Origin of the sequence: Roseomonas nitratireducens (assembly GCF_017813355.1) — a bacterium.
GTDB lineage: Bacteria > Pseudomonadota > Alphaproteobacteria > Acetobacterales > Acetobacteraceae > Neoroseomonas > Neoroseomonas nitratireducens.
Map to the genome: position 1 here is coordinate 1 of NZ_JAGIYZ010000028.1, position 52,960 is coordinate 52,960.

General features: G+C 73.3%; 53 protein-coding genes and 2 riboswitches. Of the genes, 25 read left to right on the forward strand and 28 right to left on the reverse strand.

Annotated elements, in window-relative coordinates:
• The 5 genes from J5Y09_RS20935 to J5Y09_RS20955 all read right to left on the reverse strand — a co-directional run.
• On the reverse strand, positions 1–388 hold a 388-nt coding region (locus J5Y09_RS20935; RefSeq protein ID WP_209353806.1), incomplete at its 3' end, for a hypothetical protein.
• A 3-nt stretch (positions 389–391) separates the two neighbouring features.
• Positions 392–1,882 carry a Wzz/FepE/Etk N-terminal domain-containing protein gene (locus J5Y09_RS20940; RefSeq protein ID WP_209353807.1) on the reverse strand — a complete coding sequence of 497 codons (1,491 nt, stop codon included), beginning with the start codon at positions 1,880–1,882 and terminating at the stop codon, positions 392–394.
• A complete protein-coding gene (locus tag J5Y09_RS20945) occupies positions 1,879–2,880 on the reverse strand; it encodes a GDP-mannose 4,6-dehydratase (protein WP_209353808.1) in 1,002 nt (333 codons plus the stop codon). The genes J5Y09_RS20940 and J5Y09_RS20945 overlap by 4 nt, the downstream gene beginning before the upstream one ends.
• The gene (locus J5Y09_RS20950) at positions 2,877–3,590 is read right to left on the reverse strand and encodes a sugar phosphate nucleotidyltransferase (RefSeq protein ID WP_209353809.1); all 714 of its coding nucleotides are present in this window, start codon (positions 3,588–3,590) and stop codon (positions 2,877–2,879) included. The genes J5Y09_RS20945 and J5Y09_RS20950 overlap by 4 nt, the downstream gene beginning before the upstream one ends.
• A gap of 28 nt (positions 3,591–3,618) precedes the next feature.
• Positions 3,619–5,073: an exopolysaccharide biosynthesis polyprenyl glycosylphosphotransferase gene (locus J5Y09_RS20955; protein ID WP_209353810.1), complete on the reverse strand. Its 1,455-nt coding sequence runs from the start codon at positions 5,071–5,073 to the stop codon at positions 3,619–3,621.
• Between the two features lie 220 nt (positions 5,074–5,293).
• Between J5Y09_RS20955 and J5Y09_RS20960 the strand changes: the two genes are divergently transcribed.
• The 8 genes from J5Y09_RS20960 to J5Y09_RS20995 are packed head-to-tail and all read left to right on the forward strand — an operon-like array spanning position 5,294 to position 15,363.
• Positions 5,294–6,634 carry a lipopolysaccharide biosynthesis protein gene (locus tag J5Y09_RS20960; RefSeq protein ID WP_209353811.1) on the forward strand — a complete coding sequence of 447 codons (1,341 nt, stop codon included), beginning with the start codon at positions 5,294–5,296 and terminating at the stop codon, positions 6,632–6,634.
• 2 nt (positions 6,635–6,636) lie between these two features.
• Positions 6,637–8,739: a hypothetical protein gene (locus tag J5Y09_RS20965; RefSeq protein ID WP_209353812.1), complete on the forward strand. Its 2,103-nt coding sequence runs from the start codon at positions 6,637–6,639 to the stop codon at positions 8,737–8,739.
• Positions 8,736–10,205 (forward strand): O-antigen ligase family protein, encoded by a 1,470-nt coding sequence (locus tag J5Y09_RS24830; protein ID WP_209353813.1) that lies wholly within the window; start codon positions 8,736–8,738, stop codon positions 10,203–10,205. The genes J5Y09_RS20965 and J5Y09_RS24830 overlap by 4 nt, the downstream gene beginning before the upstream one ends.
• Positions 10,202–11,239 (forward strand): glycosyltransferase family 2 protein, encoded by a 1,038-nt coding sequence (locus J5Y09_RS20975; protein WP_209353814.1) that lies wholly within the window; start codon positions 10,202–10,204, stop codon positions 11,237–11,239. The genes J5Y09_RS24830 and J5Y09_RS20975 overlap by 4 nt, the downstream gene beginning before the upstream one ends.
• The gene (locus tag J5Y09_RS20980; protein ID WP_209353815.1) at positions 11,236–12,198 is read left to right on the forward strand and encodes a glycosyltransferase family 2 protein; all 963 of its coding nucleotides are present in this window, start codon (positions 11,236–11,238) and stop codon (positions 12,196–12,198) included. Before J5Y09_RS20975 ends, J5Y09_RS20980 begins: the two co-directional genes overlap by 4 nt.
• Positions 12,198–13,250 (forward strand): glycosyltransferase family 4 protein, encoded by a 1,053-nt coding sequence (locus J5Y09_RS20985; RefSeq protein WP_209353816.1) that lies wholly within the window; start codon positions 12,198–12,200, stop codon positions 13,248–13,250. Before J5Y09_RS20980 ends, J5Y09_RS20985 begins: the two co-directional genes overlap by 1 nt.
• Positions 13,250–14,413, forward strand: coding sequence for a glycosyltransferase family 4 protein (locus J5Y09_RS20990; protein ID WP_209353817.1), 1,164 nt, complete (start codon positions 13,250–13,252; stop codon positions 14,411–14,413). Before J5Y09_RS20985 ends, J5Y09_RS20990 begins: the two co-directional genes overlap by 1 nt.
• Positions 14,410–15,363 carry a UDP-glucuronic acid decarboxylase family protein gene (locus tag J5Y09_RS20995; protein WP_209353818.1) on the forward strand — a complete coding sequence of 318 codons (954 nt, stop codon included), beginning with the start codon at positions 14,410–14,412 and terminating at the stop codon, positions 15,361–15,363. Before J5Y09_RS20990 ends, J5Y09_RS20995 begins: the two co-directional genes overlap by 4 nt.
• Positions 15,364–15,367: 4 nt before the next feature.
• Here the strand turns inward: J5Y09_RS20995 and J5Y09_RS21000 are convergent, their stop codons facing one another.
• The 4 genes from J5Y09_RS21000 to J5Y09_RS21015 all read right to left on the reverse strand — a co-directional run bounded on the left by J5Y09_RS21000 (position 15,368) and on the right by J5Y09_RS21015 (position 19,888).
• Complete coding sequence (locus J5Y09_RS21000) at positions 15,368–16,900, reverse strand: glycosyltransferase family 39 protein (protein WP_209353819.1); 1,533 nt, start codon at positions 16,898–16,900, stop codon at positions 15,368–15,370.
• A 63-nt stretch (positions 16,901–16,963) separates the two neighbouring features.
• Positions 16,964–17,794, reverse strand: coding sequence for an NADPH-dependent oxidoreductase (locus J5Y09_RS21005; protein ID WP_245217304.1), 831 nt, complete (start codon positions 17,792–17,794; stop codon positions 16,964–16,966).
• Between the two features lie 161 nt (positions 17,795–17,955).
• On the reverse strand, positions 17,956–18,927 hold the full coding sequence (locus J5Y09_RS21010) for a Bug family tripartite tricarboxylate transporter substrate binding protein (protein ID WP_209353820.1): 972 nt from the start codon (positions 18,925–18,927) through the stop codon (positions 17,956–17,958).
• Positions 18,928–19,015: 88 nt separating this feature from the next.
• Positions 19,016–19,888, reverse strand: a complete 873-nt coding sequence (locus tag J5Y09_RS21015) for a thioesterase family protein (RefSeq protein ID WP_209353821.1) — start codon at positions 19,886–19,888, stop codon at positions 19,016–19,018.
• A gap of 121 nt (positions 19,889–20,009) precedes the next feature.
• Here J5Y09_RS21015 and J5Y09_RS21020 point away from each other — a divergent pair, with 121 nt between their 5' ends.
• Positions 20,010–21,086, forward strand: a complete 1,077-nt coding sequence (locus J5Y09_RS21020; RefSeq protein WP_209353822.1) for an LLM class flavin-dependent oxidoreductase — start codon at positions 20,010–20,012, stop codon at positions 21,084–21,086.
• Between the two features lie 32 nt (positions 21,087–21,118).
• Positions 21,119–21,403 (forward strand): hypothetical protein, encoded by a 285-nt coding sequence (locus tag J5Y09_RS21025; protein ID WP_209353823.1) that lies wholly within the window; start codon positions 21,119–21,121, stop codon positions 21,401–21,403.
• Positions 21,404–21,410: 7 nt separating this feature from the next.
• On the opposite strand, the gene J5Y09_RS21030 is transcribed toward J5Y09_RS21025, so the two are convergent.
• From J5Y09_RS21030 to J5Y09_RS21070, 9 genes are all read right to left on the reverse strand, one after another.
• Positions 21,411–21,713 carry a hypothetical protein gene (locus J5Y09_RS21030; RefSeq protein WP_209353824.1) on the reverse strand — a complete coding sequence of 101 codons (303 nt, stop codon included), beginning with the start codon at positions 21,711–21,713 and terminating at the stop codon, positions 21,411–21,413.
• A 58-nt stretch (positions 21,714–21,771) separates the two neighbouring features.
• Positions 21,772–22,086: a hypothetical protein gene (locus J5Y09_RS21035; RefSeq protein WP_209353825.1), complete on the reverse strand. Its 315-nt coding sequence runs from the start codon at positions 22,084–22,086 to the stop codon at positions 21,772–21,774.
• Between the two features lie 60 nt (positions 22,087–22,146).
• A complete protein-coding gene (locus tag J5Y09_RS21040; protein WP_209353826.1) occupies positions 22,147–22,398 on the reverse strand; it encodes a hypothetical protein in 252 nt (83 codons plus the stop codon).
• 15 nt (positions 22,399–22,413) lie between these two features.
• Entirely contained in the window at positions 22,414–22,647 is a 234-nt protein-coding gene (locus J5Y09_RS21045) for a hypothetical protein (protein ID WP_209353827.1), read from the reverse strand.
• Between the two features lie 46 nt (positions 22,648–22,693).
• The gene (gene kdsA, locus J5Y09_RS21050) at positions 22,694–23,515 is read right to left on the reverse strand and encodes a 3-deoxy-8-phosphooctulonate synthase (protein WP_209353828.1); all 822 of its coding nucleotides are present in this window, start codon (positions 23,513–23,515) and stop codon (positions 22,694–22,696) included.
• Positions 23,516–23,659: 144 nt separating this feature from the next.
• Positions 23,660–25,294: a CTP synthase gene (gene pyrG, locus J5Y09_RS21055; RefSeq protein ID WP_209353829.1), complete on the reverse strand. Its 1,635-nt coding sequence runs from the start codon at positions 25,292–25,294 to the stop codon at positions 23,660–23,662.
• A gap of 90 nt (positions 25,295–25,384) precedes the next feature.
• Positions 25,385–25,699: a preprotein translocase subunit SecG gene (gene secG / locus J5Y09_RS21060; protein WP_209353830.1), complete on the reverse strand. Its 315-nt coding sequence runs from the start codon at positions 25,697–25,699 to the stop codon at positions 25,385–25,387.
• Positions 25,700–25,734: 35 nt separating this feature from the next.
• The gene (gene tpiA / locus J5Y09_RS21065; RefSeq protein WP_209353853.1) at positions 25,735–26,475 is read right to left on the reverse strand and encodes a triose-phosphate isomerase; all 741 of its coding nucleotides are present in this window, start codon (positions 26,473–26,475) and stop codon (positions 25,735–25,737) included.
• Between the two features lie 79 nt (positions 26,476–26,554).
• Positions 26,555–26,947 (reverse strand): Ig-like domain-containing protein, encoded by a 393-nt coding sequence (locus J5Y09_RS21070; RefSeq protein WP_209353831.1) that lies wholly within the window; start codon positions 26,945–26,947, stop codon positions 26,555–26,557.
• Between the two features lie 111 nt (positions 26,948–27,058).
• Between J5Y09_RS21070 and J5Y09_RS21075 the strand changes: the two genes are divergently transcribed.
• From J5Y09_RS21075 to J5Y09_RS21085, 3 genes are all read left to right on the forward strand, one after another.
• Entirely contained in the window at positions 27,059–28,954 is a 1,896-nt protein-coding gene (locus tag J5Y09_RS21075) for a peptidylprolyl isomerase (protein ID WP_209353832.1), read from the forward strand.
• Entirely contained in the window at positions 28,951–30,450 is a 1,500-nt protein-coding gene (gene trpE / locus J5Y09_RS21080; RefSeq protein ID WP_209353833.1) for an anthranilate synthase component I, read from the forward strand. Before J5Y09_RS21075 ends, trpE begins: the two co-directional genes overlap by 4 nt.
• 79 nt (positions 30,451–30,529) lie before the next feature.
• Complete coding sequence (locus tag J5Y09_RS21085; protein WP_209353834.1) at positions 30,530–31,615, forward strand: tetratricopeptide repeat protein; 1,086 nt, start codon at positions 30,530–30,532, stop codon at positions 31,613–31,615.
• A gap of 182 nt (positions 31,616–31,797) precedes the next feature.
• Here J5Y09_RS21085 and J5Y09_RS21090 read toward each other — a convergent pair whose 3' ends face one another.
• Positions 31,798–33,003 carry a mandelate racemase/muconate lactonizing enzyme family protein gene (locus tag J5Y09_RS21090; RefSeq protein WP_209353835.1) on the reverse strand — a complete coding sequence of 402 codons (1,206 nt, stop codon included), beginning with the start codon at positions 33,001–33,003 and terminating at the stop codon, positions 31,798–31,800.
• Entirely contained in the window at positions 33,000–33,953 is a 954-nt protein-coding gene (locus tag J5Y09_RS21095; RefSeq protein WP_209353836.1) for a Bug family tripartite tricarboxylate transporter substrate binding protein, read from the reverse strand. Before J5Y09_RS21095 ends, J5Y09_RS21090 begins: the two co-directional genes overlap by 4 nt.
• A 126-nt stretch (positions 33,954–34,079) precedes the next feature.
• On the opposite strand from J5Y09_RS21095, the gene J5Y09_RS21100 reads away from it, so the two are divergent.
• From J5Y09_RS21100 to J5Y09_RS21120, 5 genes are read left to right on the forward strand one after another with little or no spacing between them, the layout of a single operon-like run.
• On the forward strand, positions 34,080–34,679 hold the full coding sequence (locus tag J5Y09_RS21100; protein ID WP_198377189.1) for an anthranilate synthase component II: 600 nt from the start codon (positions 34,080–34,082) through the stop codon (positions 34,677–34,679).
• 8 nt (positions 34,680–34,687) lie between these two features.
• Entirely contained in the window at positions 34,688–35,713 is a 1,026-nt protein-coding gene (gene trpD / locus J5Y09_RS21105) for an anthranilate phosphoribosyltransferase (RefSeq protein WP_342451523.1), read from the forward strand.
• On the forward strand, positions 35,710–36,549 hold the full coding sequence (gene trpC, locus J5Y09_RS21110; protein WP_209353837.1) for an indole-3-glycerol phosphate synthase TrpC: 840 nt from the start codon (positions 35,710–35,712) through the stop codon (positions 36,547–36,549). Before trpD ends, trpC begins: the two co-directional genes overlap by 4 nt.
• Before the next feature lie 8 nt (positions 36,550–36,557).
• Complete coding sequence (moaC, locus tag J5Y09_RS21115) at positions 36,558–37,028, forward strand: cyclic pyranopterin monophosphate synthase MoaC (RefSeq protein WP_209353838.1); 471 nt, start codon at positions 36,558–36,560, stop codon at positions 37,026–37,028.
• Position 37,029: 1 nt separating this feature from the next.
• The gene (locus J5Y09_RS21120) at positions 37,030–38,235 is read left to right on the forward strand and encodes a molybdopterin molybdotransferase MoeA (protein WP_209353855.1); all 1,206 of its coding nucleotides are present in this window, start codon (positions 37,030–37,032) and stop codon (positions 38,233–38,235) included.
• Positions 38,236–38,295: 60 nt separating this feature from the next.
• On the opposite strand, the gene J5Y09_RS21125 is transcribed toward J5Y09_RS21120, so the two are convergent.
• The 3 genes from J5Y09_RS21125 to J5Y09_RS21135 all read right to left on the reverse strand — a co-directional run bounded on the left by J5Y09_RS21125 (position 38,296) and on the right by J5Y09_RS21135 (position 40,536).
• Positions 38,296–39,402, reverse strand: a complete 1,107-nt coding sequence (locus tag J5Y09_RS21125) for a 2-aminoethylphosphonate--pyruvate transaminase (RefSeq protein WP_209353839.1) — start codon at positions 39,400–39,402, stop codon at positions 38,296–38,298.
• A gap of 41 nt (positions 39,403–39,443) precedes the next feature.
• The gene (locus J5Y09_RS21130) at positions 39,444–39,737 is read right to left on the reverse strand and encodes a hypothetical protein (RefSeq protein WP_209353840.1); all 294 of its coding nucleotides are present in this window, start codon (positions 39,735–39,737) and stop codon (positions 39,444–39,446) included.
• A gap of 39 nt (positions 39,738–39,776) precedes the next feature.
• Positions 39,777–39,884, reverse strand: a riboswitch (SAM-I-IV-variant riboswitch).
• 31 nt (positions 39,885–39,915) lie between these two features.
• Positions 39,916–40,536 carry a DUF1194 domain-containing protein gene (locus J5Y09_RS21135; RefSeq protein ID WP_209353841.1) on the reverse strand — a complete coding sequence of 207 codons (621 nt, stop codon included), beginning with the start codon at positions 40,534–40,536 and terminating at the stop codon, positions 39,916–39,918.
• A gap of 82 nt (positions 40,537–40,618) precedes the next feature.
• Between J5Y09_RS21135 and J5Y09_RS21140 the strand changes: the two genes are divergently transcribed.
• The 3 genes from J5Y09_RS21140 to J5Y09_RS21150 all read left to right on the forward strand — a co-directional run bounded on the left by J5Y09_RS21140 (position 40,619) and on the right by J5Y09_RS21150 (position 42,931).
• Positions 40,619–41,581 carry a Bug family tripartite tricarboxylate transporter substrate binding protein gene (locus tag J5Y09_RS21140; RefSeq protein WP_209353842.1) on the forward strand — a complete coding sequence of 321 codons (963 nt, stop codon included), beginning with the start codon at positions 40,619–40,621 and terminating at the stop codon, positions 41,579–41,581.
• Positions 41,578–42,438: a sulfurtransferase gene (locus J5Y09_RS21145; protein WP_209353843.1), complete on the forward strand. Its 861-nt coding sequence runs from the start codon at positions 41,578–41,580 to the stop codon at positions 42,436–42,438. Before J5Y09_RS21140 ends, J5Y09_RS21145 begins: the two co-directional genes overlap by 4 nt.
• 70 nt (positions 42,439–42,508) lie before the next feature.
• Positions 42,509–42,931, forward strand: coding sequence for a CBS domain-containing protein (locus J5Y09_RS21150; RefSeq protein WP_209353844.1), 423 nt, complete (start codon positions 42,509–42,511; stop codon positions 42,929–42,931).
• Positions 42,932–42,946: 15 nt separating this feature from the next.
• On the opposite strand, the gene J5Y09_RS21155 is transcribed toward J5Y09_RS21150, so the two are convergent.
• From J5Y09_RS21155 to J5Y09_RS21165, 3 genes are read right to left on the reverse strand one after another with little or no spacing between them, the layout of a single operon-like run.
• Positions 42,947–44,023, reverse strand: a complete 1,077-nt coding sequence (locus J5Y09_RS21155) for an amino acid ABC transporter permease (protein WP_209353845.1) — start codon at positions 44,021–44,023, stop codon at positions 42,947–42,949.
• Between the two features lie 4 nt (positions 44,024–44,027).
• Positions 44,028–45,224: an amino acid ABC transporter permease gene (locus tag J5Y09_RS21160; RefSeq protein ID WP_342451524.1), complete on the reverse strand. Its 1,197-nt coding sequence runs from the start codon at positions 45,222–45,224 to the stop codon at positions 44,028–44,030.
• Between the two features lie 19 nt (positions 45,225–45,243).
• Entirely contained in the window at positions 45,244–46,275 is a 1,032-nt protein-coding gene (locus J5Y09_RS21165) for an amino acid ABC transporter substrate-binding protein (protein WP_342451525.1), read from the reverse strand.
• 220 nt (positions 46,276–46,495) lie between these two features.
• On the opposite strand from J5Y09_RS21165, the gene J5Y09_RS21170 reads away from it, so the two are divergent.
• The 4 genes from J5Y09_RS21170 (at position 46,496) to J5Y09_RS21185 (ending at position 51,774) form a co-directional block, all read left to right on the forward strand.
• Positions 46,496–47,713 carry a CaiB/BaiF CoA transferase family protein gene (locus J5Y09_RS21170; RefSeq protein ID WP_209353846.1) on the forward strand — a complete coding sequence of 406 codons (1,218 nt, stop codon included), beginning with the start codon at positions 46,496–46,498 and terminating at the stop codon, positions 47,711–47,713.
• On the forward strand, positions 47,710–48,513 hold the full coding sequence (locus tag J5Y09_RS21175) for an enoyl-CoA hydratase (RefSeq protein ID WP_209353847.1): 804 nt from the start codon (positions 47,710–47,712) through the stop codon (positions 48,511–48,513). Before J5Y09_RS21170 ends, J5Y09_RS21175 begins: the two co-directional genes overlap by 4 nt.
• A 173-nt stretch (positions 48,514–48,686) precedes the next feature.
• Positions 48,687–49,337 carry an exopolysaccharide biosynthesis protein gene (locus J5Y09_RS21180; RefSeq protein ID WP_209353848.1) on the forward strand — a complete coding sequence of 217 codons (651 nt, stop codon included), beginning with the start codon at positions 48,687–48,689 and terminating at the stop codon, positions 49,335–49,337.
• An 87-nt stretch (positions 49,338–49,424) separates the two neighbouring features.
• Positions 49,425–49,641, forward strand: a riboswitch (cobalamin riboswitch).
• Between the two features lie 150 nt (positions 49,642–49,791).
• Positions 49,792–51,774 (forward strand): TonB-dependent receptor domain-containing protein, encoded by a 1,983-nt coding sequence (locus J5Y09_RS21185; RefSeq protein WP_209353849.1) that lies wholly within the window; start codon positions 49,792–49,794, stop codon positions 51,772–51,774.
• A 142-nt stretch (positions 51,775–51,916) separates the two neighbouring features.
• On the opposite strand, the gene J5Y09_RS21190 is transcribed toward J5Y09_RS21185, so the two are convergent.
• Positions 51,917–52,471 (reverse strand): cob(I)yrinic acid a,c-diamide adenosyltransferase, encoded by a 555-nt coding sequence (locus J5Y09_RS21190; RefSeq protein ID WP_209353850.1) that lies wholly within the window; start codon positions 52,469–52,471, stop codon positions 51,917–51,919.
• A 62-nt stretch (positions 52,472–52,533) separates the two neighbouring features.
• The coding region (locus J5Y09_RS21195) for a TonB family protein (RefSeq protein WP_209353851.1) at positions 52,534–52,960 on the reverse strand (427 nt) is incomplete at its 5' end.

A 52,960-nucleotide genomic window follows, 5' to 3' on the forward strand; every position in this document is an offset into this window, starting at 1 on the left:
CAAGCCCGGCATCGAGCGCCGGCGCGTCGACCAGCACCATGCCGCGCGCCGCGCCGATGATGGCGGCGAGCCGCGCACGCAGCGCGGCGGGCGGCAGGGCGGCGGCATCGACTTCGAGCAGCGCGAGGCCGGGCGGCGCGGCGCCGGCATCCGCCTCGGCCAGCCGCGGCACCGTGGCCGCGAAGCGCGCGCCGAGGCCGCGCGCGAGCGACACCGCCAGCACGTCGAGCCCGAAGCCATCGGCGAGGTCGCGCGCGATCGCCGCCGTCGCCACCGTCACCCCCTCCCCGGAGGTGGCGGCGGTCAGCGCGACGGCGCGTCGGCGCCCCGGTTCCGTGCCGCGCGCCAGCGTCGCCGCCGCGGCGGCGAAAGGTCCGGTCCCCGCCATGGTTCAGGCCGCCGGCAGGGGCGCGCGCAGGCGCGGCACCACCGCCAGCACGGGCAGGTCGAGATGCCGCTCCACCTCCGCCGCCTCATGCAGCCGGCGGTCGAAGAAGGCGGCAACGGCTACCCAGGCCAGCGCCAGGATCCCGCCGAGTACGCCGGCGAGCGCGAGCGCCACCGACTTGCGCAGGCCGACTGGCGTCGCGCGCAGCGCCGGGCGCTGGACGAGTTGCACGTTGCCGATGCGCGCTTCCTCCAGCGCCGCGACGGACAGCGCGTCGTTCAGCTTGCCGTCGTTGAACTCGAAGGCGCGGCGGGCGGAATCGACCTCCCGCCGCAGCGCCTGCCAGTCGGGCAGCGCGGCCTGCAGCGCGGCGAGGTCCGCCGCGATCGCGTCCCGCAGCGTCTCCCGCGCCGCCAGGATGCGGCGGCGCTGGTCATGCGTCGCGCGCACCTGCTCGGCCAGCTGGCGCGACAGCGCGGCGATCTCGGCACGCTGGCGGCGCACCGCCGCATCCTGCGCCGCGAGGGTGGTCTGCGACCCGGCGCTGCGGGCGCCGAGGCTCGCGAGTTCCGACGCGATCGCCTGCTGCAGCGGATTGCCCGCGAGCGCGACGCCCGAGCGCGTCTCGTCCGCGCCGGCCTCCGTCGCCTCGAGCTGGCGCAGCGCGATGGCAGCGAGTTCGAGGTCGAGCCGCGCCGCGTCCAGGCCGGTCTCGGCCTCGGCGAGGCGGCGCTGGAGCGCGGCGCGCTGTTCCTCCGGCACGGTGATCGCCTGGGCGCGCTCGAAGGCGGCGAGCGCGGCCTCGGCCGCGGCGAGGCGCGCGCCCGTTTCACGCCGCCGCTCGGTGAAGAACTCCACCGCCTGGCGGCCCTGGAACATCGCCGCGCGCGTCTCGAAGTACAGGTCGAGGATCAGGCGCAGCGCCGCTTCCGGCACCTCCCGCGCGCCCCAGACCAGGCGCGCGGTGACGACATTGGTGTTGGGCTGGCTGTCGAGGATCAGCGCGCCGGACAGCGACTCGATCGCCGCCTCGCGCGGCGTCAGCCGCGTGGACAGGCCGAGCGCGATAAGGGCCTCGGACACCCCTTCCCGCACGGCGCGCACCGCGCCGCGCACGGCCTGCTTCACGCGCGCCACCAGGCCCTCGGCCGGCGGCGGAGCGGCAGGCGCGAGATCGATGCGGTCCACCGCCAGCGCGATCAGGTCGCGGGAGCGGATCAGCTCCATCTCGCTGTTCACATGCCCCGGCGTGGTCGAGACGAAGGCTTGGCGGTCCGCGAGCATGGTCGGCAGCGGCGCCTGTTCCTGGCCGAGGCGCACCAGGATCTTCGCCTCCGCCATCCAGGCATCGCCGCGGATCAGGAAGACATGCACGCCCGCCATCAGGATCGCGGCCAGCACGATGGCCACGACCGTCCACAGGCGGCGCAGGAGCGGCGCGGCGAGGTCGCGGAGCGATATCTCGGGCAGCAGGCTGCCCGGCGCGGAACTCATGCGGCCGCGTCCTCCACGGCGAGCCAGTCCCGGTACCAGGCGATGGTCTCGGCAAGCGCCGCGTCCAGCGAGAAGGCCGGCGCCCAGCCGAGCCGCGCCCGCGCCTTGGCGGCCGAGAGATGCTGCTCGGGGATCTCGTTGCTCGCCTGGCCGAGCACGATCGGCTCGATCTCCGGCCGCCCGGCCGCGGCGAGGATGCGGCGCGTGAGGTCGAGCACCGAGAGCGGCTGCTCGGTCGAGAAGTTGAAGGCCTCCCCGTGCAAAGCGGGGTCCTCCATCGCCTCAGCCAGCGCGAGATAGGCGAGCACCACGTCGCGCACATAGATGTAGTCGCGGATCATCGACCCGTCGGAGCGCAGCACCGGACGTTCGCCCCGGATAGCCCAGCGCGCGACGCCGGGGACGATGCGGTTGAAGTTGAGGTCCCGCCCGCCGAAGAAGTTCCCCGCCCGCGTGATGCAGACCGGCAGGCCATAGCTGTGGTGGTAGGTCTGGGCGATGATGTCGGTGCAGGATTTCGACGCGTCGTAGGGATGCCGGCCGTTCAGCGGCATGGTCTCGTCATAGGGCAGCACGGGCGCGGTGCCGTACGCCTTGTCGGACGATGCGACGACGATCCGCTTCACCTGCCCGCGCAACTCCCGGCAGGCGTCGAGCAGGTTCCAGCTGCCCCTGATGTTCGCCTCGAAGGTCGACCGCGGGTTGCGGTTGGCGATGCCGACGATGGGCTGCGCGCCCAGGTGCAGCACCGTGTCCGCCTCGTGCTCGTTGATCGCGCGCAGCAGCGTCTCGTAGTCCTCGAGCGCGCCGAGCACGGTGAAGTGCGGCTCGGTCTCCGCATCGTCGCGGCGCGTCAGGTGGCGGCCGCGGTCGCGCACATAGCCGATGGTGGTCGCCCCCCGCCGGTTCAGCTCCTTCACGGTCCAGGAGCCTAGGAAGCCCGAGGAGCCGGTGACGAGGACGCGCTTGTCGGCCCAGAAGCGGTTGCGCGCGCTCATGCCGCCGCGGCCGTCCGGCCGAGCCAGGGCATGCTGCCCTCGGCGAACATCGCCTCGATTTCCTGCTGGTCCTTGTAGGTGTCCATCGACTTGAAGAAGCCGTCATGGCGATAGGTCGCGAGGTGCCGGCCGGCGAGCAGGCCGGGGAAGACGTCGCGTTCCAGGTTCTCGCCGCGCCAATGGTCGAAGATGGCGGGCTCGATCACGAAGAAGCCGGCGTTGATCCAGTGCTCGCGCAGCACCGGCTTCTCCCGGAAGTCGTGGATCGTGCCGCCGGCATCGGCCTCGATCGTGCCGTACTGGGACCGCAGCGGCACCGAGGTGATGGTGGCGAGCTTGCCCGCGCGGCGATGGAAGGCGAGCAGGTCGGCGAGCGGGACGTCCGACAGCCCGTCCGCGTAGGTCGCCATGAAGGTCCCGCCGCCCAGCAGGTGGCGGCAGCCCGCCACGCGCCCGCCCGTGTCGGTCGCGGCACCCGTGTCGACGATCTCGACCTTCCAGCCGAAGGAGCGGCCCTCGAAATAGTCGAGGATCACCTCCTTCCGGTAGCCGACGGACAGGACGAAGTCGGTGATGCCCTGGCGCGCGTAGATCTCCATCACGCGCAGCAGGATCGGCTTGCCGCCGACCGGCATCATCGGCTTGGGCAGGTATTCCGTGTAGGGATAGGCGCGGGTGCCCGACCCGCCGGCAAGGATCACGACCTTCATGCGCTTGGCTTCCTGGGCTGGGGGGTGATCAGAAGGCGGCATCGCTGGTGAAGCCGCGCGTGACGGTCGCGGCCAGGATCCGCAGATCGAGGGAGAGCGACCAGGTCTCGACATAGAGAAGGTCGTAGTCGAGCCGGCGCTGCGCCTTCTCGAGCGTATCGACCAGGCCGCGGCAGCCATTCACCTGCGCGAGGCCGGTGATGCCGGGCTTCATGCGGTGCCGCGCCGCGTAGTGGCGCACCGCCTCGCCATAGGGGCGGCCCTCGACGCGCATCTCGACCGGATGGGCGCGCGGGCCGACCAGCGACATCCCGCCCGCCAGCACGTTGAACAGCTGCGGCAGCTCGTCGAGGCTGGTGCGGCGGAGGAAGCGCCCGACGCGCGTCACGCGCGGATCGCCGGGCACGGTCGCGCGCGCGCCCGTCGGGTCGCCCAGCGCCTGGTGCATGGTGCGGAACTTCAGCACGAGGATCGGCTCGTTCGCGAAGCCGAAGCGGCGCTGGCGCAGCAGCACCGGCCCCGGGCTGTCGAGCCGCACGGCGATCGCCGCCGCCAGCATCACCGGCGCGAAGAGCACCACCAGCGCGGAGCCGATGAGCAGATCCTCCGCGCGCTTGGCGATGCCGCGCCAGTCGCGCAGCGGCCGGCCCCAGACCTCCACCGCCGGGCGCCCCGCGACGATGCGCGCCGCGCCCGCGGGCAACTCCCAGGCGGCGAGGTCCGGGGCGAGGCGGACATCGACCGGCAGGTCGCGCAGCCGCAGGCAGGCTTCCGCCACCTGGTCCGGCATCGACCAGGGCAGCGCGACGAACACCGCGTCCAGCGCGAGATCCGGCGCGGCGCGCAGCAGGTCGTCGATGTCCCCGTCCAGATCCGCGCCGCGATGGGCGCCGAAGCGTCCGACGAGCAGCACCTCCCCCGCGCGATCCGGCGCCGAGAGGGCCGCCGCCAGCCGTTCGGCCTGCGGCCCCGTGCCGACCACGGCGACGCGCTCGGCCAGCCTGCCCGTCGCCCGCCAGGCAGCGAGGCGCAGCGCCAGCGCCGTACGGGCCAGCGCAAGGCCGGCCATGCCGAGCCCGGCCCAGCCCAGCAGCCAGCCGCGCGACAGCGCGATCCCGCCATCCCACAGGAATGCGACGGCCAGCGTCACCAGCAGCGCCAGCGCGAAGGCCCCGGCGACATGCCGCAGCACGCCCGCGCGCCGGTCCAGGCCCTCGGAGCGGTACTGCCCGGCGATCGTGCCGGCCGCGACATAGGCCGCGATCCCCACGACCGTGGCCGCGAGATGCCGGGCATGGTCCTGCGCCCCGGCATCGTCGGCCGCGGCCGTGGCGAGCGCGCCCGCGAGCGCCAGCACCGCGGCATCGGCGCAGGGCAGCAGCCCCGCGACGAGCGCGAGCCGCCCGCGCGCCGGCCGCGCCAGGGTCGGGCGGCCACGACGTCGCCGGACCTCGCCCTCCGCAAGGGTGGAAGCCCGCGTCATGTCGCGCGCCCCTGGGACCGGTCGAGGCGCCGGGCGGCCGATGCCATCGTGATGTCCACCGCGTCACTCCCCTCGGCCGCCGCCGGTCGGACCGGATGGCGGGCCCGTCTGTGGCGCCCCCGCACAGTCCGGACTTTATTCTCGCGTAACGTTACGCTTCAATATCGAAACGATGCCTTGGCGCCCTGGATGGCGCGGCGTGTGATCTGGGGAACAGGGTTTGGACGCCTCGAACCGTGCCGGCGGGCTGTCGGCCACGCGATCGGTCCTCGCGCTCGGCCTGAAGGGCGGGGCGGTGGTCGCGGGCTTCGCGCTGCAGATCGTGCTCGCGCGCCTGCTCGGCGCCGAGGGGCTCGGCGTCTTCGCCGGCTTCCTTGCCGCGGCCACGGTGATGGCGATCGCGGGCGGGCTCGGCATGCCGGTCGCCGCGATCCGCTTCGTGCCGGTCTACCTGGCGGAAGGGCAGGATGCGCGGCTGGCCGGCTTCCTGCGTGCGGCACGGCAGTTCTGCCTGCTTGCCGCCGGCGGCCTCGCCCTCGCGCTCGCCGCGTGGTTCCTGCTGCTGCCGCCGCTGCGCGCGGACGTGCACGCCGCCCTGGCGGCCGCGGCGCTCGTGCCGCTGCTGGCCTGGGGCGCGCTGTCGGCCGGACTGCTCCAGGCGAGCGGGCAGCCGCTGCGCGCCGACGCCACGATCAACTTCGCGCGACCGCTGCTGGTGATGCTGCTCGCGCTCCTCGCCGCGGCCTTCGTCGAACTCCGGCCGCACCACGCGCTCTGGCTCATGGCCGCGGCCGCGCTCGCGACCGGCGCGGCGGCCGCGCTCGCCGCGCGCCGCCGCCTGCCGCGCGCGCCCGGCATCGTGCCGGACGCAAGCGAGCGCGCACGCTGGCTGCAGTCGGGCACGACGCTGGTCCTGGGCATGATCGTGACGGCGCTGATCGAGCGGCTGGACATCATCATGCTCGGCATCCTGCTCGGCCCCGAGGAGGCGGGCCCCTACAGCGTCGCCTCCCGCCTCGCGCTCACCGTCGCGCTGGCGAGCGCGGCGGTCGCCTCGCTCGTCGGGCCCGAACTCGCGCGCCACGCCGCGGCGGGCGACCGCGTGGCGCTGCAGGCGAGCGCGGGGCGCGCCGCGCTGCTGGCCACGGGCATGGCGATGGCCTCGGTCGTCGCGCTCGCCGCCGCCTGGCCCTTCCTGCTGCCGGCCTTCGGCGCCGGCTTCGACGCGGCGACGACGCCGCTGATGATCCTGCTCGCGGCGCAGGGCGCCATCGCCGCCGCGGGCGCGGCGGGCGGCCTGCTCGCCGTCACCGGCCGCAACCGCGAGATCGTTTCGATCTCGATCGGCGCGGTGATCCTCGACACGGCGCTGCTGCTCCTCCTCGTCCCATCCTTCGGGCCGACGGGCGCGGCGCTGGCGACGGCGGCGACCGGCCTGTGCCACGCGGCGGCGCTCGCCCTCGCGGCGAGCCGGCTGCTCGGCGTCGATCCGAGCCTGCGCGGCGCGGCACGGGCCTGGACGCGCCGCCGCTACCTCGGCCCGTCGCTGCACAGGAGCTGACCATGCGCATCGCCGCGCTCGTCCTGCTGACCGCGCTGGCGCTGGCGGGGCCCGCGCGCGCGCTGGTCGCGAACGGGGATTTCTCGGCCGGCGGCACGCCGCCCGCGGGCTGGTCGCTGGACGGCGCGGTGGCGGGCAAGGGCAGCCTGCGGATCCTGCCCGGCGGCGTGCTCGAGCTTTCGCCCAATGGCCGCAACACGCCGGGGCCGCAGCCCTACGCCATCGGGCAGCTGCTGCCGGCCGAAGCGGTGCGCGGGCGGCGCCTGACGCTGGAGGCGACGCTGGGCGCCGAGGGCGGCGCGACCGCCGTCGTGGGCCTCGCGGTGTTGCGCCGCGGCGCCGAACCGCTGTTCGTCACGCTGCGCGGGGATGGCGCGCCGTCCCGCCGGGCCGAGGCGCTGTCCGTCCCCGACGGGCGCGCGATCGAAGGCGCGATTGTCTTCGTCGCGGTGGAGGGCACGCGCGGCGCGGCGCGCTTCGCCAGCGTGTCGCTGGCCGCCGCCGCCGCACCCGCCGCGGCGCCACCCGCGGCACCCGCGCCCGCCGTACTGCCCGCCCGCGTGCGCGTGGCGACCGACACCGTCCGCCGCCAGATCCCGCGCGGCATCTTCGGCACCAACATCGAGGTCATCCGCGACGCCAACGGGCTGTGGGAGGCCGAGGCGGGACGCCTGCAGCCCGAGATCACCGCGATCGCGCGCGGGCTCGGCATCTCCCTCGTGCGCTTCCCCGGCGGCGTCTGGTCGGATGCCTATGACTGGCGCCACGGCATCGGCCCGCAATCGGCCCGCGCCACCACGCCGACGCATCCCGGCGCGACCGAAACATACCGCCACGGCTTCGGCACGGACGAGGCGCTCGGCTTCGCGCGGCAGATCGGCGCGGGGCTGCTCGTCACCGTCAATGCCGGCAACGGCACGGCGCGCATGGCGGCCGACTGGGTGCGCTACGTGAACGGCGAGGGCGGCCGGTCGCCGCGCGACGGGCGCGTCGAATGGTGGGAGATCGGCAACGAGCTCTACATCGACGGCGACGCCTCGGGCGGCCACACCACGCCCGAGCGCTACGCCGACCGGGTGGTGGAATTCGCCCGCGCCATGCGCGCCGTCGATCCGCAAATCCGCATCATGGCGATCGGGCTGCGCAATTTCGGCCGCTACCGCTTCAACGCCTTCGATCGCTGGAACGAAGTGGTGCTGCGCCGCGCGGGGGGCGAGATCGACGCGCTCGCCGTGCACAACGCCTATGCGCCGCTGGTGGCCGACGGGCGCGAGGCGGACCCGCTCGCCGTCTATGCCGCGATGTGGGCCTTCCCCCGGCAGGTCGCGCGCAACCTGGCCGACACGCGCGCCGAGATCGCACGCTTCGCGCCGGCCCGCGCCGGGCGCATCGCGCTCGCGGTGACCGAATGGGGGCCGCTGTTCGCCATCGACCCGGCCTCGCCCTGGATCGACCACGCCAAGACCATGGGCTCGGCGATCTACGTCGCCTCGATCCTCGCCGCCTTCGCCGAGGAACCGGCGCTCGAGGTCGCGAACTTCTTCAAGCTGAACGAACCCATGTTCATGGGCTGGATCGGCCGTCGCGGCGGGCGCTGGGTCGCGAACGCGAATGCCGAGGCGTTCCGCATGGTCTCCCGCGGCATGGAGGCCGGGCTGCTCGCGACCGAGGTGGAGGTCGCGACCTATGCCACGCGCGACCTCGGCTTCGTCGCGGCGACGCGCGACGTGCCCTATCTCGATGCGCTCGCCACCCGCGCGGCCGATGGGCGCGTGCTGACGCTGCTGCTGGTCAACAAGCACCCCGGCGCGGCGATCGAGGCGCGCATCGCGCTCGCCGGCGCGACCGGCGCCGCGTCCGTCACCGCCGAGACGCTTTCGGCCGAGGCACCCGACGCGCATGTGGGCACGGAATTGCTGCGCATCCCCGGCCTGCGCTGGGCGGAACAGGCGCGCGCCGGCCCGCGCGGCCGCTTCCACCTGGGCGGGGAAGGCGAGATCCGGCTGGAGCGGCGCGAGCTCGGCCGCAGCGGCGCGGAGACGGTGGTGCGGGTGCCGCCGCACGCCATCACGCTGCTCCGCTTCGAGGGCCTCGGTCGGCCGTGAGCGCGCCCGGCCTGCCACGCCTCCTCCCGGCGGCGCTGGCGCTCGGCGGCGGGCTCGTCGCCGCCGCGCTCGCCCTGGCGCTGCCGGGGCTCGGCGCGAAGGGGCTCGCCGCGTCGATGGGCCTCGTCGCCGTCGCCGCGCTGATGCTGCTCACGCGCCGGCCGGTCGAGGTCCTCGCCGGCTTCGCGGTGCTCGCGCTGACCTACAACCGGCACTACTTCCGCCCCTTCGCGGCGCTGACGGGCACGCCCGTCGGCGAGGGCCTGTTCTGGATCCCGGCCGACCCGCTGCTGCTCGCGCTGCTGCTGGCCATCGTCGCCGAGCGCGCGCTCGGGCGCGCGCCGGAGGTGCCGGCGACGCCCTTTCCCACCTGGCCGGTGCAGCCCCTGCTCGCCGCCTGCCTCGTCTCGACGCTGGCCGCCGAGCGGATGGACCTCGCCGCGGCCGAGACGATGCGCGTCGTGAAGTTCGCCCTGCTCCTCGCGCTGCTGGCGAGGCGGATGGACGCGGCGCTGTGGCGCACGCTCGCCGCCGCCTTCGGCATCACGGTACTGGCGCAATCCGGGCTCGGCGTGCTGCAGGTTGCGTTCCGCGCCGGGGACAGCCTGCTCGCGACCTTCGGCGGCGCGGCCGAGACGCTGGTGGAGGGTTTCGAGAACCGCGCGCGCGGCTCCATGGGGCATCCGAACATCCTCGCGCCCTGGCTGCTGATGCTCGCACCCGGCGCCTTCGGCCTCGCGCTGTTCTCGCGCAGCCGGGCGCTGCGGGCGGCGGGCTTCGTCATCACCATCGCCGCCATGGCGGGCGTCTTCGCGGCCAAGTCGCGCGCCCCGGGCCTGCTGATGCTAGCCGCCCTCGGCGGGGTGGCGCTCGGCGCGCTGGCGCTGCGCGCACTGCCGGCGCGCGCCGCCGCGGGCGGGGCGATCTGGGCGCTGCTGCTGCTCGCGGCCGCGCTCACGCCCTTCGCCGGCGACATCGCCGAGCGGTTCCGCGGCGACTTCGCGCGCTCCGTCACCTTCCGCGCCGACTACAACCGCGCCGCGCTCGAGGTGTTCGACAGGCATCCGCTGCTCGGCGCCGGGCTGGCCGGATCGGGCGCCAGGATGGCGGAGCTTTCCGCGGGCATCGCGCTGGAACTCGCCGCGGTGACGGCCACGGCAGAGAGCGCCGGCGTGCGCGCGGCGGCCCCGGTGCACAACCTCTACATCCTCATGCTCGCCGAGGCGGGGCTGCCCGGCCTGGTCGGCTTCCTGCTGCTGCTCGGCGGCATCCTCTGGCGCGGTGCGGCGGCGGTGCGGCGCTGCTCGGGCGGCACGCGCGGCATCGCCCTCGGCCTGACGCTCGGCATCGGCGCGCAGGCGGTGCAGCAGACGGTCGACTTCTCGCTCTGGTGGGATCCGTCCTGGTACAGCCTTGCCATCGCCGCGGCGCTGCTCGCCACCGCGCGCGACGGTGCGGTGCCGTGAGCGCGCCGGTGCTGTTCGTCGTGCCCGCCTTCAACCGCGCGGCGGACCTGCCGCGCACGCTCGGCGCCATCGCGGCGCAGGACTGGCCGGCCGGGGCAGCCTCGATCCTGCTCGTCGACAACGGCTCGACGGACGGGACGCGGGATGCCGTGGCATCGCTCGCGGCGCGGCTGCCGCTGCGCATCGCGTATCGGCGCAAGGCGCCGGAAGGGCCGGCGGCGGCGCGCAACCTCGGCCTCGCCGCGGCGCCGACGGATGGCTTCGTCGCCTTCGTGGACAGCGATGTCGAACTCGACCGCGGCTGGACGCGCGCGACGGTCGCGGCGATGCAAGCCGACCCGCTCCTGGCGATGGTGGGCGGCCGCGTGCTGTTCGCGCACCGGCCGGATGTGCTGAACGCCTATGGCGGCGCGATCTCGCGCCTCGGCCTCGCCTGGGACCTTGAGGAAGGCGCGCCGGTGGCGACGGCGGAGGCGCCGCGCGACGTCGCCTGGGCCAACGCATCGGCGCTGCTCTGCCGCCCCTGGCCGCTGGTCGAGGCCGGGGGCTTCGACGCCGATTTCTTCTACGCCTATGAGGAACCGGACCTCGCGCTGCGCCTCGCGCTGGCCGGGCACCGCTGCCGCGTGGTACCGGACGCGACGGCCTTCCACCATGTCGGCGCCGCGGTCGGGCCGAGCCATCCCGACATCGTCTTCCACGCGGTGAAGAACCGGCTGCGCATGGGGCTGAAGGCCTTCGGCGCGCGGCGGCTCGCCTGGTGGGTGCCGGCGGCGATCCTGCACGCGCTGGCCGATGCCTCGCTGCACGCGCCGCGCGGCGCGCGCTGGCGGGGGCTCGCCTGGAACCTGCGCCACCTGCCGAAGACGCTCGACGCGCGCCGCAAGGCCCAGGCGCTGCGCCGCCTGCCGGATGAGGAAGCCTTCCGCCATGTCGCGCCGGGCTGGTTCCCGCCGACGCGCCTGGCCGGGCTGCGGCGGCGCCCGGTCGAGGGCCTCGCGCGCGGCGCCGCGGCGGACGACCGCGCGGCATGAGCGCGACCGCGCCCCCCTTCGTCAGCGTGATCGTGCCGACGCATGGCCGCCCGGCGCTGCTGCGCCGCCTGCTGCTCTCGCTGCTCGCCCAGGACTGGCCGCGCGACCGGTACGAGGTGATCGTCGTGCACAACGTGACCGAGGACGGGACGGATGCCGTGGTCGCCGGCCTCGCCGCGACCAGCGAGGTGCCCATCGCCTACCACCGCACCGCCTTCCGCGGCCCGGGGCCGTCGCGGCAATACGGCGCGGACCGCGCGCGCGGCGCCATCCTCGCCTTCATCGACGACGATTGCGAGGCGACGCCGGGCTGGATCGCGGCCGGCGCCGCCGCGATCGCCGAGGGGTTCGCGCTGGTGCAGGGCCGCACCCTGCCCCATCCCGGCCAGCCGCGGCGGCTGCTCGAGAAGACGGTCAGCGTCACCGGCCCGACGCCATACTTCGAGACCTGCAACATCTTCTACGACGCGGCCGTCTTCCGCGCGGTGGGCGGCTTCCCCGCCGCCTTCGTCGACCGCTTCTACGGCGAGGACACCGCGCTCGGCTGGACGGTGCGGCTCGCCGGCCACCGCACCGGCCATGCCGCGGCGGCGGAGGTGCATCACGAGGTCTTCGCCATCTCCTTCCGCGAATGGCTGCTGGCGCCGCGCACCATGCGGCACTGGCCCGCCCTGGTGCGCGCCTTCCCGGCGCTGCGGCGCGAATTGTTCCTCGGCGTCTTCCTCACGCGGCTGACCGCGGCCTTCGACCTGCTGGCGCTCGGCCTGCTGCTGGCGCCGCTGCATGCGGGCTTCCTGGCCTTCACGCTGCCCTATGTCGTGCTGCGCTTCACCGACCGGGGGCGGCTGCGCAACCCGGCCCACCTTCTCGCGCGCCTGGTCTTCGGCCTGCCGCGCGCGGCGGTGCTCGCCTGGGTGCTGCTGCGCGAATCCGTGCGTGCGCGGTCGCCGGTGCTGTGATGCCGCGCTCCATCCTGCTGGTGCATGAATGCTTCCCGCCGGAGGTGCGCGGCGGCGGGGAAGCGGTGGTGCTCGCGACCGCGCGGGGATTGATCGCGCGCGGGATCGCGGTGGAGGTCGTGACCACCGGCGACCCGGCCGTGACGGCCTTCGACGGCGTACCGACGATCCGGTTGCGCCTGCCGCGCCACGCCATGGCGCTCGGCATCGGGCGCATCGCCGCCGCCGCGGCGCGGCACGATTCGGTGCAGGCCTTCAACTTCAACGCCGCGCTGCCGGCGCTCGCCGCGGCGCGCCGCGCGCGGCGGCCGGTCGCCTGCACCATGCTCGGCCTGTTCGGGCGCGAATGGCTGGCGATGAAGGGGCCGCTGATCGGCCGCGCCTTCGCCGCGATGGAACGGCGCATCGTCGTCGCGCGCTACGATGCCACGATCTTCCTCTCGGACGCCTCCCGCGCGCAGGGCGTGGCGCTGGGGGCGCCGGCCGGGCGCAGCCACGTCATCCCGCCGGGCATCGCCTGGGACCGGCTGCGCCCGGCCGCCGCGCGCGCGCCCTTTGTGCTGTTCGCCGGGCGGCTCGACCGTCGCAAGGGCGTGCACCACCTGCTCGCCGCGGCGCGGGCCCTGCCGCGCATCCCCTTCCGCGCCGCGGGCTGGGGGGCGGACCTCGCCGCGCTGCGCGCCGCCGCGCCGGCGAACCTGGCCTTCGAGGAGGCGCAGGGCGACGACCGCTACTGGCGGGCGCTGGGGGAGGCGCGGATCTTCCTCTCCCCCACCCATGCCGAGACCTTCGGGCTGTCGGTCGCGGAAGCCATGGCCTCGGGCTGCGCCATCGTCTCCTCCGCCGTCACGCTGGACTTCGCGGGGCATCGCCACGCGCCGGGCGACGAGGCGGGGATGATCGCGGGGCTCGCGCGGCTGTGGGACGACCCGGCGGCCTGCGCAGCGGCGGGGGCCGAGAACCGTCGGCTGGCCGCGCGCTTCACCTGGGAGGCGCATATCGACCGGCTGCTCGCGCTGCATGCGCGCCTGCTTCGCGCGGAGGCCGCCTGATGCGCGTCGCGATCTACCATCCCTGGATCTACCTGAAGTCGGGGCTGGAGCGGACGCTGCTCGAAATCCATCGCCGCAGCCGCCATCAGGTGACGCTGCACACCGGCCACTACGACGCCGCCGGCACCTATCCGGAGCTCGCCGCGGCGGGGATCGTCGAGCATGGCCGCGTCTCGGTCCGGCGCGCCTACCTGCCCGTGCTGGGCGCGGCGGCGCGCATCGCGGCGACGCGGATCGACCCCGCTTCCTACGACACGCTCGTCGTCTCCTGCGACGGGCTGGGCGACCTGCTGACGCTGCGCAACCGGTCGAAGCCGGTCATGGCGCTGTGCTTCACCCCGCTCCGCGCGGCCTATGACGAGGCCTATCGCGCCCGGCTGCTCGACCGCGCGGGGGCGCTGCGGCCGCTGGCGCTGGCCGCCGAAGCGGGCTGGCGCGCGATCGACCGCGCCTGCTGGCGCAACTATGCCGAGGTGGTCGCGATCAGCCGGACCGTGCGGGACCGGATCGAGGCCGGCGGGCTCTGGCCCACCGGGCGGGCCCGGATCCTCTATCCCGGCATCGATGCGGCGCGGATCGGCCCCGGACGCCCCGCGGAACGCTATTTCCTGGTCGCCGGGCGCATCATGTGGACCAAGAACCTGTCGCTGGCGCTCGAGGCCTTCGCCCTGGCGAAGCCCCACCTGCCCGGATGGCGGCTTGTCCTGGCCGGCATGGTGGACGACAAGAGCCGCAGCCATGCCGAGGCCCTGATGGCCCGCGGCCGGGAGATCGGCGATGTGGAATTCCGCATCGGCGCCACGGATTCGGAGATGCGGGACCTGTACGAGGGCTGCGGCGCGCTGCTGTTCACCGCCTTCAACGAGGATTGGGGCCTGACGCCGATCGAGGCGATGGCCGCCAGCCGGCCGGTCGTGGCGGTGGACCGCGGCGGGCCACGCGAATCTGTGATGCATGGCGCGACCGGCTTCCTCGAGGCCGACGACCCCGGCGCCTTCGCCGCCCGCATGGTGGAACTGGCGCGAAACCCCGCTTTGTGCGAACGGCTAGGTGCGGCCGGCCGGGAACGGGCGCGGCTGTTCACATGGGATGCCTTCGTCGCGGGTCTCGACGCGACGGTCGAGGGAATGGTCGAGAAGGACAGGGAGAGGCGCAGGGCATGATCTCGCGCAAGCGCGTGCTGGTGACCGGCGGGGCCGGCTTCATCGGGTCCCATCTTTGCGAACGCCTGCTCGCGCAGGGCCACCAGGTGCTCTGCGTCGACAACTACTTCACCGGCACGCGGGACAACATCGCGCACCTGCTGCCGCACCCGCAGTTCGAGGCGATGCGCCACGACGTCACCTTCCCGCTCTATGTGGAGGTGGACGAGATCTACAACCTCGCCTGCCCGGCATCGCCGGTGCACTACCAGTTCGACCCGGTGCAGACGACCAAGACGTCCATCTCCGGCGCGCTGAACATGCTCGGCCTCGCCAAGCGGCTGAAGGCCAAGGTGCTGCAGGCCTCGACCAGCGAGGTCTATGGCGACCCGGAGGTGCATCCGCAGACCGAGGATTACCGCGGCTCGGTCAACCCGCTCGGGCCCCGCGCCTGCTACGACGAGGGCAAGCGCTGCGCCGAGACGCTGTTCTTCGACTACCGGCGCCAGCACAATGTCCGCATCAAGGTGGCGCGGATCTTCAACACCTACGGCCCGCGCATGCATCCGAACGACGGGCGCGTGGTGTCGAACTTCATCGTCCAGGCGCTGTCGGGCAAGCCGGTGACGATCTATGGCGAAGGCACCCAGACCCGCGCCTTCTGCTTCGTCGACGACCTGGTCGACGGGCTGATGCGCCTGATGGCCACCGACGACGAGGTGACGGGCCCGGTCAACCTTGGCAACCCGCACGAGATCACGGTGCGGGAACTGGCCGACCGCGTGCTGGCCCTGTGCGGCGATTCCTCGCTGCTGGAAAAGCGGCCTCTACCACAGGACGATCCGGTGCGCCGCTGCCCCGACATCGGCCTCGCCAAGCGCCTGCTCGGCTGGGAACCGAAGGTGCCGCTCGAGGACGGGCTGCGCCGCACCGTCGCCTATTTCGACCAGCGGCTGCGCCAGGCCGGCTAGCCGCTCAGCAGGCGGTGGGCGGGCGCCAGCGTTCGATGGCGATGCCGCCCAGCGCCAGCGCCTCGAGCCTTTCGCCGCCGGCCTGGGTGAGTGCGGACCGCACCGCCGGCCAGGTGGTGAATGTCATGTCCTCCGCCACGCGCGGCGGCACCGACCGGGTAATGATCCAGGCCGCGCCGGCGCCGCGCAGCAGCGGGCACAGCGCTTGCGCCGCCACCATCGCCTCCGGCGCGAGCAGTTCCGCCGAGCGCCGCTCGAGCGGCGAGGCGGCAGGCACGAGCAGCGCCTCCAGCGGCGCACCGCCCGCCGCGGCGCGCAGCGAGACCAGGGCGAAGACGCTGTCGGTCACGACGATCCGGTCACCCGGGGCCATGCGTTCGGCGAGCAGCGCGGCGACCCCGTTCCAGTCCTCGCGCGTCAGCGGCAGCAGGTGGAAGCGCAGCGCGCCGAAGCCGTGCAGCGCGAGCAGCAGCGCCGCCGCCGCGAGGAAGGCCCGGCGCGGCAGCAGCGCGAGGCCGGCGGCCGCGCCAGCCGCGACCGGCGCCACCAGGAACAGCACGGTCCGGTCGACCAGCACCGGCCAGTGCTGGCTGACCAGCGGGAAGGCCAGCCCGGCGAAGGCGAGCATCGCGACCAGCGCCAGCCGTTCCGCCCGCCCCACCGGCGCGCGCGCCAGGACAGCGAGCGTGAGCCCCGCGGCGGTCAGCGTCAGCGTCAGCGCCGACAGCGGGGAGTGGAAGGGCGCGACCACGTCGCGCGCATAGATCAGCGCCGTGTCCATCAGGCCCGGCGGGGCGATCCAGCGCGTGACGAAGGCGCCGTCCGTCGCATGCCCCAGCGCCCAGAGGATCGGCGCCGCGCCCAGCGCGAGCCCGATCGCATCCGCCGCCGCCAGCCGCGCGAGGCCGGCGGCGACCCGCGCGCCACCCGCGGCCAGCGCCACGAGCACGAAGAGGTTGAGGGCGAGATTGGCGATCGCCGCCGTGTGGTGCAGCCAGAGCATCGCCCCCTGCAGCAGGCCGAGGGCCAGGACCGCGCCCGCGCCACGCCGCCCGTCCCGCGCCGCGCCCACCAGCCGCTGCGCGGCGAACAGCGCACAGCAGAACAGCAGGAACAGCAGCGCGTAGGTCCGCCCATCCTGCCCGTGGCGGATCAGGCTGCCGTGCAGCGCGACGAGGCAGGCCGCGACCCAGGCCGCGCGCGACCCGAAGGCCGCCCGGCAGAACAGGAAGACGGGCAGGACGGCGAGCGCGGCGGCAAGGGCCGAGAGCAGCCGCAGCGGTTCCGGCGCCGGCCCCGCGACCCGGCCGACCAGGCCGGCGATGGCGTAATAGCCGGGCGGGCTCGCCTCGATCCGCGCCATGTCCCCGAACACCACGCCCCAGGGGAGGGAACCGAGGCCGATGCTGGCCGCCTCGTCGATCCAGGGGGCGTCGCCGGCAAGGCCCGGCAGGCGCAACAGGAAGGCGAAGACGACCAGCCCGGAAAGCGCCAGGCCGGCACGACGTTCCGATATCGTTCCATACTGATGCGACATCGGAACGTTCTTACCGGAAGTGGGGACCCGCCGCAGCCGCGGCGGATCACACCCCGGTCGCGGTCAGCGCAGCGGGAAGCCCAGTGCGATCAGCGCGTCCTTCAGCCGGTCCCGCCCGTTCAGCGCCCGCATGGTGCCCAGCCGCGCGATCACGCGCTTGGTCCAGGTATCGGCCGCCATCTCGTTGCGGGCGGAAAAGGCCGCCATGCGCGGGTCGTAGGCGGCGCGGTGGCCAGCATCCTCGGCGTCGTAGCGCTCGCGGTGCAGCACGGCGGCCTGGGGCAGGCGGGGCTTCACCTCCCCTTCCCGGCCCTCGGCGGCATAGCCGACGCACAGGCCGAAGACCGGCGCCACGCCCGGCGGCAGGCCGAGCAGGCGGGCGACGCGCGTCACGTCGTTGCGCAGCGCGCCGATGTAGACATTCGCGAGGCCCAGGCTTTCCGCCGCCACCACCGCGTTCTGCGCGGCGAGTGCGGCGTCGATCGCGGCGACGAGGAAGGATTCGAGGAAGGGCTGGCCGGCGAGCTCGGTCCCCTCGGCCTCGGCCAGCCGCGCGTTGCGCGAGGTGTCGGCGAGGAAGACGAGGAACAGCGGGCATTGCTCGATATGCTTCTGGTTGCCCGCGACCTCGGCCAGTTCCTTGCGCACCGCCGGATCATCCACCGCGACCACCGACCAGGTCTGCAGGTTCGACGAGGTCGCGGCGGATTGCGCCGCGGCGATCAGCGTCTCGAGCGTATGCGCGGGCAGCGGGTCGGGCCGGTAGCCGCGCACCGAGCGGTGCGAGAGCAGCAGCGCGATGGTGTCGTTCCACGGGCCGGCCTTGGGCTCAGCCCCGGCGCCGTAGCGTGCCGTGAGCGCCGCGGCGGGGCCGGGCATCTGCGTTCCGTCCATGTATGGGTATCCCCTGTGATGGGCCGAAGGTAGCGCGGGCGCGCGCGGCGTCCAGGCTCGGCGATCGCCGCGCCGGCAGCGGGCCGCCCCGGCGGCATGGGCGCCGTGCCTCGGCCACGCGCCGGGTGTCCCGGCGCGGCCGGGGCATCCGGCCGCCGGCGTCAGTTCTCCGGCCGGAAGCCGCTGTCGCGCACGATGCGGGCCCAGTCCTCCCGCTCCGCCCGGATGCGGGCGGCGAAGGCGGCGGGGGTGTCCGAGGTGGTGGGCGCGTATTCCAGCCGTTCGAGCGCTGCGACCATCTCCGGCGTCGCGGCCGCGGCACGGATCGCGCGATGCAGGCCATCGACCAGCGACGCGGGCGTGCCGGCGGGCAGCAGCGCGCCGAACCATTCGTCCTTGTTGAGGTCCGGGTGGCCGAGCTCGGCGAAGGTCGGCACATCCGGGAAGCGCGGATTGCGCGCGGCGGAGGAGACGGCGAGCAGCCGCAGCCCCTGCCCGTGATGCGTCGAGACATCCCCCAGCACGCCGATGAAGCAGGCGAGCCGCCCCGCGATCACGTCCTGCACCGCCGGCGCGGCGCCGCGATAAGGCACGTGGTTCATCGACACGCCGATCTTCCGGCCGAGCACGATGCCCATGAAGTGCGGCGCCGATCCCGCAGCGGGCGACGCCCAGGCGATATCGCCGCGCTGCGCCTTCGCCCAGTCGATCCAGGCCGGCAGGCTCTGCGCCGGATGGTCCTTCGGCACGGCGAAGGCGAAGGGAAAGGTGCAGACGGTCGAGACCGGGATCAGGTCCGTCAGCGCGTCGTAGCGCACCTCCCGCGGGAAGACATGCGGCTGGAGCGTCAGCATGGAGGCCGGCGTCTGCAGCCAGGTCAGCCCGTCCGCATCCGCGCCCTTGACGAATTCGACCGCGATCCGCCCGGCCGCGCCGACCCGCCCGTCCACCACGATGGACGGCGCGTAGGCGCCGCGCAGGCGCTCGGCATACAGCCGCGCGACCACGTCGGAGGACCCGCCGGGCGGGAAGCCGATGACGATGCGCGCGGGGCGTTGCACGGTCTGGGCGCGCGCGGCGCCGGCGGTGGCGAGCAGGCCGAGCGCGGCGCGGCGGCCGATGGCGAAGGTCATGGGTTGTATCCTCCCTGTGCTTGCCGCCGACATAGGGCCTGGAAGGCCCGCCGCGCCAGGGGGATGCGCGGCGCGGGCCGCCGCCCGGCTACAGGCCCAGGCCCGGCACCAGCAGCACCTCCAGCGCCGCGCGCTGCGCCGGCGGGATCGGGATCGCCTTGCGCGCCTTGAGGTCGAAGGCGACGCCCACGGCTTCCGCCGCCGCGACCGGCGCGCCCGTCTCGCCATCGTGCAGGATGTGCGTCCAGGTGGTGGTCTTCTCGCCGAGCGCGCGCAGGCCGCTCGTCACCGTCACCAACTGGCCGGCGCGCAGCGGCGCGAGATGCACGAGGCGGTATTCCAGCGCCGCGCCGCCGACCCCTTCCTCCTTCACCCCGAGCCCCGTGCCGCGGTTGCGCAGGTTCGGCACGCCGTCCCAGACGCGGGCGATGACGCCGTCCGGGCGCATGATGCCGTCCGCGTCGCACTCATGCGGGCGGACGGCGCCGCGATAGGCCTCGGCCAGGCCCATGGCGCGCGACGCCGCCCGATCCGGCAGGGCGCGGGGCGGATCGAAGCCTAGGCCGCGCGGCGCCGCATGGTCGGGCCGGGCGACCTTGAGCGCCGCGGCCCGCGGCAGGGCCGGCAGGGGCCCATCGTCGAAGGCGCCGAGGTCGGTGACGAAGGTCGCGGCGGGCTGGTCGGTCGCGCTGTTGCGGATCTCGGCGAAGCAGCGCAGCCGCCCGGCTTCCGCCCCGATGATGCCGCCCAGGATGGTGAAGGGCGTGCCGGGCGCCATCTCCCGCAGGAAGCGGATGTGCTGGTCGCGCACCGCCAGGCGCTGCGCCGGGACCGGCAGCCCGGCCTCCAGCAGCAGCCAGGACAGCGCATCGGCCACCCGCGCGACGTAGTGGCGCACATTCATGTGCCCCATCACGTCGCATTCCTCCTGCTGCACGCTGCCGCGGCCGATGACGATCACGCGCTTCTCCACCCTGGTCTGCCGCCGCAGATCAGCGCGCCCGCGCCGCCCCGGCAAGCCGGGCTTGCGCGAAAGGGGCGCCGGCGGGAGCATCGGCGCAACCAGGGGAAGGAAGCGCAGCATGGATGTCGGCCTGTTCAGCCTGATGGGCTATCGCGACCGCGGCACGCCGACCGCGGCGATCTACGACACCGCCATCGCGCAGGTGAAGGCCGCCGAGCAGGCCGGCTTCGGCATCGCCTGGTTCGCCGAGCATCATTTCTCCAACTACTGCGTCTGCCCCTCGCCGCTCATGATGGTCGCGCGGCTGGCGGGGGAGACGAGCCGCATCCGCCTCGCCTCCGGCGTCGTCATCGTGCCGCTGTACCATCCGGCGCGGCTGATCGCGGAGGTCGGCATGGTGGACGCGCTGACGCATGGGCGGCTCGTTCTCGGCATCGGCAGCGGCTACCAGCCCTATGAATTCGAGCGCTTCGGCCAGGACCTGTCGGAATCGACGCCCCGCCTGCTCGAGGTGATGGGCATGATGGAGAAGGCCTTCGGCGCCGAGACCTTCGCCCATGACGGCGCGCACTACGCCATGCCCGTCACGCACATTGCGCCGCGTCCCGCGGGCGCGATGCCGGAGGTCTGGGTGGCGGGCGACAATCCCGACCTGCACCGCTACGCCGCCGAGCGCGACTGCGTGGTGATGGTGACGCCGCGCCACTTCACCCCCGCCATGCTGGCCGCCGCCCGCCGGCGCTTCGAGGAGATACGCCGCGGCGTCGGCAAGAACCCCGAGACGCTGCGCTTCGGCGCGATGCGCCCCTTCTGCGTCACCGAGGATGCGGGGGAGGCCGCGCGCTTCCTCGAGAACGCCCGCTGGCAGATCCGCCTGTCGCAGAGCCTGCGGCGGCGCGAACAGGCGATGGATGGCGGGATGCTGGTCGAGAAGACCTGGGAGGGGGAGCCGAGCCTCGAGGAGATGGGCGCCCACATGATGGTCGGCGATGCCGCGACCGTCGCGGCGCGCATGGCCGCCGAGATCCGCGCCGCAGCCCCCTGCCACTACCTTCTCCAGGTCCAGCTGGGGGACATGGACCCGGCGGTGGGGATGCGCTCGATCGCGGCCTGGCAGCGCCAGGTCAGGCCCATCCTGGAACGGGAATTCGGGCCCCTGGAGCGGATCGGGATCGCGGCCCCCGCCGCCGCTTGACCCCGGGCGGGCGGATTTGCCACGCTCCCCTCGTGGGGAACCTGGTTCCTGTCCGCACCGGGGATGACGACACGCTGTGGGCCGTGGTGGCCACGGTCGGGCGGAAGAGCCGTGTCGCGGAGGTGTTCCGCTCCCGCGACCAGGCGCTGCACGACAGGGCTTGGCGGGACCAGCAGGTGAAGGCCTATGCGGATTGGCTGGTGCGGGCGAAGCAGCCCGTGCCGCATTATTCCGTGACGCCGATCCGCCGGTCCGAATTGCCGCGCAAATGGACCCCCTTGCCCGCGCTGGGCTTCCTGCGCGGGCAGATGATCTGAAGATCCGTTAGGCGATTTCCTGCTTCAGCTTCAGGTCGCGCTGCAGGCGCAGCGGCACGCCGCGGCGGTCGCAGGGGGCGACGTAGCTGGTCGGGATCGCGGTCGCGATCGGCATCAGCGCGGTGGATGGGCGGGAGAATCCGGCGAAGCGGATGTCGAGCCCATCCCGCCCGCGCACGCGCAGCACTTCCCCCCATTCCCCGGCGCGCGCGGTCACGATCGGCCCCGGCTCGTCGCGCACGAGCCGCACCATGTCGCCCGTTTCGTAGATCGGGACGGGCGAACCGTCCGCCTGGTAGGTGACACGCATGTCGTCCCCCGCTGGAATGAGACAGTCTTATTTTGTCTCTCGGCCGTGAAGAATTCCTCTACGCGCGGCGACGTTTCGATCCGCCGTCCCGCCGGAGGTCGCGCTGGAGGTCGATGCGCAGGCCCAACTCGTCGCAGGGAATGACGATCCGGGCCGGAATCCCCATCGCGACGGGGATGTCGGTAGTGCGCGGGCGGGAATGGCCGGCAAGCCGGATGTCCAGGCCCTCGACGCCGCGGTTGCGCAGCACCACGCCCCATTCGCCGGCCTGCGCCATCACGATCGGGCCGGGCTCGTCCTGCACGAGGCGGACATGGTCGCCCGGCTCATAGACCGGCACGGCTGTCCCGTCCTCGCGATACGCGATGCGCATGGATCCCTCGGCACTCTCGGCGTCGGGCGGAAGTGTCGCGCGATGCGGTGAAGGAATGGCTTACCCGCCATCCCCCGGGCGCCGCCCGGCCCAGAAGAGCCAGGCAATCCAGCCGAAGGCCGCGAGCAGCAGCGCATGGGCGCCGAGGACGACGAGCACCGTCTCCCAATGCCAGCCCGACAGGCGCAGCGTGGTCCATCCCGCCGGCAGGCTGTGCCAGAGCACCACGCCAAGCACGGCCATGATCATCAGCGCGACGATCGGGTGGCGCTTTTCCGGCGGCAGACCGGGCGGGCGGCGCATCAGCGACATGGCGCGGCGCGGCCCCTATTCGCCGCCGCCGCCGCCGCCATCGCCACTGCCATCGCCGGCGTCCGCGCCATCGCCCTCCTCGCCCTGCCCGCTCCGAACCGCCGCATGGGCGCCGAGCGCGCCGAACCCGAGAAGCATCCCGCCGGCCAGCACCCCGTCACCCAGGGCGAGCAAGGCGATGCCGCCGGCCGCGAGAAGGGCAGCGATGCCGAACTTCGTGGCGCGGCTGGTCCTGGCACGGCGGGTCATGCGCGGAGCCTCGCCCGCGCCGCGGCGTGCCGCAACCCGCGTCGGCTCAGCCGGCCTTGGCAAGCGCGTCGAAGGCCTTCAGCCGCGCGATCAGCGCCGGCATCTCGCGCAGCGGGATCATGTTCGGCCCGTCCGACGGCGCGTGGTCGGGGTCCTGGTGCGTCTCGATGAAAACCGCCGCGACGCCCACCGCGACCGCGGCGCGCGCGAGGACCGGGGCGAATTCGCGCTGCCCGCCGCTGCTCGTCCCCTGCCCGCCGGGCTGCTGCACGGCATGCGTCGCGTCCATCACCACCGGATATCCGGTCTGCGCCATGATCGGCAGCGATCGCATGTCGGCGACCAGCGTGTTGTAGCCGAAGGAAGCGCCACGCTCGCAGAGCAGGATGTTGCGGTTGCCGGTGGAGGCGATCTTGGCCGCGACATTCGTCATGTCCCACGGCGCGAGGAACTGGCCCTTCTTCACGTTGATCGCCTTGCCGGTCTCCCCGGCCGCGAGCAGCAGGTCGGTCTGGCGGCACAGGAAGGCGGGGATCTGCAGCACGTCCACCGCCTCGGCGGCCGGGGCGCATTGCTCGGGCGCGTGCACGTCGGTCAGCACGGGAAGGCCCGTGGCCTCGCGCACCTCGGCGAGGATGGCGAGGCCTTCCTTCATGCCGATGCCGCGGGCGGCCTTCACGCTCGTGCGGTTCGCCTTGTCGAAGGAGGATTTGTAGATCATCGGCACGCCGGCGGCGCGCGCCATCTCGGCCAGCGCGGCAGCCGTTTCCAGCGCATGGGCGCGGCTTTCGATCTGGCAGGGGCCGGAGAGGAACACCAGCGGCAGGTCGTTGCCGAAGGTGACGGGGCCGACGGTGACGTGGTGCATGGGACCTCCTAGGCGTGACCGGAGGGGCGTCGCCCCTCCGGACCACCCCACCAAAGGCCGAAAGGCCTTTGGGAACCAATACTTGGCGCCTGGCTTCGGCGGGCGGGCGGGGTAGGGGGAAGGGGGGGCGCCCTCCCCGGTGGTTCAGACCAGCCTGGCCTGCTTCACCGCCGCCCCGATGAACCCGGCGAACAGCGGATGCGGCTCGAAGGGCTTGGACTTCAGTTCCGGGTGGTACTGCACGCCGATGAACCACGGATGGTCGGGATACTCGACGATCTCGGGCAGGACGCCGTCGGGGGACAGTCCTGCGAAGCGCAGGCCCGCCGCTTCCAGCCGCTCGCGATAGGCGATGTTCACCTCGTAGCGGTGGCGGTGGCGCTCCTCGATCCGCGCCGCGCCGCCATACACCTCGCGCACCAGCGAGCCTTCGGTCAGCAGCGCCGGATAGGTGCCGAGCCGCATCGTGCCGCCGAGGTCGCCCGAGGCGTCGCGCTTCTCGATCGCGTTGCCGCGTTGCCATTCGGTGAGCAGGCCGACGATCGGCTCGCCGCAAGGCCCGAACTCGGTCGAGGAGGCGCCCTTGATGCCGAGCAGGTTCCGCGCCGCCTCGATCACCGCCATCTGCATGCCGAAGCAGATGCCGAAGAAGGGGACCTTGCGCTCGCGCGCGAAGCGCACCGCCTCGATCTTGCCCTCCGTGCCGCGCTCGCCGAAGCCGCCGGGCACGAGGATGCCGTTCACCTTCTCGAGCCGCGCGACCGCTTCCTCGTCATCCTCGAAGATCTGGCTGTCGACCCAGTCGAGGTTGACGCGGACATTGTGCGCGATGCCGCCATGGGTCAGCGCCTCGGACAGCGACTTATAGGCATCGAGCAGGTTGGTGTACTTGCCGACGACGGCGATCGTCACCTCGCCCTCGGGCTGCTTGACCGCGCCGACGATGCGCTCCCAGCGCCGCATGTCGGGCTCGCCATAGGCCGAGAGGCCGAAATGGCGCAGCACTTCCTGGTCGAGCCCTTCGCGGTGATAGGCGAGCGGCACCTCGTAGATGGTGCTCGCATCGAGCGCGGGGATGACGCTTTCCGGCCGCACGTTGCAGAACAGGGCGATCTTGCGCCGCTCATTCTCCGGGATCGTGCGGTCGCAGCGGCACAGGAGGATCTGCGGCTGGATCCCCAGGCCGAGCAGTTCCTTCACGGAATGCTGCGTCGGCTTGGTCTTCAGCTCCCCGGCCGAGGGGATGTAGGGCACCAGCGTCAGGTGCATGAACAGGCTGCGCTGCGGGCCCAACTCGTTGGCCAGCTGGCGGATGGCTTCGAGGAAGGGCAGCGATTCGATGTCGCCGACCGTGCCGCCGATCTCGACCAGGACGAAGTCGTAGGCGTCGGTCTCCGCCTGGATGACTTCCTTGATCTTGTCGGTGATGTGCGGAATGACCTGGACCGTGCCGCCCAGGTAGTCGCCGCGCCGTTCGGCGGCGATCACATCCAGGTAAAGCCGCCCCGTCGTCCAGTTGTCGGCCTTGCGCGCCGCGACGCCGGTGAAGCGTTCGTAGTGGCCGAGGTCGAGGTCGGTCTCCGCCCCGTCGTCGGTGACGTAGACCTCCCCGTGCTGGTAGGGGCTCATCGTCCCCGGATCGACGTTGAGGTACGGGTCCAGCTTGCGCAGCCGGACCTTGTAGCCGCGTGCCTGGAGCAACGCGCCGAGCGAGGCGGAAGCGATGCCCTTGCCGAGGGAGGAGACCACGCCGCCGGTGATGAAGACGAACCGCGCCATGGGCGCCCTCCTTAGACCGGCGCGCGCGGATGCGCCACCCACGCCGATGGCGGGGCGGCGATGCGCCGGGAAGTTGTTGCGAAGCCTGGGTTAGTTGGTCGGCACCGAGGGCAGCGCCGGGGCGGCCGGCGCGCTCGCCGGCGCGGGCGAATCGAGAATCGAGCGGTTCTGCTGCGACGCGCCGCGGTTCAGCAGCGCGAGCGACAGGGCGATGACGAAGAACAGGGTGCCGAGGATCGCCGTCCCCCGCGTCAGCAGGTTCGCCGTGCCCCGCCCACCCATGAAGGAGCCCATCCCCTGGGAGGAGCCGATGCCGAGCCCGCCCCCCTCGCTTCGCTGGAGCAGCACGAAGCCGATCAGCGCGACGGTGACGAACAGGTGGATGACGAGGAGGACGGTGGTCATGGCGCCCGGTATCTAGCGAAGCCAGCCCCCGGCCGCTACCCCGCGGCGCGGGCGATGGCCAGGAAATCCTCGGCGACCAGGCTCGCGCCCCCCACCAGCGCCCCGTCCACATGCGGCAGGGCCAGGATGGCGGCCGCGTTGGAGGGCTTGACGGACCCGCCATACAGGATCCGCAGCCCCTCCCCCTTCCCGGGGAAGGCGGCGACCAGGCGCGCGCGGATCATGGCGTGCATGGCGGCGATGTCGCCCTCGGTCGGCGTCCGGCCGGTGCCGATGGCCCAGACCGGCTCATAGGCCACGACGCCGCCGGCCGCGCCGAAGCCCGTCGGCAGGCTGCCGGCGATCTGCTCCGCCACCACCTCCTCCGCCCTGCCGAGCAGCCGGTCGTCCTCGGGCTCGCCGACGCAGACGATGGGGGTGAGCCCGGCCGCGATCGCGGCCTCAGCCTTGGCGCGGACGGTCGGGTCGGTCTCGCGGTAGGCCGCCCGGCGCTCGGAATGGCCCAGGATGACGAAGCGCGCCCCGGCATCGGCCAGCATGGCGGCGGCGATGTCCCCGGTATGGGCGCCCTTGGGCGCGGCGTGGCAATCCTGCCCGCCCACCGCCACGGGCCCGCCCGCCATGGCCGCCGCGACCGCCGCGACCAGCGTCGATGGCGGGCAGACCAGCAACTCGGCGGCGATCCCGCCTCCGCCCGCGGCCACGGCGTGGGCCAGCGCGAGGCCGTCCGCGGCCAGGCCATGCATCTTCCAGTTGCCGGCGATCAGCGGGCGCACCCCGGGTGTCATGGCCTCTCCTCGACGAATCCTGTCCGCCGCGAGGTAACGGAAATGCCGCCCATGTCCAGCCCGGGGGTCAGGGCTGCGCGACGACGGTGACGCCGATCCGGAACATCCCGGTCGCGACGGCGCCCTGCCTCCCGGTGCCGGTCGCCGTCATCTCGAAGATGTCCGGCCCGGCATAGCCGCGGTCCGGCCGGTAGGCGACGCCATCGGGCGTGACGGTCACGCTGCCATGGGCCGGGGCGCGGGTAACGGCGATGGTCGCGTAGGGCCGGCGTGCCTCGACATCGGCCCAGAGCCGGATCCCACAGGGCCCGCCGCCGTTCGACACCCGCATGGATCCCTCGACGATCCCGCCCTGGCCGTCGCTGCGGAAGGCCGGAACCTGGCACAGGCTCGCCGGTGCCTGTGCCCCGGTCGCCGCGCCCATCGACATCGCCAACGCCACCCGCCGCCAAGCCAGCATCGCGCCTGCTCTCCCCGGGGCCAGTCGCATCATTCCGGAAAGTTGACGTCCAGGCGAGGGGAAATCGGCCTGCCCCTTCCGCCGCCTGATGCGCGCGGGTAGGAACGCGCCATGCTCACCGCGCTCCGCCGCCTCGCCGGCACCTGGGTCGCCAAGATCCTCTTCGCCCTGCTCGTCCTCTCCTTCGCCGTCTGGGGGATCGAGGACGTGGTGCGCAACATCGGCCGCGAGACCGCCGTCGCGCGCGTCGGCGACCTCACGGTCGAACTGCCGGAGGCCCAGGCGGCCGCGCGGCGGGAGATGTCGCGGCTCGCCCGCCAGCTCGGCGACCGCTTCTCGGGCGACGAGAACATCCGCCGGGCGGTCGCGGCCAGCGCGGTCGAGCAGCTGGTCTCCGACCGCGCCCTGCGCACCGAGGCGTCACGCCGGGGCATCGCCGCGCCGGTCGGGGCGGTGCGCGACTCGGTCTTCGCCATCCCGGGGCTGCGCGGGGCGGACGGCGCGCTCTCCCGCCCGCTGCTCGACAGCTTCCTGCGCCAGAACGAGCTGAACGAGGCGCAGTTCCTCGAGATCGTCGCCGGCGACCTGCTGCGCCAGCAGCTGGCCGGGGCGGTGCGCGCGGGCGCGGCGGGGCCCGATGCGCTCTCCGCCCCGCTGCTCGCCTGGGCGATGGAACGGCGCGTGGCCGACATGGTGCTGGTCCCCCGCGCGGCGATGGCCGAGCCCGAGGCGCCGACCGAGGCGCAGCTGCGCCGCCACCAGGAGAACAACCCGGCCCGCTTCTCCGCCCCCGAATACCGGGAGGCGGCGGTCGCGATCCTCTCGCCCGAATCCATCGCGGCCGAGATCGAGGTCAACGACGCCCAGCTCGAACAGGCCTTCGAGCAGCGCCGGGCGCAGTACGAGACGCCGGAGCGCCGGTCGCTCCGCCAGGCGGTGCTGCCCGAGGAAGCGGCGGCGCGCGCGCTCGCCGAGGCCTGGCGCGGCGGCGCGGACTTCGCCGCGATCGAGGCGCAGGCGACCGCGGCCGGCGGCAGCGCGGCCGATCTCGGCCTGCTCGACCGCGCCACCCTGCCGATCCCCGCCATCGCCGCCGCCGCCTTCGGCGCCGCGGCGGAAGGCGTGACCGACCCGCTGCGCAGCCCCTTCGGCTGGCACGTCATCCGCGTCGACCGGATCGAGCCCGCGGTGACGCGCACGCTCGCCGATGTGCGCGACGAGTTGCGGCGGGAGGTGGCGCGCGACCGCGCGCTCGACATGGCGCATGAACGGGCGAACCGGGTGGAGGACGCGCTGGCGGGCGGCGCGACGCTCGCCGACGTCGCGCAGCGCTTCGGCCTGACGCTCGCCGCCGCGACCTTCGATGCCTCCGGCCGCACGCCGGACAACCAGGTGGTCGAGCTGCCGGTGGCCCCGGCGCAGCGCAACGAGTTGCTGCGCGCCGTCTTCGCCGCGCGCCAGGGCGACGCGCCGCGCATGACCGAGATGGGCGACGCCTTCGTCGGCATCGAGATCCGCAGCGTCACGCCACCCGCGCTGCGCCCCTTCGAGAGCGTGGAGGAGGCGGTCCGCGCCGCCTTCCTCGCCGATGCGCGACGTCGCGCGGCGGAGGAACGGGCCGCCGCGATGATGGCCGCGCTGCGCGACGGCAAGACCATGGCCGAGGCCGCCGAGGCCGCGGGCTTCCCGGTGCAGCGGGTCGGGCCGATCGGCCGCAACCCGACCGCCGCCGGGCCCGCCGTGCCGCCCGAGATCGTCGCCCCGCTGTTCGAGGCGCGCGCCGAGGCGCCGACCATGGTCGAGACACGCGACGGCTTCGCGGTCGCGCGCCTGGTCGAGGTGCTGCGCTTCGACCCGGCGTCGGACCCGCTCGGCGTCGGGCGCATCCGCAGCGAGATCGAGCAATCCATGCAGGAGGAGCTCGAGGAGCAGTTCGCGGTGGCGCTGCGCGCGCGCGCCAATGTCCGCATCAACTCCCAGCTGCTGCAGCAGGTGAGCGGCCCATGAACGAGATGTCCTTCGCGGCCTTCCGCCAGGCGCTGGAAGCCGGGCGCGGCAGCATCCTGGTGCGGGAGCGCGTGGCCGACCTCGACACGCCGGTCGGTGCCTTCCTGAAGCTGACGGGCGGGGCGCAGGCGAACGCCTTCCTGCTCGAATCGATCGAGGGCGGTGCGGCGCGCGGGCGCTATTCGGCGATCGGCATGGCGCCCGACCTGGTCTGGCGCTGCCGCAACGGGCGCGCCGAGATCAACCGCCACGCGCTGTCCGCCCCGCATGCCTTCGTGGCGGAGGATGGCGACGCGCTCGAGAGCCTGCGCCGGACCATCGCCGAGGCGCGCATGGTGGTGCCGCCGGGCCTGCCGCCGATGGCCGCGGGGCTGTTCGGCTATCTCGGCTACGACATGGTGCGGCTGATCGAGCGGCTGCCCGCGACGAACCCGGACGTGCTCGGCATCCCCGAGGCGGTGATGACGCGGCCGACGCTGATGGCCGTGTTCGACCATGTGCGGGACACGCTGACGCTCTGCGCGCCGGTCTGGCCCGGCGCCGATCCCGCCACGGCCTATGAGGCCGCGGTGGCGCGGCTCGACGAGGCCGAGGCCGCGCTCGACCGGCCCGTGCCGCGCCCGGCGCCGCCCGCCTCCCTGCCCGCCATGCCGCCGCCCGAGAGCAACTTCTCGGAAGCCGGCTACATCGCGGCGGTCGAGCGCGCGAAGGAATACATACGCGCCGGCGACGCCTTCCAGGTCGTGCCCGCGCAGCGCTTCTCCGCCCCCTTCGCGCTGCCGCCCTTCTCGCTCTATCGCGCGCTGCGGCGGATCAACCCCGCGCCCTTCCTGGTGTTCGGCGATTTCGGCGGCTTTTCCGTCGTGGCCGCGAGCCCGGAGATCCTGGTGCGCTGCCGCGACAACACCGTCACCGTCCGTCCGCTCGCCGGCACGCGGCGGCGAGGTGCTACGCCGGAGGAGGATCGCGCGCTGGAGGTCGAGCTGCTCGCCGATCCGAAGGAGCGCGCGGAGCACCTGATGCTGCTCGACCTCGGCCGCAACGACGTGGGGCGCGTGGCCGAAGTGGGCAGCGTGAAGGTGACGGCGCAGTTCCAGGTCGAGCGCTATTCGCAGGTGATGCATATCGGCTCCGAGGTGCAGGGCCGGCTGCGGGCGGGGCTCGATGCGCTCGACGCCTATTGCGCCGGCTTCCCCGCCGGCACGCTGACCGGCGCGCCCAAGATCCGCGCCATGGAGATCGTCGAGGAGCTGGAGCCGTCCCGCCGCGGCCTCTATGCCGGCGGGATCGGCTATTTCGGCGCCGATGGCGGCATGGACACCTGCATCGCGCTGCGCACCGCCCTGGTGAAGGATGGCGTGATGTACGTGCAGGCCGGCGCCGGCGTGGTGGCCGATTCCGACCCGAAGGCGGAGTACGAGGAGACGGTCCAGAAGGCCCGCGCCCTGTTCCGCGCCGCGGAGGAAGCCGTCCGCTTCGCCTCCGGGCGGCGGTGAAGATGTGCCGGGTTCCGAGGGCCTTTCGGCCCTCGGCGGGAGGGGCCCGGGGAGGGCGGCGCCCTCCCCGCAGCCGCCCATGACGGACGTCGCGCCCCTTCTCGCGCTGGCCGACGAAGCCCGCGCCGCCGGCCGCGTCCTCGAAGCCATCGCCGCCCTGCGCAGCCTGTCCGCCCTCGTCCCCGGCGACACGACCGTCCGTGCCGCGCTGGCCCGCTGCCTGTTCCAGGCCGGCCTCTGGTCGGACGCCTGGGACGCCTACGAGGTCCGCTTCGACCTGCTGCCCGCCGCCTTCCCCCGCGTGACGCGCCCCGGGCCATCCGGCCCCGAGCCGATCCCCGCCTGGCGCGGCCAGGGCCGGCCGGCTTCCGTGCTGGTGATGGGCGAACAGGGCCTGGGCGACACCATCCAGTTCGCGCGCTATTTGCCCCTGCTCGTCGCGCGCGGGATGCGCGTGCATGCGGTGCTCGACCCGCGGCTGCACGCGCTGCTCGCGCCGCTGGCCGAGGGCATCGACCTGCGCAGCAGCACCGCGGCCGGCAGCATTCCCGGCGTGCGCGCCTGGCTGCCGCTGATGGACCTGCCGCGCGCGCTCGGGCTCTCGCCGCAGCAGTATCGCGGACGCGTGCCCTACCTCGCCACGGATCGCGACAGGCGCGCCCGTATGCGCGCGCGCATCGGCGAAGGCGGGCTTCGCATCGGCATCGTCTGGCAGGGCAATCCGGCAGCGCCCGTGGACCGCAACCGCTCGGCGCCGCTCGCCGCCTTCGCGCCGCTCGCCGCGATCCCGGGCGTGCGGCTGTTCTCGCTGCAGAAGGGGCCGGGGGAGGAGCAGGAGGCGCCCTTCCCGCTCGACCGGCTGGGGCCGGAAATGGACACGGGCGCCGACTGGTTCCTCGACACCGCGGCGGCGGTCGAGGCGCTGGACCTCGTCGTCGCGGTGGACACGGCCGTGGTGCATCTCGCCGGGGCGCTGGGACGGCCGGTGCTGATGCTGATGCATGGGCGGCAGGGCGACTGGCGCTGGCTGCATGCGGAGGAGACGCCGCTCTGGTACCCCTCGCTGCGGCTGGTGCGCTGCCCCGGCGGCGGGGCGGACTGGCAGGGCGCGGCGGCGCGCGCGGCGTTCCTGGTGCGCACGGGGAACCTGCCGGTGGCTGTGTGATGTCCTCGAACGGCGGGCCGCGGGGTTTTTGACGCCCTCAGCCGGCGGGCGGCGGCCGTCCGGCCGCCTTGCCTTCGCGCCAAGAACGGGCGCTCCGGGCAGGGCTGAGGGTCTGGGCGCGGTCGCGCTTCGCGCTCCCGGATCGCGGCGTGGCCGCGATCCGCCCGTGTTTCAGGGTTCGCCTAAGGTGCGCGGCTGTCGCGCACCACCGCATCCTCCCGCGCCGCGACCTCCGGCAGCAGCCGCGCGCCCAGGCCTGGGCCTTCCATCGGCAGCACCCAGCCCTGCTCCACGCGCGGCAGCACGGTGACCAGGTCGCGGTACCAGGTGGCGAGCGTCGCGCGCACCACCTCCTGGAACATCGCCGTCGGCGCGTGCATCGCGAGATGGACGGAAGCGATGAGCGTGACCGGCCCCGTGCAGTCATGCGGCGCCACGGGGCGCGCCCAGGCCTCGGCCAGCGCGGCGATCTTGCGCGCCTCGGTCAGGCCCCCGCACCAGGCGAGGTCGAGCATGACGATGTCCGTCGCCCCCGCCACCAGCAGGTCGCGGAAGGCGACCTTGCCGCCCAGCGTCTCGCTCGCGCAGATCGGGGTGCGCACCGCGCGCCGCAGTTCCGCCAGCGAGGCGACGTCGTCCATCTTCGCGATCGGGTCTTCCGCCCAGGTGATCTCGAATTCCTCGAGCGCGCGGCAGATCTGGAAGGCGGCGGGCATCGACCACAGCGAATGGAGCTCGGCCATGATCTCCATCCGGTCGCCCACCGCGCGGCGCACCTTGGCGAAGGGCTCGAGCCCCTTCTTCAGGTCCGACAGCGTGATGGACACGCCCTGCGTCGCCGGCGCGTAGATGTCGAAGGGCCAGATCTTCATGGCGGTGAAGCCTTCCGACAGAAGGCTTTCGGCCAGGGCGCCGGCGTCGCGCATGAAGGCGACCTGGTCGTCATAGGGCCCGCGCATCTCGTCCGCCGCGCCGATGTCGCGGCGCTGCGCGGATTTCGCGTTGTAGTCGTAGCCGGCGCAGGTGTTGTAGCTGCGCACGCGGTCGCGCGCGCGGCCGCCCAGGGCCTCATGCACCGGGATGCCGTGGCGCTGGCCCTTGATGTCCCACAGCGCGATGTCGGTGGCGGACGCCGCGCGCACTTCCGCGCTCGATCCGCCGAAGCCGACATAAGGGGTCAGCAGCAGGCGGGAGATGCCCTCGATGTCGCGGGAATCGCGGCCCAGCAGCGCGGGCGCGACGCTCTCGTGGATCACGGCCTCCACCGCCGCGGCGCCGCGGAACGCCTCGCCGAGGCCGGTGATGCCCTCGTCGGTCGTCACCTCCACCCAGATCAGGTTGGGGCGTTCGCCGATGCGGATGGTGCGGATGTTCGTGATGCGGCTCATTCGGCGCGGATCCCCTGGCGGCGCACCACTTCCTCCCAGCGGGCGACCTCGGCGCGGACATGGACGCCCATCTGCTCCGGGCTGCCGCCGAGCGGTGCGGCGCCGAGTTCGGCCATGCGCGAACGCACGGCCGGGTTCTCCAGCGCGCGGGCGAAGGCGGCGTTGAGCGCGGCGATCGCCGCGGGCGGGGTGCGGGAGGGCGCCATGAAGCCGAACCAGCTGTCGATCGCCATGCCCTGCACGCCCTGTTCCCCGAAGGTCGGCAGGTCCGGCAGCTCGGGGATGCGCGCCTCGCTCACCGCCGCCATGGCGCGCACCGACCCGCCGCGGATATGCGGCAGGATCGAGGGCAGGTTGTCGAAGAACACGTCGACGCGCCCCGCGACGATGTCCGTGATGGCCGGCCCAGACCCGCGATAGGGCACATGCGTCATCTCGATGCCCGTCAGGCTGCGCAGCAATTCGGGGCCGAGATGGTTCGACGCGCCGACGCCGGAGGACGCGAAAGTCAGCCTTTCGCGCCGCGCCAGGGCGATGAACTCCTGGACGTTCGCCGCCGGCAGGTCGCGCCGCACGGTCATCACGTTCCGCACCGCCCCGGTGAGGATCACCGGCGCGAAGTCCCGCAGCAGGTCGTAGCCGGGATTGGCGTAGAGCGCGGGGTTGGCGCCGCAGGGGCCGAAGGCGCATTGCACCAGCGTCGTGCCGTCCGCCGCGCCGCGCGCGGCCTCGGCCAGGCCGATATTGCCGCCCGCGCCGCCGCGGTTCTCCACCACCGCGCCGCGCGGCAGGTGGGGTGTGGCGGCCTCGGCCAGCAGGCGGGCGACGATGTCGCTCGTGCCGCCGGGGGTGAAGGGAACGATGATGCGGACCGGCCTGTCGGGCAGGTCGGCCGCCGCCACGGCGCCCGGCGCGAGCAGCGCCAGGGCCAGGATCACGCGTCGCAGCATTCCGGGGCTTCCTCCGCCTTCGTTGCGGGCAGGCTAGGCGCCTTCCCGCGCCGGCGGAACCCGCCCGCCACCCCCGCGATTCCCCGCCCTTGATTCCCCCGCCCGGCCGGTCCAAGGATCGGCCCCATGATCCTGCTGATCGACAACTACGACAGCTTCACCTTCAACCTGTTCCACTTCCTGGGCGACCTGGGGGCGAAGGTGGAGGTCCGGCGGAACGACGCGATCGATCCGCAGGGCGTGCTCGCGATGAAGCCCGAGGCCGTCGTGCTCTCCCCCGGCCCCTGCACGCCGAACGAGGCCGGCATCTGCCTGCCCCTGATCGCGCTGGCGGCCGAGGCGCGGCTGCCCGTGCTCGGCGTCTGCCTCGGCCACCAGGCCATCGGGCAGGCCTTCGGCGGCAAGGTGATCCGCGCGCCGGAACCGGTGCATGGGAAGGTCTGGCAGGTGCATCACGACGGGCGGGACGTCTTCGCCGGCATCCCCTCCCCCTTCGCGGCCACGCGCTACCATTCGCTGATCGTCGAGCGCGCCAGCATGCCCGACTGCCTCGAGGTCACGGCCTGGACCGAGGACGGGCTGGCGATGGGGCTGAAGCACCGCGACCTGCCGATCTCGGGCGTGCAGTTCCATCCGGAGAGCATCGCCTCCGCCCATGGCCACGACCTGCTGCGCAACTTCCTGACGCTGGCCGGCGCGCGCCTGCCGACGCCCGCCGCCGCCTGAGCCCCACCGTGTCGCTCAAGCCGATCCTCGCGCGGCTGGCCAATGCCGAGCGCCTGAACGAGGCCGAGGCCGAGGAAGCCTTCGGCATCATCATGGGCGGCGAGGCGACGCCCGCGCAGATCGCCGGCCTGCTGATGGCGATGCGCGTGCGCGGGGAGACGGTCGCCGAGATGACCGGCGCGGTGCGCGCCATGCGCGCGCGCATGGCCGCCATCGCCGCGCCTGAAGGCGCCATGGACATCGTCGGCACGGGCGGGGACGCGGCGGGCACGCTCAACATCTCGACCGCCACGGCGATGGTGGTGGCCGGCTGCGGCGTGCCGGTGGCCAAGCACGGAAACCGCGCGCTGTCCTCCCGGTCCGGCGCGGCGGATGCGATCTCCGCCCTCGGCATCTCGCTCGAGGTGCCGCTCGAGCGCCTGCCCGGCGTGCTGGCCGAGGCCGGCATGGTCTTCCTGATGGCCCCGCGCCACCACGCATCGATGCGCCACGCGGCGGGCCCGCGGGTCGAACTCGGCACGCGGACCATCTTCAACCTGCTCGGCCCGCTCGCGAACCCCGCGCGGGTGAAGCGGCAGATGACCGGCGCCTTCGCGCCCGAATGGCTGCGGCCCATGGCGGAGGCGCTGGGGCGGCTCGGCACGGAACGCGCCTGGCTGGTGCATGGCCAGGGGCTGGATGAACTCACGCTGGCCGGCGAAAGCCAGGTGGTCTCGCTGGATCCCGACGGATCGTTGCGCGAGTTCACCGTGACGCCCGAGGATGCCGGCCTGTCCCGCGCCCCGGCCGAGGCGCTGAAGGGCGGCGACCCGGCGCAGAACGCCGCGGCGCTGGAAGCCCTGCTGCGCGGCGCGCCCGGGCCCTATCGCGACGTCGTGCTGCTGAACGCGGCGGCGGCGCTGATCGTGGCCGGCCGCGCCGCCACGCTTGCCGAAGGTGCCGCCATCGCCGCCCGCGCCATAGACGAAGGCGCGGCGCTTGGCGTACTCACCCGCCTCCGCGTCGCCTGCCCCCCCAAGGACGCCCAGCCATGAACGCCCCCCAGGTGATCACGCAAGCCGCCGGCGCCGCCTCGGTGCCCGATGTCCTGGTCCGCATTCTCGCGGACAAGGAGAAGGAGGTGGCCGAGCGCATGGCCACCACCTCGCAGTCCGAGATCGAGCGCGCCGCGGCCGCCGCCCCGCCCGTGCGCGACTTCGTCGGCGCGCTCTGCCAGCGCATCGGGGAAGGCCGCACCGGGCTGATCGCCGAGATCAAGCGCGCCTCGCCCTCCGGCGGGCTGATCCGCGACCCCTTCGACCCGCCCGCGCTTGCCCGCGCCTATGAGGAAGGGGGCGCGGCCTGCCTGTCGATCCTGACCGACGGGCCGTATTTCCAGGGCAAGCGGGAGGATCTGGAGGCCGCCCGCGCCGCCTGCGCGCTGCCCGTCCTGCGCAAGGACTTCATGATCCACCCCTGGCAGGTCTTCGAGGCCCGCGCGATGGGCGCGGACTGCATCCTGCTGATCATGGCCGCGCTGACGGACGAGATGGCGGCGCAGCTGCTCGAACTCGCCCGTTCGCTCGACATGGCGGTGCTGGCCGAGGTGCATGACCGGGCCGAGCTCGATCGCGCGCTCGGGCTCAACACGCGGCTGATCGGCATCAACAACCGCGACCTGCGCAGCCTCAAGACCGACATCGCGACCAGCGAGGAACTGGCGCCGCTGGTGCCCGCCGACCGCCTGCCGGTCGCCGAGAGCGGCATCCGCACCCAGGCCGATGTCCGCCGCATGGCCGCCGCCGGCGCGCATTGCATCCTGGTGGGCGAGCACCTGATGCGCCAGGACGACGTCGCCGCCGCGGCGCGCGAGCTGGTCGAGGCGCGCTGAGCCGCGCCATGGCGCTGACCCATTTCGACGCCGCCGGCCGCGCCGCCATGGTCGATGTCTCGGCCAAGGAGGAGACGGCGCGCACCGCGACCGCGCGCGGGCGCATCGTGATGCAGCCGGCCACGCTGGCGCTGATCCGCGAGGGCCGGGCCGGCAAGGGCGACGTTCTCGGCGTCGCGCGCATCGCCGGCATCATGGCGGCCAAGAAGACGCATGAGCTGATCCCGCTCTGCCACCCGCTGATGATCTCCAAGGTGACGCTCGACCTCGAGCCCGAGGGCGAGGACGCGGTCGCGATCGAGGCGACGGTGAAGCTGTCCGGCCGCACGGGCGTGGAGATGGAGGCGCTGACCGCCGTGACCGTCGCGGCGCTGACCGTCTACGACATGGTCAAGGCGGTGGACCGGTCCATGCGGATCGAGGATGTGCGCCTCGTGCACAAGGCGGGCGGCAAGTCCGGCGAGTTCCGTGGCGCGTGACCTGCTGCCGGTGGCCGATGCGCGCGCGCGCATCCTGGCCGCCCTGGTGCCGACCGCGGCCGAGACGGTCGCCCTGCCCGAGGCCGCCGGGCGCGTGCTGGCCCGGCCCGTCGTCGCGCGGCTGACGCAGCCGCCGTCCGATGTCTCGGCGATGGATGGCTACGCGCTGCGCGCCGCCGATGCGGTGGAAGGTGCCACACTCGCCGTGATCGGCGCCGCGCCCGCGGGCCGGCCCTTCGCGGGCCTCGTCGGGCCGGGGCAGGCGGTGCGCATCTTCACCGGCGGCGTCATCCCCCAAGGTGCCGACGCCGTGCTGATCCAGGAGGATGCGACGCCGGGCGAGGGCACCGTCCGCGTGAATGAGGCGGCGCGCGAAGGCCGGCACATCCGCCGGCGGGGCCTCGATTTCGCGGAAGGGGAGACCGTGCTGCCGGCGGGGCGGCGGCTGACGCCGCGCGACATCGGCCTTGCCGCCGCGTCGGACAATCCCTGGCTCGCGGTGCATCGCCGCCCGCGCATCGGCATCCTGGCGACGGGGGACGAGATCGCACTGCCGGGCGACCCGATCCCGGCGGGGGGCATCGTGTCCTCCAACGCCCATGCGCTGGCCGCGATGATCCGCGGCGCGGGCGGCGACCCGGTGGTGCTGCCGATCGCGCGGGACGATGCGCGCGCCATCGCCGAGGTGGCCGGCACCGCGCATGCCTTCGACCTGCTGGTGACGACCGGCGGGGCGAGCGTGGGCGAGCACGACCTGGTGCAGAAGGCGCTGGGGGCGGAAGGCTTCGAACTCGGCTTCTGGCAGATCGCCATGCGGCCGGGGAAGCCGCTGATCTGGGGCCGGCTCGGGCGCACGCCGGTGCTGGGGCTGCCGGGCAACCCGGTCAGCGCGCTGGTCTGCGGCGTGCTGTTCCTGCTGCCGGCCATCGCGCGCATGGGCGGTCTGCCGGGCGATGCGCCCCCGACGCGGCGCGTGCGGCTCGCGGTGCCGCTGGCGGCCAACGACAAGCGCGCGGACCATCTGCGCGCGAGCCTTTCGACCGATGCCGAAGGGCGGCTGGTGGCGACGCCGGCGCCGGTGCAGGACAGTTCCATGATCGCGACGCTGGCGCGCGCCGATGCGCTGATCCTGCGCGCGCCGCATGCCCCGGCGCTGGAAGCCGGGGCGGAGGCGGAGGCGATCGTGCTGGCGGATCTCGGCGTCTGACCGCTGCCCGAAAAAGGCACGGACGTCCGATCGGCGGATTCCAGCCGATCGGGGCGTGGTCTACGCCGCCTGCTTCAGCACGTCGTCCAGCGCCTGTCCGATCGCCGCGACCGCGCGGCGCATGTCGTCGGGCGTGATGGCGCCGATCGCGCCGATCCGCATGGTCGGCGCCGCCGTGTTGTAGAAGTTGCTGATCAGCACGCCGCGGCGCTTCAGCGCCTCGACGAAGGTCATCAGGTCGAAGCGCGGATCGGCGGGCTGGTGGATGGTGACGATCACCGGCCCCTGGTGCTCGCGCGCGAGGTATGGCTTCAAGCCGAGCGCGAGGACCCCGTCGTACAGGATCGCCGCGTTCTCCCGGTAGCGCGCCAGCCGCGCCGCCTGGCCTCCCTCGCGCTCATACAGGTCGAGCGCGACGTCGAAGGCCGCGATCGCCTGCACCGGCGGGGTGAAGCGGATCGACCCCCAGCCGGATCGCCGCGCATGGGCGAGCACGTCCGACAGGTCGAAGGACCAGGAGCCGGCATTGCCCGCGCAGGCATCCGCGCGGTCGATGCGCGCCACCGCGAAGCCCATCCCCGGCATGCCTTCCAGGCACTTGCCGGAGGTGAAGACCAGCGCGTCGCATTCCGGATGCTCGGCCATCGGGAAGGGCAGCACGCCGAAGGCGGAGACCGCGTCGAGGATCAGCCGCGTCCCGCGCGTGCGCAGCGCGTCGCCGATGCCGGGCGCGTCGTTGACGATCCCCGACCCCGTCTCGTTGAACACCATGGCGACGGTGCCGATGGCGGGGTCGGCATCCAGCGCCGGCAGGATGTCCGCCGCCGTAGCACCTCGCGTGTCGGGCAGCGGCAGTTCCACCACCACCCGCCCGGCCTCCCGCGCCAGCCGCGCCATGCGCGTGGCATAGGCGCCGTTCATCGGGATCAGCACCTTGGCGCCGGGGGCGACGAAGGTGCGCAGCGCGGCCTCGGTCACGAAATGCCCCGCGCCCTGGATCGGCAGCGTCGCGTGCACGCCCGGCGTGCCGCCGGCCACCGCGACGATGCGGTCCCGCACGCGGGCATAGACGGGCTGGAAGCCGCTGTCCCAGGGCGCGATGTCCTGGGCCATGGCGGCGCGGACCTCGGGGCGGGTCTGCACCGGGCCGGGGATGAGGAGAAGCATGGCGGAGTTCTGCCCCGCCTTGCCGCGCCGGCGCAAGCGGCTCAGCGCCGCCCGTCCGCCGCCGCGGCGCGGGCGCGCAGCCAGTCCGTCAGCGCCGCCCGGCAATCCCCTTCCGCCGCGCGCTCGAGGTAGACGGCAAGGTGCCCCGGCCGCCGGTCCGGCACGACCCGGTAGGCATGGGTCCATACGCCGTGACCGCGATGCAGGACGACATAGAGCCAGGACGGCTCGCGGCGCCCCGTCCGCGTCGTCCAGTCGCAGAAGGCGACGAACTCGGCCCTGTCATCGGGGCCCAGCAACAGCGCGAGGTCGGGGGCGGGTGCGACGTCGAGCATCGGATCCTCCTTCGATGGAGCCGGATCGACGCAAGGCGGCGCATCCCGTTTGGTTGCCGGAGCGGCCGCATCCCCCCTTTCGGAGGCGCCACCTTGCCCGGGAAGGCAGGTTGGCGTCGGGCGCCGGCCCAACTCTTGATGCGCCCCCACCTAGCCGCGCGGGCGAGCGGCGCGCAAGTCAGGCGATGGCGGCGCCGCCGATCTCGCGCAGCAGCTTCGCCCGGATCGCCTCGGCGAAGGCCTCGTAGTCCGGGGTTTCCATGGCGAAGGCGCCGGGGCCGCCGATGACCTCCGCGACGTAGTGGGCAAGCAGGTCCGGCTCCTCGTTCAGCACCGCGAGCGCGTTGATCGTCACCCCCGCCGCAACGCCGATGTCGCGCACCGGCCCGGGCGCGCGGCCCTGGTTGTGACGCCCGTCGCCCGAGACATCCATCGCCACGCGCGTCGCTTCCGCCGGGCAGGCGGCGAGCAGGGCGAGGCCCGCCGCCATCCCTTCCCCCAGCGCGGTCGCGCCGGGGGCGACGAGGCGCGGCGCGTTGTCCACCTGGTCGGCGAAGGACGCGGCCGCGGCCGCACCGTCGAGCCGCATCCAGGGCACCGCGACCGCCTGCGCCCCCACGCCCGACCAGAGCAGCATCGCGACCGCGACCGCCCCGTGCCGGCCGGCGGCCATCGCGGCCGCGACCGATTCGTCCCGGAACGCCGCCGCATAGCCGCCGAGCATGAGCCCGAACTCGTCGTGGTCCACCGAGGAAGAGGCATCCACGGCGAGGCACAGAGCGAGATCGACCTTCTCCATGCGCGCTTGTCGCATGCGCGGGCGTTGGATGCACCGCCCGGCGCGTGCAGGATGCGTCGCGAAACACCGGGAGACCCTCAGGATGCGACGCAGACACCTCCTCGGCGGCGCGGGCGCGCTGCTCGCCGCCCCCGCCCTGGCGCAGGGCGGCTTCCCCGCGCGCAACATCCGCATGATCGTGCCCTATCCGCCGGGCGGGGCGACGGATGCGATGTCCCGCCTCGCGGCGCAGAAGATCCAGGAGAGGCTGGGCGCGACGGTGGTGGTGGAGAACCGCTCCGGCGCCAATGGCCAGGTCGGCAGCCAGGCGGTGCTGCAGGCGCCGGCCGATGGCTACACCATCCTCGGCTCGGCCTCGATCCACCCGATGGCGCGGCACGTGATGCGCAACGTGCCCTACGACCCGGTGACGGAATTCGTGCCGCTGGCGCGCACCGCGCGCGGGCCGCTCGTGCTGGTGATGAGCCCGCAGCGCCAGCAGCGCACCATCCCCGAGGTGATTGAAGCCGCGAAGCGCGAGCCCGCGCGCTGGTCCTTCGCCACCTCCTCCCTCGGCGCGGCGGGGCATCTCGGCGCCATCGAGTTCAACCGCGTCACGGGCGCGAACATCGAGATCGTCGGCTATCGCGGCACGGCGCCGGCGCTGACCGACGTCGCCGCGGGCAACGCGCATCTGATGTTCGACCCCGTGCTCGCCACGCTGCCCATGGTGCGCGGCGGGCAGTTGCGCGGCCTCGGCATCGCGACGGCGCAGCGCACGGCGCTCGCGCCCGATCTGCCGACCATGGCGGAAGCGGGGCTGCCGGGCTTCGAGTTCTATTCCTGGTACGGCGTCTGGACGCCGCGCGGCGTCCCCGCCGAGATCGTCGCCCGCTACAACGCCGCGCTGGTGGAAGGGATGCGCGAACCCGCCGTGGTGGAGCGCCTGACCGGGCTCGGCTTCGAGCCGGTGGCCGAGACGGTGGAGCAGGCGGAGCGCTTCATCCGCGAGGATGTCGCGCGCAACGCCGCGCTGCTGCGGCTGGCGAACTTCCAGCCCGAATGAGCCTGACCGTCACACCCGCCGCGCTCGCGGCGGAACTCGGCGCGCGGGGGCTCGTCGTGCTGGATGGCAGCGTCTTCCAGCGCCCCTCCCCGGACCTGACCGCGATGCTGCAGGACAGCGCGCGGGCGTCCTTCGAGAAGCACCGCATCCCGGGCTCGGTGCATCTCGATGCGCTGGACTGGCTGTGGGACCGCGCGCGCGGCTTCCGCTTCGCCCTGCCGCCGCCCGAGGCCGTCGCCGCGGCCTTCGCCGCGCATGGCGTGGGCGAAGGCAGCCGCGTGGTGCTCTACGACCGCGTCGGCGGCAACTGGGCGGCGCGGACCTTCTGGACGCTGCGCTGGATCGGCTTCGACGACGTGCGGCTGCTGGAAGGCGGCTTCGCGGCCTGGAAGGCGGCGGGGCTGCCGGTCGAAAGCGGCCCGGCGCCGGCGCCCGTCCCGGCCGCGCGGCCCTTCGCGCCTCGGCCGCGCGCGGGCGCGATCGCCGACCGGGCGGAGGTGCTGGCCGCGATCGGGGACCCGCGCGCCGTGGTGGTGAACGCGCTGTCGCGGGACCAGCATGAAGGAACGGGGGGCCTGACCTACCACCGCCCGGGCCGGATCGCGGGCAGCCGCAACCTGCCGGCGGGGCTGCTGGGCGACGCCAACCTGTCGGCCGATGCCGTCGCGGCGCTGGCGGCCCAAGCCGGGATCGCGCCCGGGCAGCGCGTCATCGCCTATTGCGGCGGGGGCATCGCAGCCTCGAACCTGGCGTTCAACCTGCTGCGGGCGGGGTATGCCGACCTCGCGGTCTATGACGGCAGCCTGGACGAATGGGGCCGCGACCCCGCCCTGCCGATGGAGACCGGCCCCGGCTGATTGCGCTGGGTCAAGATGCCGCGCCCGCGCGCGGGGCTATGTGACGGTTCCAAGACGGAGGGAACGGGACATGCCCCAGCGCACGCTCGGCGAGATCGTCCGCGACCAGAAGCCGCTGACGCTCGGCCCGGAGGCCACCGTCGCGGAGGCGGCCGCCGCCATGCACGCCCGGCGGGTCGGCGCGGTGCTCGTCACCGATCCCGACCTCCGCCTTCTCGGCATCTTCACCGGGCGGGACGCGGTGCGGCTGCTGGCCGAGGGGCTGGATGCGAAGGCGACGCCGGTCTCGGCCGTCATGACGCGCGATCCCACCACGCTCGGCCCGCGCGCCACCGCGATGGACGCGCTGCTGACGCTGGCCGATTGCGGCTTCCGCCATTTGCCCATCGTCGAGGCGGGCAAGGTGAAGGGCATCGTCTCCCGCTACGATTTCCGCGCGCAGGAACATGCGCGGATGGATGACGAGACCGGGTTCATGGAGGCGATGCGCTAGCGTCCCGGCCGGGGCCTATCGCTGCCCCGGCCTGAACGTCGTCTCCAGCCGCTGGCTGTAGCGGCTCATGGCAAAGCACAGCACGAAGTAGACCGCGGCGGCGAAGACATAGGCCTCGGTCGGGAAGCCGAGCCAGTTCGGGTCGCCGAGCGCGGCGCGCAGCGTGGTGAAGAAGTCGAAGACGCCGATCACGACCACCAGCGTCGTGTCCTTGAACAGGCCGATGAAGGTGTTGACCTGGGAGGGGATGGTGATGGCGAGGGCCTGCGGCAGGATCACCAGCCGCATCTTCTTCCAGTAGGACAGGCCGAGCGCGTCCGCGGCCTCGTACTGCCCGCGCGGCATGGCCTGCAGCCCGCCGCGCACGACTTCCGCCATGTAGGCCGCGGTGAACAGCGTGTAGGCCACCAGCACGCGCGCGAGGCGGTCGAGCGTGACGCCTTCCGGCAGGAACAGCGGCAGCATGATCGCCGCCATGAACAGCAGGCTGATCAGCGGCACGCCGCGCACACATTCGATGACGGCGGTGGAGAACCAGCGCACCAGCGGCAGGTCGGACCGCCGCCCGAGCGCGAGCACGATCGCCAGCGGATAGCCGAGCGCAAGCCCGTAGACGGCGATGATGCCGGTGATGGTCAGCCCGCCCCATTGGCGGGTCGGCACCGCCGGCAGGCCGAGCACGCCGCCGGCCATCAGCAGGAGCATCGCGGGCGCCGCCACCAGCCAGGCCAGCATCAGCCAGCGGTTCCAGAAGCGCCGCTGGCACGATGCGAGCACCATCGCGACCAGGATCGCGATCATCGTCCCCGGCCGCCAGCGTTCCTCATAGGGATAGAGGCCGAAGATCGAGAACCAGAACTTCTCCCGCACGAAGGCCCAGCAGGCGCCCCCCGCCTCCCGGCACGCGGCAGCGTTGCCGGACCAGGTCGCGTCCAGCACCGCCCAGCGCAGCAGCGGCGGCACGAAGGCGGCGAGCAGCGCGAGGCAGGCGAGCGTGATCGCGATGTTGACCGGCCCGCTGAAGCAGGCGCGGGCAAAGGCCAGCGCGCGCGCGGCGAAGGTCGGGCCGGCCGGGGCGAGGGTCGCGCTCATGGCCTCAGCGCTCCTTCAGCGCGACAGCGCGGTTATACAGGTTCATCAGCAGCGAGGTGACGAGGCTGAGCGCGAGGTAGACCGCCATGAAGATCGAGATCACCTCGATCGCCTGGCCCGTCTGGTTGATCGAGGTGTTCGAGATCGAGACCAGGTCCGGATAGCCGATGACCACGGCCAGCGAGGAGTTCTTGGTCAGGTTCAGGAACTGGCTCGTCATCGGCGGGATGATGACGCGCAGCGCCTGCGGCAGGATGACGAGGCGCATCTTCTGCCCCGAGGTCAGGCCGAGTGCGGCGGCCGCTTCCGACTGCCCCTTGTGCACCGCCTGGATGCCCGAGCGGACGATCTCCGCCACGAAGGCCGAGGTGTAGACCACGAGCCCGACCAGCAGGGCGAAGAATTCCGGGCTGAGGGCGAGCCCGCCCTCGAAGTTGAAGCCGGCGAGTTCCGGCCATTCGACGCGCGGCGCGCCAAACACCGCCACCGCCAGCCCCGGCAGGCCGAGCAGCAGGGCGAGGCCGGGCAGCACCGTCGGGCGCCTTTCGCCGGTCGCGATCTGGCGCGCCCTTTCGCGCCGCAGCAGCAGCCACCAGCCGAGCGCGCCCGCGGCGAGCGCGCCGAGCATCCAGAACAGCGCCGGCTCGGCCATCAGCCCGGGGATCTTCACGCCGCGCTGGGACAGGAACACGCCCGGCAGCGGGTTCAGCGCCTGCCGGACCGATGGCATCTGCAGCATCAGCGCGTGCCAGAACACCAGCTGCAGCACGAGCGGCGTGTTGCGGATGACCTCGATGTAGCCGCCCGTCAGCGCGCGCAGCAGCGGGTTCGACGACAGCCGCGCGAGCCCAAGCGCCACGCCCAGCACCGTGCAGATCAGGATGCCCGCCACCGCGATGCGCAGCGTGTTGAGCAGGCCCACGGTCAGCGCCCGCGCATAGGTGTCCGCGGGCGTGTAGGGGATCATGTGCTCGCCGATCGGGATGCCGGCGGAGCGTTCGAGGAAGCCGAAGCCGAAGCTCAGGCCGCGCGCGGCCATGTTGCGCTCGGCATTGCCGACGAGCCACCAGCCGAGGCCGACGACGGCCACCAGCAGAAGCGCCTGCCAGAGGATGCCGCGGAGCGAGGTGCCCCGCGGCAGGAGGGAGGCGGCGGAATGCCCCGCCGCCCCTGCGCCGGCGGCCGGCGCGGTGCGTGCCACGCCGGCCACCGTGCCGGCCTCAGCGCGCCGGCGGCGCGTAGAGCAGGCCGCCGCGCGTCCAGATGTTGTTCTGGCCGCGCTCGAGCCCGAGCGGGGTGTTGGTGCCGAGGTGCCGCTCGAAGATCTCGCCGTAGTTGCCGAAGGTGCGGATGATGGTGCGCGCGTAGTCGGGCCGCGCGGCGCCGATGCTCTCGCCCATGTTGCCCTCGACGCCCAGCAGGCGGCGGATCACCGGGTTGGTGGCGGACGCGGCGATCTGTTCGACGTTCGCCTGCGTGATGCCCATCTCCTCCGCGTCGATCAGCGCGAAGGTGGTCCAGGCGACGATGTTCGTCAGTTCCTCGTCGCCCTGGCGGATCGTGACGGCCAGCGGTTCCTTCGACAGGCGCTCGGGCAGGATCACGTGGTCGGCCGGCCGCGTCAGCAGCGTGCGCTGGGCGGCGAGCGCGGCGAAGTCGTTCGTGAAGACGTCGCAGCGGCCGCTGTCGTAGGCGCGGCGGATCTCGTCGAGGTCGGCGATGACCACCGGCGTGAAGCGCAGGTTGTTGGCGCGGAAGAAGTCCGAGATGTTCAGCTCGGTCGTGGTGCCCGGCTGCACGCAGACGGTCGCGCCGTTCAGCTGCCGCGCGCTGGTCACGTTCAGGCGGCGCGGCACCATGATGGCCTGGCCGTCATAGAAGGTGATCGCCGGGAAGTTGAAGCGGTTGACGTTCGAATCGCGCGTCAGCGTCCAGGTCGTGTTGTTCGACAGGACGTCGACCTCGCCCGAGGCCAGCGCCGGGAAGCGGCTCTGCGTCGTGACCGGCACGAACTCCACCTTGGTGGGGTCGTTGAAGATCGTGATCGCGATGGCGCGGCAGACCTCGACGTTGAAGCCCTGCCAGCGGCCCTGGCTGTCGGGCACGCCGAAGCCGGGGTTGGACGGGCCCTGGACGCCGCAGCGCAGCGTGCCGCGCTGCTTGATCTGGTCCAGGTCGCGGCCGGCCTCGGCGGCAACGGGCGCGAACGCGATCATGGCCGCCGCAGCCGCGGCGATGCCCTTCCACATCATGTCTCTACCTCGTCTCCCAGGGGCGCCGGTTGACCCCGGCCCTGCCCGCGCTGCCATCTGCCGTTACAAAGATGACATTACAAGGGGGTCACGCAACGTCCATTCGATACCGGCCCCGCGCCTGCCCGCACGATGGGCAGCCCGCCCGCCGGGCGCCGACTAGTCGGGCATCCGGACCCGCCCTAGTCTCCCGGGCAACTCGCACCGGAGACCGAGAAACATGCCGGAAAGCCCGATCGACCCACGCCTCGCCGCCGAGGTCCGCCTGCCGCTCGCGGGCATCCGCGTGCTCGACCTGACGCTCGCGCGCGCTGGCCCGACCTGCGTGCGGCACCTCGCCGACTGGGGGGCGGAGGTCATCCGCATCGAGCCGCCGCGCTTCAACGACGGCCTGGGCGGCGCGCGGGAGGGCTACGACTTCCAGAACCTGCACCGCAACAAGCGCTCCATCGCGCTCGACCTGAAGACCGAGGACGGCAAGGCCGCCTTCTTCAAGCTCGCCGCGACCGCCGACGTGCTGGTCGAGAACATGCGGGTGAAGGTCAAGCACCGGCTCGGCATCGGGCCGGACGCGGTGCGCGCGGTGAATCCGCGCCTCGTCTACGCCTCGATCTCGGGCTTCGGCCAGACCGGGCCCTATTCCGAGCGCGCCGGCGTCGACCAGATCGCCCAGGGCATGGGCGGGATGATGACGATCACGGGCGAACCGGGCCGCGGCCCGATGCGCGCGGGCATCCCCTTCGTCGACCTGACGGCGGGCAACCTGCTCGCGCTCGCGGTGATGATGGCGCTGTTCGAGCGCGAGAAGACCGGCCAGGGCCGCTGGGTCCACACCTCGCTGCTGGAAAGCATGGTCTTCATGCTCGACCTGCAGGCCGCGCGCTACCTGATGGATGGCGAGGTCCCCGGCCAGGCGGGCAACGACCATCCCGTCAACATCCCGATGGGCGCCTTCGAGACCGCCGACAAGCCGGTCAACATCGCCGCCTCCAGCCCCAAGATGTGGGCGCAGTTCGCCGAAGCCCTCGGCCATCCGGAATGGCTCGAGGTCGAGGAATGGAAGACCGCCCGCGGGCGGTCCGACAACCGCAAGGCGGTCAACGCCGCCATCACCGCGGTGATGAAGCAGAAGCCGTCGGATTACTGGATCGACCTGCTCGAGCGCATCGGCATCCCCTGCGGGCCGATCAACAAGGTGGACGAGGTCTTCGCCGACCCGCAGGTGCAGCACCTGCGCATGGCGATGCCGATCCGCATCCCCGAGCGCGGCGACACGCACCTCGTCTCCACCGCGATCAACATGGAGGGGATCGAGAGCGAGGTGCGCATGATCCCGCCCCGCCTCGGCGAGCATTCGGCCGAGATCCTGCGCGAGACCGGCTACAGCGAGGAGGAGATCGCGCGTCTCCGCGGCCTCGGCGTGATCAGCGAGGCATGAGCAAGATGGAATTCGCGGAAGGCAAGATCCTCGCCGAGATCACGGACGGCGTCGGGCGCATCACCTTCAACCAGCCCGAGAAGCGCAACGCCATGTCGGTCACGATGTGGGCGGGCATGGGGGAGGCGCTCGACATCTTCGAGAAGGACGGCTCCGTGCGCTGCGTCGTCCTGACCGGCGCGGGCGACAAGGCCTTCGTCTCCGGCGCCGACATCAGCCAGTTCGACAAGCTGCGGTCGGATGCCGACGCGCAGAAGGAATACAGCCGGCAGACGGCGGGCGGGCGGCTGCGGCTGGCCACCTTCCCCAAGCCGGTGATCGCCGAGATCCGCGGCTTCTGCATGGGCGGGGGCCTCGGCATCGCCATGTCCTGCGACATCCGCATCGCGGCGGAAGGCAGCCAGTTCGGCATCCCGGCGGCGAAGCTCGGCATCGCCTACGGCTTCGACATGGTGCGCCACCTGGTCGACCTGGTCGGGCCCGCCCATGCCCACATGATCCTGATGACGGGCGAGCGCTTCGACGCCAAGGAAGCCGAGCGCGTCGGCCTGATCAACAAGGTCGTGCCGGCGGAAGCGCTGGCCGGCGAGGTCGCGGCGCTGACCGCCACGCTCGCGCGCAACGCGCCACTCTCGCTCTATGCCAACAAGCGCACGGTGCAGGCGGTGCTGCAGGACCGCGCGGATCGCGACATCGCCTCGCTCAACGCCGCCATGGCCGCCTGCTTCGACAGCGAGGACTACAAGGAAGGCCGCAAGGCCTTCCTCGAAAAGCGCAAGCCGGCCTTCAAGGGCCGCTGAGGACCGGCGCGGGTTGGGCCTTTCGCGCCCCGCCCCGCGCCGTGCTACATGCCCCCCGCGGAGGCGGCCCGGCAGAGGCTGCCCCGCGATCGGGCGGTCAGGGGCTTCATCGGGGTTGTCATGGATCGACGGATGAGGGGCGTCCTCGCGGCGACGCGACGGGGGCGGCCGGCATGAACGACATGGCGGGCCATGACGCGCCGGAGGACGTCGCGCATGCCGGCGCCCCGATCTCCCGCCTCGTCGCGGAAGTCGCGGCGCAATGCCCGGGCGAACGGATCACCCTCGGCGAAATGGCGGAAGCCTTCGGCGACCGGGCCTTCGGCCTGCTGATCCTGCTATTGTGCCTGCCCGGGCTGCTGCCCGGCATGGCGAGCGTCTTCGGCACGCCGATGCTCATCCTCGGCGTGCAGATGGGCCTGGGCTTCCGCAAGCCGAAGCTGCCGGGCTTCATCGCGCGGCAATCGCTCAAGCGCACCGACCTGCTGCGCCTGACGCCGGGCTCCTCGACCCGCGTCTCCCGCGCCATCGCGAAGATCGAGCGCTGGGTGCGCCCGCGCCCCGGGCCCTTCACCGGGCCGCTCGCCGACAAGGCGGTGGGCTGGCTGACCGCCTATGCGGCGCTCATGCTGATCCTGCCCGGGCCGGGCACGAACGGCCCGCCCGCCTTCGGCACCATCGTCATGGCGCTCGGCGTGGTCGAGAACGACAGCAAGGTCGTGGGCCTCGGCATGCTGCTCACGCTGCTGGGCAACCTCTTCGCGACGATCGTGCTGGGCGCGCTGCTCTGGTTCGGGATCGAGGCGCTGGGCTACGTCGTCTGAGTCCCGTCGCGGGACCGTCCGGCCGCCACGCGCGCCAGGCACCTGTCGTCGCAGTCCGGCGCTGGACGCGCATCGATTGTCATCCTAGCCTGACACCCATGCGCCGGTGGCCCGAAAGGGCTGAAACGGGAATGCGCGACGTGGTGCCCAGCACCGCCAATCCGCGGCTGCCCCCGCAACTGTAGGCGACGAGCCCGGTCCCACACGCCATTGCGCGAGAGCGCGAGAAGGCGGGACCGGCGGAGGCGGCGAAAGCCCCCTTCCCGTCGCGAGCCAGGAGACCGGCCGGCGCAGAGTTGTCTCGCGCGTGCCGGGCGGGGTGCACCGGCGCAACGGACCCAGGACCGCGCCCGAAGGGCACGGCGCCTCCGTCATGCGAGCACGACGCCAGCCCGTCGCGCGGCCGCAAGGCCTCGCGGCGAAACGCGAACGTGCAACACGGAGGGATTCCCGGATGCGAAACCGGATCCTCGCCTCGCTTCTCCTTGCCCCGATCGCGCCCGCATGGGCGCAGACGGCCCCCACCCAACCCGACATGGTCGTCACCGCGACCCGCATCCCGACCCCGGCGGAACGCATTCCCGCCGCGACCACGGTGATCGACCGCCGCGACATTGAGGAACGCGGCTATGTCACCCTGGCCGACGCGCTCGCCGCCGTGCCGGGCTTCCGCCTGGTGCAGGCGGGCGGCCTCGGCCAGCAGGCCTCGGGCTTCGTGCGCGGCACCAATTCGCGCCACGTGCTGGTGCTGCGCGACGGCGTGCCGCTGAACGAGCCTTCGGAACCCAACGCCGCCTTCAACTTCGGCAACGAGCTGCTCGGCGACGTGGAACGCATCGAGGTGGTGCGCGGCCCGGTCTCGGCCATCTACGGCACCGCGGCGATCGGCGGGGTGGTCAACCTCATCACCCGCCGCGCGCCGGCCGACCGCGCCTTCGCCCCCTATGGGGAGGTCGCCGGCGGCACGCAGCGCACACTGCGGGGCTATGCCGGCGCCGGCGGCACGATCGGCGACTTCGACTATGGCCTCACCGGCCAGTCGCTCTCGACCGAAGGATCCAACGCCACCGCGCCGCGCATCACCACCAATCGCGGCGAGCGCGACGGCCTGCGCGCCGCCGCCGTCACGGCCCGCGCCGGCGTCACGATCGGGGAGACGACGCCCGATTCGGTGATCGGCGCGACGCGCATCGAAGGGCTGCTGCGCTGGCGGGAGAACACGCTCGGCCTCGACGACATCCCGCGCGACGACCCGAACTACACCGGCCAGGACCGCGCCTGGTTCGGCTACATCCGCAGCCAGACGGCGCTCGCCGGCGGCGCCTGGACGACCGGGTTCCGCCTTTCCGCCAGCGAGGACCGGCGGCGCTACGTGAACTTCCCCGACACCGTGAACCGCACCGGCCGCGCCGACGACCTCTATATCGGCGAACGGCGCGGCATCGCCTGGGACAACACGCTGCGCCTGCCCAGCGGCGGCATCCTGACCGACGCCAGCCTGACCTTCGGCGGCGGCTGGGACCGCGAGAGCGCGGAGAGCGCCTCGGGCTCGCCCACCTTCCGCACCACCGTCGATGCGCGCCAGACCAGCGGCTACGGCTATCTCGGCGCGCAGGCGCGGTTCTTCGAGCGGCTCGACGTGACCGCGGCGCTGCGCTTCGACGCGCCGGAGGAATTCGGCACCGAGACCACCTGGCGGCTCGGCGCGGTGCTGGCGCTGCCGGAGATCTCCTCGCGCCTGCGCGCATCCGCCGGCACCGCCTTCAAGGCGCCGTCGCTGTACCAGCGCTTCGGCGTCATCGGATCCTTCTTCCGCGGCAACCCGAACCTGGAAGCCGAGCGCGCCTTCTCCTGGGAAGCGGGGATCGAGACCGACATCGGGCGCTTCGCGACGATCTCCGCGCTGTATTTCGACAGCCGCGTCACCGACCTGATCAACTTCGACGCCACCTTCTCGACGCTCGAGAACGTCGATCGCGCGCGCATCCGTGGCGGGGAGTTCGCGCTCACGCTCCGCCCGGCCGACTGGTTCGAGATGACCGGCGGCTGGACGGTGACGGAGGCGCGCGACACGACGAACGACACGCCGCTCGCCCGCCGCCCGCGCAACGTGGCGAGCCTGAACGCGCGCATCGCGCCGGAGGTCGGCTGGTTCGGCGTGCCGCGCTCGCGCTTCGTGATCGCGCCGGAGATCCTGTATGTCGGCGCATCCCCCGAAGGCGCCTTCGCGCGCTACAGGAACGACGGCACGTCGATCCCGACCGCGGGCAAGAACCCCGATGGATGGCTGTTCAACATGACGGCGTCGCTGCCGGTGACGACGAACCTCACGGCCTTCGTGGAGGTGCGCAACATCGGCAACACGCGCTACGAGCCGGCGAACGCGTTCGTCGTGCCGGGGCGGAGCGCGGTCGTCGGGATGCGGGGGGTGTTCTGACGGAAGGCGGGGGGAGAAGTGAACTTCTCCCCCCGGAACCCCCCTCAACCTTTTCTGTCTGTTGGAGACGGACGTCCGGGGTCAGGGCCCAGGAGTCAAAGAAGGTTGGGGGGCTCGGGGGGAAGTTCCCTTCCCCCCGCCTTCACCGCGTCGCCCCCGGCACCCACAACACGTCATCCCCCGCGTTCAGCTTCCGCGACAGCACGAACAGGTGGTCGGACAGCCGGTTGAGATATCGGATCACCGCCGGGTTCACCTCTTCCTCCGCCGCCAGCGCCACGACCAGCCGCTCCGCCCGCCGCACGATGGTGCGCGCGAGATGCGCATGCGCCGCCGCCGGCGTGCCGCCCGGCAGCACGAAGGACCGCAGCGCGGGCAGCGCCGCGTTCATCGCCGCGACCTCCTGCTCGAGCCGCGCGGACTGCGTGTCCGCCACGCGCAGCCGCGCGCCCGCCTCGCCGGGCACGCACAGGTCGGCGCCGATGTCGAACATCTCGTTCTGGATGCGCGCGAGCATCGCGTCCGCCTCCGCATCCTCGCGCGTGTGCAGGCGGACAAGCCCGAGCGCGGCATTCGCCTCGTCCACCGTGCCATAGGCCTCGACGCGCAGCGCATCCTTGCGCACGCGGCGGCCGTCGCCGAGCGAGGTTTCCCCCCCGTCGCCGCCGCGCGTCGTGATGACGTCGAGCTTCACCATGCGGATCGGTCCCCTGGAGCCATGCGGGCGTTATGGCCCCGCGCGCCGCGGCCGCAAGGGCTTCAGCGGCGTTCGCCCTCGGTCAGGCGGAACTGCACGGCGGTCGCGATGGTGGCGGGCACCGGCAGCCCGGCCTGCGTCGCGGGGCGGAAGCGCCAGCGCCGCGCGGCCGCGACCGCCGCGGCATCGAGCGCTGGATAGCCGGAGGAGGTCGCGACCGTGGCCTCGCCGACCCGGCCATCGGCGCCGATCGACAGCGAAAGGCGCACCACGCCTTCCTCCCCGCGCCGGCGGCTGTCGGGGGGATAGTCGGGCGGCGCGTTACGATATCCGTCCGCCGCGCCGGGCGGCACCACGGCGCCGATCGCGCGGGCGCCGAGCGACGGGTCGGGCAGCGCCCCGCCACCGGCGCCGAGGCGCACCGGTTCCGCCGCGGCGCGCGGCGGGGGCGTCGGCGGAGCCGGGGCACGGGCGGCCGGGCCGGGGCGG

Bases quoted from the DNA above. Each gene is read 5' to 3' on its own strand.
- J5Y09_RS21100 (WP_198377189.1), top strand. From the start codon at position 34,080: ATGATCCTGCTGATCGACAACTACGACAGCTTCACCTTCAACCTGTTC.
- J5Y09_RS21000 (WP_209353819.1), bottom strand. From the start codon at position 16,900: ATGTCGCATCAGTATGGAACGATATCGGAACGTCGTGCCGGCCTGGCG.
- J5Y09_RS21045 (WP_209353827.1), bottom strand. From the start codon at position 22,647: ATGACCCGCCGTGCCAGGACCAGCCGCGCCACGAAGTTCGGCATCGCT.
- J5Y09_RS21035 (WP_209353825.1), bottom strand. From the start codon at position 22,086: ATGCGCATCGCGTATCGCGAGGACGGGACAGCCGTGCCGGTCTATGAG.
- J5Y09_RS20980 (WP_209353815.1), top strand. From the start codon at position 11,236: ATGAGCGCGACCGCGCCCCCCTTCGTCAGCGTGATCGTGCCGACGCAT.
- trpC (WP_209353837.1), top strand. From the start codon at position 35,710: ATGAACGCCCCCCAGGTGATCACGCAAGCCGCCGGCGCCGCCTCGGTG.
- secG (WP_209353830.1), bottom strand. From the start codon at position 25,699: ATGACCACCGTCCTCCTCGTCATCCACCTGTTCGTCACCGTCGCGCTG.
- J5Y09_RS21155 (WP_209353845.1), bottom strand. From the start codon at position 44,023: ATGAGCGCGACCCTCGCCCCGGCCGGCCCGACCTTCGCCGCGCGCGCG.
- J5Y09_RS21020 (WP_209353822.1), top strand. From the start codon at position 20,010: ATGGATGTCGGCCTGTTCAGCCTGATGGGCTATCGCGACCGCGGCACG.
- J5Y09_RS20985 (WP_209353816.1), top strand. From the start codon at position 12,198: ATGCCGCGCTCCATCCTGCTGGTGCATGAATGCTTCCCGCCGGAGGTG.
- J5Y09_RS20940 (WP_209353807.1), bottom strand. From the start codon at position 1,882: ATGAGTTCCGCGCCGGGCAGCCTGCTGCCCGAGATATCGCTCCGCGAC.
- J5Y09_RS21135 (WP_209353841.1), bottom strand. From the start codon at position 40,536: ATGGAGAAGGTCGATCTCGCTCTGTGCCTCGCCGTGGATGCCTCTTCC.
- J5Y09_RS21165 (WP_342451525.1), bottom strand. From the start codon at position 46,275: ATGATGTGGAAGGGCATCGCCGCGGCTGCGGCGGCCATGATCGCGTTC.
- J5Y09_RS21130 (WP_209353840.1), bottom strand. From the start codon at position 39,737: ATGCTCGACGTCGCACCCGCCCCCGACCTCGCGCTGTTGCTGGGCCCC.
- J5Y09_RS21175 (WP_209353847.1), top strand. From the start codon at position 47,710: ATGAGCAAGATGGAATTCGCGGAAGGCAAGATCCTCGCCGAGATCACG.
- J5Y09_RS21070 (WP_209353831.1), bottom strand. From the start codon at position 26,947: ATGCTGGCTTGGCGGCGGGTGGCGTTGGCGATGTCGATGGGCGCGGCG.
- moaC (WP_209353838.1), top strand. From the start codon at position 36,558: ATGGCGCTGACCCATTTCGACGCCGCCGGCCGCGCCGCCATGGTCGAT.
- J5Y09_RS21005 (WP_245217304.1), bottom strand. From the start codon at position 17,794: ATGGACGGAACGCAGATGCCCGGCCCCGCCGCGGCGCTCACGGCACGC.
- J5Y09_RS21140 (WP_209353842.1), top strand. From the start codon at position 40,619: ATGCGACGCAGACACCTCCTCGGCGGCGCGGGCGCGCTGCTCGCCGCC.
- J5Y09_RS21040 (WP_209353826.1), bottom strand. From the start codon at position 22,398: ATGTCGCTGATGCGCCGCCCGCCCGGTCTGCCGCCGGAAAAGCGCCAC.
- J5Y09_RS21180 (WP_209353848.1), top strand. From the start codon at position 48,687: ATGAACGACATGGCGGGCCATGACGCGCCGGAGGACGTCGCGCATGCC.
- J5Y09_RS20965 (WP_209353812.1), top strand. From the start codon at position 6,637: ATGCGCATCGCCGCGCTCGTCCTGCTGACCGCGCTGGCGCTGGCGGGG.
- J5Y09_RS21095 (WP_209353836.1), bottom strand. From the start codon at position 33,953: ATGCTGCGACGCGTGATCCTGGCCCTGGCGCTGCTCGCGCCGGGCGCC.
- J5Y09_RS21030 (WP_209353824.1), bottom strand. From the start codon at position 21,713: ATGCGTGTCACCTACCAGGCGGACGGTTCGCCCGTCCCGATCTACGAA.
- J5Y09_RS20945 (WP_209353808.1), bottom strand. From the start codon at position 2,880: ATGAGCGCGCGCAACCGCTTCTGGGCCGACAAGCGCGTCCTCGTCACC.
- J5Y09_RS21090 (WP_209353835.1), bottom strand. From the start codon at position 33,003: ATGAGCCGCATCACGAACATCCGCACCATCCGCATCGGCGAACGCCCC.
- J5Y09_RS21170 (WP_209353846.1), top strand. From the start codon at position 46,496: ATGCCGGAAAGCCCGATCGACCCACGCCTCGCCGCCGAGGTCCGCCTG.
- J5Y09_RS21145 (WP_209353843.1), top strand. From the start codon at position 41,578: ATGAGCCTGACCGTCACACCCGCCGCGCTCGCGGCGGAACTCGGCGCG.
- J5Y09_RS21125 (WP_209353839.1), bottom strand. From the start codon at position 39,402: ATGCTTCTCCTCATCCCCGGCCCGGTGCAGACCCGCCCCGAGGTCCGC.
- J5Y09_RS21085 (WP_209353834.1), top strand. From the start codon at position 30,530: ATGACGGACGTCGCGCCCCTTCTCGCGCTGGCCGACGAAGCCCGCGCC.
- kdsA (WP_209353828.1), bottom strand. From the start codon at position 23,515: ATGCACCACGTCACCGTCGGCCCCGTCACCTTCGGCAACGACCTGCCG.
- J5Y09_RS21075 (WP_209353832.1), top strand. From the start codon at position 27,059: ATGCTCACCGCGCTCCGCCGCCTCGCCGGCACCTGGGTCGCCAAGATC.
- J5Y09_RS21190 (WP_209353850.1), bottom strand. From the start codon at position 52,471: ATGGTGAAGCTCGACGTCATCACGACGCGCGGCGGCGACGGGGGGGAA.
- pyrG (WP_209353829.1), bottom strand. From the start codon at position 25,294: ATGGCGCGGTTCGTCTTCATCACCGGCGGCGTGGTCTCCTCCCTCGGC.
- J5Y09_RS20990 (WP_209353817.1), top strand. From the start codon at position 13,250: ATGCGCGTCGCGATCTACCATCCCTGGATCTACCTGAAGTCGGGGCTG.
- J5Y09_RS20950 (WP_209353809.1), bottom strand. From the start codon at position 3,590: ATGAAGGTCGTGATCCTTGCCGGCGGGTCGGGCACCCGCGCCTATCCC.
- J5Y09_RS21150 (WP_209353844.1), top strand. From the start codon at position 42,509: ATGCCCCAGCGCACGCTCGGCGAGATCGTCCGCGACCAGAAGCCGCTG.
- J5Y09_RS21010 (WP_209353820.1), bottom strand. From the start codon at position 18,927: ATGACCTTCGCCATCGGCCGCCGCGCCGCGCTCGGCCTGCTCGCCACC.
- J5Y09_RS20955 (WP_209353810.1), bottom strand. From the start codon at position 5,073: ATGACGCGGGCTTCCACCCTTGCGGAGGGCGAGGTCCGGCGACGTCGT.
- J5Y09_RS20995 (WP_209353818.1), top strand. From the start codon at position 14,410: ATGATCTCGCGCAAGCGCGTGCTGGTGACCGGCGGGGCCGGCTTCATC.
- J5Y09_RS21185 (WP_209353849.1), top strand. From the start codon at position 49,792: ATGCGAAACCGGATCCTCGCCTCGCTTCTCCTTGCCCCGATCGCGCCC.
- trpE (WP_209353833.1), top strand. From the start codon at position 28,951: ATGAACGAGATGTCCTTCGCGGCCTTCCGCCAGGCGCTGGAAGCCGGG.